The organism is Pseudomonas sp. NPDC090208 (assembly GCF_044746785.1).
Classification (GTDB): domain Bacteria; phylum Pseudomonadota; class Gammaproteobacteria; order Pseudomonadales; family Pseudomonadaceae; genus Aquipseudomonas.
This window is the reverse complement of the sequence record NZ_JBIVCU010000008.1, coordinates 228,485-286,155: the sequence shown is the minus strand read 5'-3', so window position 1 is coordinate 286,155 and position 57,671 is coordinate 228,485. Positions and strand designations below refer to the sequence as shown.

General features: G+C 62.6%; 38 protein-coding genes and 1 pseudogene (1 of these 39 cut by a window edge). 26 read left to right on the top strand and 13 right to left on the bottom strand.

Annotation, left to right across the window (positions count from 1 at the left end):
* The 5 genes from ACIPL0_RS15970 to ACIPL0_RS15950 form a co-directional block, all read left to right on the top strand.
* Nucleotides 1-1,667, top strand: partial view of a molybdopterin cofactor-binding domain-containing protein gene (locus tag ACIPL0_RS15970; protein ID WP_400602950.1) — the 3' portion only. The gene continues 523 nt to the left of window position 1, outside the view; 1,667 of the gene's 2,190 nt are visible here — the last part of the coding sequence; its start codon lies beyond the left edge, outside the window; it ends in the stop codon at nt 1,665-1,667.
* A gap of 10 nt (nt 1,668-1,677) precedes the next feature.
* Nucleotides 1,678-2,895 carry a c-type cytochrome gene (locus ACIPL0_RS15965; RefSeq protein WP_400602951.1) on the top strand — a complete coding sequence of 406 codons (1,218 nt, stop codon included), beginning with the start codon at nt 1,678-1,680 and terminating at the stop codon, nt 2,893-2,895.
* Between the two features lie 1,596 nt (nt 2,896-4,491).
* Nucleotides 4,492-5,889 carry an aldehyde dehydrogenase family protein gene (locus ACIPL0_RS15960; protein ID WP_400602952.1) on the top strand — a complete coding sequence of 466 codons (1,398 nt, stop codon included), beginning with the start codon at nt 4,492-4,494 and terminating at the stop codon, nt 5,887-5,889.
* A 60-nt stretch (nt 5,890-5,949) separates the two neighbouring features.
* A complete protein-coding gene (locus tag ACIPL0_RS15955; RefSeq protein ID WP_400602953.1) occupies nt 5,950-7,059 on the top strand; it encodes an NADH:flavin oxidoreductase/NADH oxidase in 1,110 nt (369 codons plus the stop codon).
* A 122-nt stretch (nt 7,060-7,181) separates the two neighbouring features.
* A complete protein-coding gene (locus ACIPL0_RS15950) occupies nt 7,182-8,093 on the top strand; it encodes a LysR family transcriptional regulator (RefSeq protein ID WP_400602954.1) in 912 nt (303 codons plus the stop codon).
* A 66-nt stretch (nt 8,094-8,159) separates the two neighbouring features.
* Here ACIPL0_RS15950 and ACIPL0_RS15945 read toward each other — a convergent pair whose 3' ends face one another.
* Both ACIPL0_RS15945 and ACIPL0_RS15940 read right to left on the bottom strand, forming a co-directional pair.
* Nucleotides 8,160-9,224, bottom strand: coding sequence for an NAD(P)-dependent alcohol dehydrogenase (locus ACIPL0_RS15945; protein ID WP_400602955.1), 1,065 nt, complete (start codon nt 9,222-9,224; stop codon nt 8,160-8,162).
* A gap of 97 nt (nt 9,225-9,321) precedes the next feature.
* The gene (locus tag ACIPL0_RS15940; RefSeq protein ID WP_400602956.1) at nt 9,322-9,747 is read right to left on the bottom strand and encodes a heme-binding protein; all 426 of its coding nucleotides are present in this window, start codon (nt 9,745-9,747) and stop codon (nt 9,322-9,324) included.
* A 266-nt stretch (nt 9,748-10,013) separates the two neighbouring features.
* Between ACIPL0_RS15940 and ACIPL0_RS15935 the strand changes: the two genes are divergently transcribed.
* The 3 genes from ACIPL0_RS15935 (at nt 10,014) to ACIPL0_RS15925 (ending at nt 13,842) form a co-directional block, all read left to right on the top strand.
* On the top strand, nt 10,014-10,874 hold the full coding sequence (locus tag ACIPL0_RS15935) for an NAD(P)-dependent oxidoreductase (protein WP_400602957.1): 861 nt from the start codon (nt 10,014-10,016) through the stop codon (nt 10,872-10,874).
* Between the two features lie 157 nt (nt 10,875-11,031).
* Nucleotides 11,032-11,976 (top strand): transglycosylase SLT domain-containing protein, encoded by a 945-nt coding sequence (locus ACIPL0_RS15930; protein ID WP_400602958.1) that lies wholly within the window; start codon nt 11,032-11,034, stop codon nt 11,974-11,976.
* A gap of 486 nt (nt 11,977-12,462) precedes the next feature.
* Nucleotides 12,463-13,842, top strand: a complete 1,380-nt coding sequence (locus tag ACIPL0_RS15925; protein ID WP_400602959.1) for an MFS transporter — start codon at nt 12,463-12,465, stop codon at nt 13,840-13,842.
* On the opposite strand, the gene cydB is transcribed toward ACIPL0_RS15925, so the two are convergent.
* Both cydB and ACIPL0_RS15915 read right to left on the bottom strand, forming a co-directional pair.
* Nucleotides 13,817-14,827 (bottom strand): cytochrome d ubiquinol oxidase subunit II, encoded by a 1,011-nt coding sequence (cydB, locus tag ACIPL0_RS15920; RefSeq protein WP_400602960.1) that lies wholly within the window; start codon nt 14,825-14,827, stop codon nt 13,817-13,819. The genes ACIPL0_RS15925 and cydB overlap by 26 nt on opposite strands.
* A gap of 15 nt (nt 14,828-14,842) precedes the next feature.
* Nucleotides 14,843-16,264, bottom strand: a complete 1,422-nt coding sequence (locus ACIPL0_RS15915; RefSeq protein ID WP_400602961.1) for a cytochrome ubiquinol oxidase subunit I — start codon at nt 16,262-16,264, stop codon at nt 14,843-14,845.
* A gap of 1,956 nt (nt 16,265-18,220) precedes the next feature.
* Here ACIPL0_RS15915 and ACIPL0_RS15910 point away from each other — a divergent pair.
* Nucleotides 18,221-21,187: an ATP-binding protein gene (locus ACIPL0_RS15910; protein ID WP_400731551.1), complete on the top strand. Its 2,967-nt coding sequence runs from the start codon at nt 18,221-18,223 to the stop codon at nt 21,185-21,187.
* Nucleotides 21,188-21,202: 15 nt separating this feature from the next.
* On the opposite strand, the gene ACIPL0_RS15905 is transcribed toward ACIPL0_RS15910, so the two are convergent.
* On the bottom strand, nt 21,203-23,293 hold the full coding sequence (locus ACIPL0_RS15905) for a winged helix-turn-helix domain-containing protein (protein ID WP_400602584.1): 2,091 nt from the start codon (nt 23,291-23,293) through the stop codon (nt 21,203-21,205).
* Nucleotides 23,294-23,673: 380 nt separating this feature from the next.
* Here ACIPL0_RS15905 and ACIPL0_RS15900 point away from each other — a divergent pair, with 380 nt between their 5' ends.
* Nucleotides 23,674-24,348 carry a type 1 glutamine amidotransferase domain-containing protein gene (locus ACIPL0_RS15900; protein WP_400602582.1) on the top strand — a complete coding sequence of 225 codons (675 nt, stop codon included), beginning with the start codon at nt 23,674-23,676 and terminating at the stop codon, nt 24,346-24,348.
* 483 nt (nt 24,349-24,831) lie between these two features.
* Here ACIPL0_RS15900 and ACIPL0_RS15895 read toward each other — a convergent pair whose 3' ends face one another.
* Nucleotides 24,832-25,137 (bottom strand): putative quinol monooxygenase, encoded by a 306-nt coding sequence (locus ACIPL0_RS15895; RefSeq protein WP_400602580.1) that lies wholly within the window; start codon nt 25,135-25,137, stop codon nt 24,832-24,834.
* A gap of 298 nt (nt 25,138-25,435) precedes the next feature.
* Here ACIPL0_RS15895 and ACIPL0_RS15890 point away from each other — a divergent pair, with 298 nt between their 5' ends.
* Nucleotides 25,436-26,722 (top strand): MFS transporter, encoded by a 1,287-nt coding sequence (locus ACIPL0_RS15890; RefSeq protein WP_400602578.1) that lies wholly within the window; start codon nt 25,436-25,438, stop codon nt 26,720-26,722.
* A gap of 51 nt (nt 26,723-26,773) precedes the next feature.
* Here the strand turns inward: ACIPL0_RS15890 and ACIPL0_RS15885 are convergent, their stop codons facing one another.
* Entirely contained in the window at nt 26,774-29,053 is a 2,280-nt protein-coding gene (locus ACIPL0_RS15885) for an FdhF/YdeP family oxidoreductase (RefSeq protein WP_400602576.1), read from the bottom strand.
* Between the two features lie 516 nt (nt 29,054-29,569).
* On the opposite strand from ACIPL0_RS15885, the gene ACIPL0_RS15880 reads away from it, so the two are divergent.
* The 11 genes and pseudogenes from ACIPL0_RS15880 to ACIPL0_RS15830 all read left to right on the top strand — a co-directional run bounded on the left by ACIPL0_RS15880 (nt 29,570) and on the right by ACIPL0_RS15830 (nt 41,073).
* On the top strand, nt 29,570-29,932 hold the full coding sequence (locus ACIPL0_RS15880; RefSeq protein ID WP_400602574.1) for a response regulator: 363 nt from the start codon (nt 29,570-29,572) through the stop codon (nt 29,930-29,932).
* A 10-nt stretch (nt 29,933-29,942) separates the two neighbouring features.
* Nucleotides 29,943-31,229 carry a glycosyltransferase gene (locus ACIPL0_RS15875; protein WP_400602572.1) on the top strand — a complete coding sequence of 429 codons (1,287 nt, stop codon included), beginning with the start codon at nt 29,943-29,945 and terminating at the stop codon, nt 31,227-31,229.
* A pseudogene (locus tag ACIPL0_RS15870) lies at nt 31,226-31,306 on the top strand (transcriptional regulator); the annotation flags it as partial. The gene ACIPL0_RS15875 and the pseudogene ACIPL0_RS15870, both read left to right, overlap by 4 nt.
* Nucleotides 31,307-31,379: 73 nt before the next feature.
* Nucleotides 31,380-32,285, top strand: a complete 906-nt coding sequence (locus ACIPL0_RS15865) for an AraC family transcriptional regulator (protein WP_400602571.1) — start codon at nt 31,380-31,382, stop codon at nt 32,283-32,285.
* 253 nt (nt 32,286-32,538) lie between these two features.
* Complete coding sequence (locus ACIPL0_RS15860) at nt 32,539-33,852, top strand: ABC transporter substrate-binding protein (RefSeq protein ID WP_400602569.1); 1,314 nt, start codon at nt 32,539-32,541, stop codon at nt 33,850-33,852.
* An 88-nt stretch (nt 33,853-33,940) separates the two neighbouring features.
* Complete coding sequence (locus tag ACIPL0_RS15855) at nt 33,941-34,873, top strand: carbohydrate ABC transporter permease (RefSeq protein WP_400602567.1); 933 nt, start codon at nt 33,941-33,943, stop codon at nt 34,871-34,873.
* Nucleotides 34,874-34,883: 10 nt separating this feature from the next.
* Nucleotides 34,884-35,717 carry a carbohydrate ABC transporter permease gene (locus ACIPL0_RS15850; RefSeq protein ID WP_400602565.1) on the top strand — a complete coding sequence of 278 codons (834 nt, stop codon included), beginning with the start codon at nt 34,884-34,886 and terminating at the stop codon, nt 35,715-35,717.
* A gap of 228 nt (nt 35,718-35,945) precedes the next feature.
* On the top strand, nt 35,946-37,049 hold the full coding sequence (locus ACIPL0_RS15845; RefSeq protein WP_400602563.1) for an ABC transporter ATP-binding protein: 1,104 nt from the start codon (nt 35,946-35,948) through the stop codon (nt 37,047-37,049).
* 33 nt (nt 37,050-37,082) lie between these two features.
* Nucleotides 37,083-38,600, top strand: coding sequence for a mannitol dehydrogenase family protein (locus ACIPL0_RS15840; RefSeq protein WP_400602561.1), 1,518 nt, complete (start codon nt 37,083-37,085; stop codon nt 38,598-38,600).
* 7 nt (nt 38,601-38,607) lie between these two features.
* The gene (gene xylB, locus ACIPL0_RS15835) at nt 38,608-40,089 is read left to right on the top strand and encodes a xylulokinase (protein ID WP_400602559.1); all 1,482 of its coding nucleotides are present in this window, start codon (nt 38,608-38,610) and stop codon (nt 40,087-40,089) included.
* A 33-nt stretch (nt 40,090-40,122) separates the two neighbouring features.
* The gene (locus tag ACIPL0_RS15830; RefSeq protein ID WP_400602557.1) at nt 40,123-41,073 is read left to right on the top strand and encodes a carbohydrate kinase; all 951 of its coding nucleotides are present in this window, start codon (nt 40,123-40,125) and stop codon (nt 41,071-41,073) included.
* Between the two features lie 248 nt (nt 41,074-41,321).
* On the opposite strand, the gene ACIPL0_RS15825 is transcribed toward ACIPL0_RS15830, so the two are convergent.
* The 3 genes from ACIPL0_RS15825 to ACIPL0_RS15815 all read right to left on the bottom strand — a co-directional run bounded on the left by ACIPL0_RS15825 (nt 41,322) and on the right by ACIPL0_RS15815 (nt 45,544).
* Nucleotides 41,322-41,939, bottom strand: coding sequence for a hypothetical protein (locus tag ACIPL0_RS15825; RefSeq protein WP_400602555.1), 618 nt, complete (start codon nt 41,937-41,939; stop codon nt 41,322-41,324).
* Between the two features lie 184 nt (nt 41,940-42,123).
* Nucleotides 42,124-42,477: a winged helix-turn-helix transcriptional regulator gene (locus tag ACIPL0_RS15820; protein WP_400602553.1), complete on the bottom strand. Its 354-nt coding sequence runs from the start codon at nt 42,475-42,477 to the stop codon at nt 42,124-42,126.
* Nucleotides 42,478-42,658: 181 nt separating this feature from the next.
* The gene (locus tag ACIPL0_RS15815; protein ID WP_400602551.1) at nt 42,659-45,544 is read right to left on the bottom strand and encodes an EAL domain-containing protein; all 2,886 of its coding nucleotides are present in this window, start codon (nt 45,542-45,544) and stop codon (nt 42,659-42,661) included.
* Between the two features lie 274 nt (nt 45,545-45,818).
* On the opposite strand from ACIPL0_RS15815, the gene ACIPL0_RS15810 reads away from it, so the two are divergent.
* Nucleotides 45,819-46,880, top strand: coding sequence for an NAD(P)-dependent alcohol dehydrogenase (locus ACIPL0_RS15810; protein WP_400602549.1), 1,062 nt, complete (start codon nt 45,819-45,821; stop codon nt 46,878-46,880).
* A 1,506-nt stretch (nt 46,881-48,386) separates the two neighbouring features.
* Here ACIPL0_RS15810 and ACIPL0_RS15805 read toward each other — a convergent pair.
* Both ACIPL0_RS15805 and rlmKL read right to left on the bottom strand, forming a co-directional pair.
* Nucleotides 48,387-50,396, bottom strand: coding sequence for a diguanylate cyclase (locus tag ACIPL0_RS15805; protein WP_400598469.1), 2,010 nt, complete (start codon nt 50,394-50,396; stop codon nt 48,387-48,389).
* 139 nt (nt 50,397-50,535) lie between these two features.
* On the bottom strand, nt 50,536-52,788 hold the full coding sequence (gene rlmKL / locus ACIPL0_RS15800) for a bifunctional 23S rRNA (guanine(2069)-N(7))-methyltransferase RlmK/23S rRNA (guanine(2445)-N(2))-methyltransferase RlmL (protein ID WP_400598468.1): 2,253 nt from the start codon (nt 52,786-52,788) through the stop codon (nt 50,536-50,538).
* Between the two features lie 562 nt (nt 52,789-53,350).
* Between rlmKL and rmf the strand changes: the two genes are divergently transcribed.
* Complete coding sequence (gene rmf / locus ACIPL0_RS15795; protein ID WP_010223328.1) at nt 53,351-53,566, top strand: ribosome modulation factor; 216 nt, start codon at nt 53,351-53,353, stop codon at nt 53,564-53,566.
* Nucleotides 53,567-53,725: 159 nt separating this feature from the next.
* On the opposite strand, the gene ACIPL0_RS15790 is transcribed toward rmf, so the two are convergent.
* A complete protein-coding gene (locus tag ACIPL0_RS15790) occupies nt 53,726-54,748 on the bottom strand; it encodes a quinone-dependent dihydroorotate dehydrogenase (protein WP_400598467.1) in 1,023 nt (340 codons plus the stop codon).
* Nucleotides 54,749-55,012: 264 nt separating this feature from the next.
* Here ACIPL0_RS15790 and ACIPL0_RS15785 point away from each other — a divergent pair, with 264 nt between their 5' ends.
* Nucleotides 55,013-56,245: a CmpA/NrtA family ABC transporter substrate-binding protein gene (locus ACIPL0_RS15785; protein ID WP_400598466.1), complete on the top strand. Its 1,233-nt coding sequence runs from the start codon at nt 55,013-55,015 to the stop codon at nt 56,243-56,245.
* A complete protein-coding gene (locus ACIPL0_RS15780) occupies nt 56,220-56,795 on the top strand; it encodes an ANTAR domain-containing response regulator (protein WP_400598464.1) in 576 nt (191 codons plus the stop codon). The genes ACIPL0_RS15785 and ACIPL0_RS15780 overlap by 26 nt, the downstream gene beginning before the upstream one ends.
* Nucleotides 56,796-57,671 lie beyond the last annotated feature (876 nt).

The window sequence follows — 57,671 nt, the reverse complement described above, 5'->3', positions numbered from 1 at the left end:
AAAGCATTGCCTACGGCGAACTGGTCGACGCCGCGGCGGCCATTCCGCTGCCCACCGACATCCCGCTCAAACCGGTGGCCGAGTTCAAGCTGCTGGGCAAACCCGCGCAGCGTCTCGACACGCCGCACAAGGTCAACGGCACGGCGAAATTCACCATCGACCTGCAGATTCCCGGCATGTTGATCGCCTCCTCCCTCACCTGCCCGGTATTCGGCGGCAAGCTGCGCGACGTCAAGGGCGAGGACGCAGCGCGCAAGGTGCCCGGGGTCAAAGATGTGGTGCGGCTGGACAATGCTGTCGCAGTGACCGCAACCAATTTCTGGGCTTGCCAACAAGGGCTGCGCGCGCTGGAAATCGAATGGGACCGAGGGCCCCAGGCCGGCGTCCACTCAGAACAACTGGACAAGGCCTTGTACGATGCCAGCGCCGGCGACGGTGTGTTCGCGCACAAGTCCGGCGACATTGCCGCCGAGCTGAAAAGCGCCCCTGGACGTTTTGAAGCCATTTACGAGCAGCCCTTCCTCTCCCATTCGCCGCTGGAGCCGATGACCTGCGTGGCCCACGTGCGCGCCGATCAATGCGAATTGTGGGTCGGCTGTCAGGCGCCAGGACTGGCCCAGGCGGGGGCCGCAAAAATCTGCGGCATGCCGCCGGAAAAGGTGGTCATTCACAACCAGTTGATCGGCGGTGCTTTTGGGCGTCGTCTTGAATCGGACTACATCTTTCAGGCCGTGGACATCGCCCGGCAGCTCGATTACCCGATCAAGCTGATCTGGAGTCGCGAAGAGGACATGACCCACGACAAATACCGGCCGCAGTACGTCGACCGCCTCAGCGCTGCGCTGGGCAAGGATCTGCGGCCGACCGGCTGGGAACACCGCATCGCCGGGGCATCGGTGGTCGCGGCCTATATCGGCAAGATGCCCGATGACGGGGTGGATTTCGATGCGGTGGAAGTGGCCAAGGAGCCGATCTACACGCTGAATCATCTGCAAGTCCGGTATATCCGCCACGAGCCACTGGTGATTCCGGTGTCCTGGTGGCGCGGCGTGGGGCCGTTGCGCAGCACGTTTGCCGTCGAGTCGTTCATCGATGAGCTTGCCCACAACGCCAAGGCCGATCCGGTGCAATACCGGCTGGACCTGATGCAGGCGCACCCCCGAGGGCAGGCAGTGCTGAAGAAGGCCGCCGAACTGTCGGGCTGGAGCAGCACCCTGCCCGCCGGCGTCGGTCGTGGGGTTTCCGTGACGTCGGTGTTCGGCAGTTACATCGCCACCGTGGTCGAGCTGGAAAAACGTGCCGACAAGGGCCTGCACATCCGGCGGCTGGTGTCGGTGATCGATTGCGGCTTCGCCAACAACCCGACCTCGGTCGCTTCGCAACTGGAGGGCGGAACCCTGTTCGGCCTCTCTGCCGCGCTGTTCAACGAGATCCTCATCGAAAACGGCCAGGTCCGGCAGACCAACTTCCACGAATACCGCCAGGTACGCATGAGCGACGTGCCGCCGGTGGAGGTGCACATCATGCCCAGCCTGGAAAGCCCCGGTGGCGTCGGTGAAACCGGTGCCGTGCCGGCTGCGGCTGCGCTGGTCAACGCGCTGTATGCCGCGAGCAAGGTTCGCGAACGTCGGCTGCCGCTGAGCCGTTTCGGCTATTTCACCGTGTGAGGTGTGCATCATGAAACCTGTCCATCATGCGCTCGGCCTGCTCGCCACCTGCACCGTCCTGAATGCCTTCGCCAGCGACGCAGCACCGATGAGCAAAGGCGAATACCTGGCCCGGGCCGCTGACTGCGTGGCCTGCCACGTCGTACCCGGCGGCAAGCCGTATGCCGGCGGCCTTGAATTCAAACTGCCGTTCGGCACCATCTATTCACCCAATATCACCGCCGACATGGAAACCGGGATCGGCAGCTGGACTGACGACGACTTCGTCAGCGCCGTACAAAGCGGTGTCGGCAAGGACGGCAAGCACTATTACCCGGCGTTCCCCTACACCTCCTACACGCTGATGCCCCGTGAGGACATTCTGGCGATCAAGGAATACCTGTTCAGCCTGCCGCCGGTGAAACAGAAGCCGCCGGAGAACAAGCTGTCGTTTCCGTTCAACCAGCGCTGGGGAATGATGTTCTGGAACGTGGTGTTCGCGTCCTCCAAACGCTTCGAACCGGACAGCAAACAGTCGGCGGAATGGAACCGCGGCGCCTATCTGGTCCAGGGGCCCGGCCACTGCGGCGAGTGTCATACGCCGCGCAACCTGTTCCAGGCCATGAGCAGCGGGCGGCCGCTGGCGGGTGCCGACATTGGCAACTGGCATGCCTACAACATCAGCTCCGACCCGACTTATGGCATCGGCGCCTGGCCTGAAGAGGCGCTCATCAGCTATCTGGGCAAGGGCTATGCGTCCGGTTACGGCGGTGCCGGCGGGCCGATGACCGATGCGGTCGAGCACAGCCTGAAGTACCTGACCCCGGCCGATCTGAAAGCCATCGCCGTCTACCTGAAAAGCGCCCCGGCCCAGGCCGAAGGAGTGGCACGCCCGACGGTCGCGTTCAACCCTGCGCCGCTCAAGCCGGATCTGGGTTCGAAGCTGTTCAATGACAACTGCGTCGGCTGCCATCTTCTCGACGGCAGCGGCAGGCAGTCTCCGGCGGGTGGTCTGGCCGGGCTGAAGACCATCAACGACCCCACCGGGAAAAACCTGATCGCCACCCTGCTGGAAGGACACACCCCCCTCGCCACCCGCGCCGACCAGCGTATGCCGCACTTTGGCCGGGGCTACAACGACACCGAACTGGCCGCGCTGAGCAACTTCGTGCTGCAACGCTTCGGTTCGGCCAATGGCCGGATCGAGCCTGAAGACGTGACCAAAAGCCGGGAGAGCGCACTGCATTGAGAACCGGTGAATAGAGTTTTGTTTTGGTAGGAGTGAACTCTACTCGCGAAGGCGGTGGATCAGTCAGCACAGCATTGACCGGAATGACGCCTTCGCGAGCAGGGCTCCCTCCCACGGGTCAGGTGTGGCGCAGAGACTTCTGCATGACACCAAATCCCGTAGCAGTCCGGCTTGCCGGAGGCAGCGCATTCAAGGACACCATCGCAGTAAGCCGAACCGCTATGTTTTTGTGGGAGGGAGCCTGCTCGCGAAAGCGGTGGATCAGTCAGCACAGCATTGACCGGAATGACGCCTTCGCGAGCAGAGCTCCCTCCCACGGGGTATGTGTGGTGCAGATGAGTTCTGCATGACACCAAATCCCGTAGCAGTCCGGCTTGTCGGCGGCAGCGCATTCAAGGACGCCACCGCAGTAAGCCGAACCGCTATGTTTTTGTGGGAGGGAGCCCTGCTCGCGAAGGCGGTGGGTCAGCCAACACGGCATTGACCGGAATGACGCTATCGCGAGCAGAGCTCCCTCCCACGGGGTATGTGTTGTGCAGATGATTTCTGCATGACACCAAATCCCGTAGCAGTCCGACTTGTCGGCGACGGCGCATTCAAGGACACCATCGCAGTAAGCCGAACCGCCATGTTTTTGTGGGAGGGAGCTCTGCTCGCGAAGGCGGTGGGTCAGTCAGCACAGCATTGACCGGAATGACGCTATCGCGAGCAGAGCGCCCTCCCACGGGTCAGGTGTGGTGCAGATGAGTTCTGCATGACACCAAATCCCGTAGCAGTCCGGCTTGCCGGCGGCAGCGCACTCAAGGACGCCGCCGGCAAGCCAGGCTGCTACGGGTGCCCGGTTACCCGCGGGGTGGGTGACATACACAGGACCTGTGGGAGCGGGCTTGCCCGCGAAGGCGTTGTGTCAGGCGACCTTGCAGCGTCTGTAAAAACCCATTCGCGGGCAAGCCACGCTCCCACAGGGATTTACACCGAACCGCCGTGTTTTTTGTAGGAGTGAGCTCTGCTCGCGAAGGCGGTGGATCAGTCAACACGGCATTGACCGGAATGACGCTATCGCGAGCAGAGCTCCCTCCCACGGGGTTTGTGTCGTTCAGATGATTTCTGCATGACACCAAATCCCGTAGCAGTCCGGCTTGCCGGCGTCAGCGCATCCAAGGACGCCACCGCTGGCAAGCCAGGCTGCTACGGGTGCCCGGTTGTCTGCGGGGTGGGTGACATACACAGGACCTGTGGGAGCGGGCTTGCCCGCGAAGGCGTTGTGTCAGGCGACCTTGCAGCGTCTGTAAGAACGCATTCGCGGGCAAGCCACGCTCCCACAGGGGTTTACACCGAACCGCCGTGTTTTTGTAGGAGTGAGCTCTGCTCGCGAAGGCAGTGGGTCAGTCAACACGGCATTGACCGGAATGACGCCATCGCGAGCAGGTCTCTCTCCCACAGGTGTTGTGCGGCAAACCGGGCGACAACGGAGCCCGGCGCCCACCGGTGGCCTTTACAAGATTTAACCAGCGTTTACGCGAGGTCAGCGCCGCCAAGGGGTAGCGTGTTCCAAGGCGGTATTCGAGCGGTCAGCCATTCTCACCGGAGAACAACATGATCAAGGTCGTCCAGGCATTCGACAGAGCCCCTATCACCGAACTCGCACCCGATGACGAGGCGTCTCTGGAACGCAAACTCGGCACCGCTGCCCGGCTGTTCGCAGACCGCAAACAGTGGCTGGCGCCCTACCGTCGCATCGAGATCCTCGGCAAGATCGCCGCCATCATGACCACCCGGCGAGAGCACTTGGCCATGCAGATCGCCCGGGAAGGCGGCAAGCCACTGACCGACGCGCTGGTGGAGGTCGATCGCGCCATCGACGGCATGCACAACGCCGCCGATACCCTGCGCAGCATGGGCGGCGAAGAAATCCTCATGGGGCTGACCGCTGCCAGCGTTAACCGGCGTGCGTTCACCATTCGCGAACCGATCGGCGTCGTAGTCGCCATCTCGGCCTTCAACCACCCACTCAATCTGGCGGTCCACCAACTTGCCCCGGCGATTGCCGTCGGCTGTCCGGTGATCATCAAACCGGCGTCGGCAACGCCACTCAGCGCGCTGGAGTTGGTGTCGATCGTTCAGGAAGCTGGACTGCCCGAAGGCTGGGTGCAGTCCTTCGTGCCTGAAGCACGGGGCCTGTCGGAAAAACTGGCAACCGACCCCAGGGTCGCCTTCGTCAGCTTCATCGGCTCGGGGCGCGTTGGCTGGCACCTGCGCTCGCAGATCGCCCCCGGCACCCGTTGCGCGCTGGAACACGGCGGCGTCGCACCGGTGATCGTCGACCGCAGTGCCGATCTGGACGTGGTGATCGGCCCGCTGGTCAAGGGTGGCTATTACCACGCCGGCCAGGTGTGCGTGTCGGTGCAGAGAATCTATGTTCACAGCGATTTGCAGAGCGAGTTCCTCGGCCGTTTTACCGAGCAGGTCAAAGCGTTGAAAACCGGTGACCCGACCTTGAAGGAAACCGAAGTCGGCCCGTTGATCAATCCCGGTGAAAGCGAGCGTGTCGCCGGCTGGATCGACGAAGCGGCCGCCGCAGGCGCGCAGGTGATCGGCGGTGGCCGCCTGAGCGAAACCACCCTGCTCCCGGCGATCATCGTCAACCCGCCTGCCGAAGCCAAAGTCTCCGTCCACGAAGCATTCGGGCCGATCACCTGCGTGTTCCCCTTCACCGCGCTGGACGAGGCCATCGCCCGCGCCAACTCGCTGTCGGTGGCCTTTCAGGCCAGCGTGTTCACCGAAAACCTCAACCGCGCGCTGTATGCCGCCGAACGGCTCGACGCGTCGGCCGTGATGATCAACGACCACACCGCGTTCCGCACCGACTGGATGCCGTTCGCCGGACGCCGCGAGTCGGGCTACGGCATAGGCGGCATCCCCTGGACGATGCACGAGATGACCCAGCAGAAAATGATTGTGTTCAAAAGCCATCCCGTGGACGGCGGCCACTGACACCGCTGGGAGTCCAGCGCCATCGGGACGTCACAGACCTCTGCGACCGGAGTTCGCTACATGTCGAAAGCTCACTTGTTCACGCCGCTGCACATCGGCGATCTGCAACTGGTCAACCGGATCATCGTCGCGCCGATGTCGCAGTACTCCGCAACGGATGGCTGCATGAACGACTGGCACCTGATCCACCTGGGCAGCCTCGCCATGTCCGGCGCCGCGCTGTTGACCACCGAAGCCGTCGCCGTATGTCCCGAAGGACGCATCACCTATGCCGACCCGGGCCTGTACAGCGACACCACCGAAGCGGCCATGAAGCGTGTGCTGGACGGCATACGCCGGTGGTCGCCGATGCCGTTCGCCGTGCAGTTATCCCATGCCGGGCGCAAGGCTTCGACCGAAGTGCCGTGGAAACCCAAGACCCAGTTCGCCCCTGGCACGCTGAACGGCTGGCAGACCGAAGCGCCCTCTGCGATCCCCCATGGCGAAGGTGAATTGCCCCCCGTCGAGCTGGACAAACCGGGCCTGGCGCGGGTTCTTCAGGCATTCGTGGACGCCACGGTGCGTGCCGACCGCATCGGTTTCGACCTGATTCAGATGCACGCCGCGCACGGCTACCTGCTGCATCAGTTCCTCTCGCCGCTGTCCAATCAACGCAGCGACGAATACGGCGGTTCGCTGGAAAACCGCATGCGCTTTCCGCTCGAAGTCTTCGACGCGATCCGCGCGGTATTGCCCAGACACAAACCGGTGACGGTACGGGTATCGGCCACCGACTGGATGGCGGGCGGTTGGACCCTCTACGAAACCATCACCTTCGCTCAGGCCCTGGCCGAACGAGGTTGCGCGGCCATCAACGTTTCCAGCGGCGGCACCCATCCGGCACAGCAGATCCCCGTCACGCCCGGCTATCAGGTGCCGCTGGCCCGGGAGATCAAGGCTGCCGTAAAAATCCCGGTGATTGCCGTGGGCCTGATCACTGCGCCGGAACACGCGGAGGGGATCATCGGCACCGGTGATGCCGACTGCATCGCCCTGGCCCGCACCCTGCTCTACGACCCGCGCTGGCCATGGCACGCCGCCGCAGCCCTGGGCGCCCATGTGCGGGCACCCGCCCAATATATGCGCTGCCAGCCACGAGTCTTCAAGGAGCTGTTCACCCCCCTCGACTGATGCCGGGCCGGCCGCCGAACCCCGGACGCTGCTGCCCGACACTGCAGCGTCAGAACCTGTCTATTCTCCCTGGACCCACTGTCGCCCAGCCGTAACGACGTCACCGCCGAGTGAGACTGACGATGAACAGAAACGACCTGCGTCGCGCCGACATCAATTTGCTGGTGGTATTCGAAACCCTGATGCACGAACGCAACGTCACGCGGGCCGCCGAAAAGCTGTTCCTCGGTCAGCCGGCGATCAGTGCGGCGCTTGGCCGTCTGCGTTCGCTGTTCGACGACCCGCTGTTCATTCGCACCGGGCGCTTCATGGAGCCCACCGCCCGGGCCGAGCAGATCCTTTCGCAGCTGTCGCCCGCACTGGACGCCATGCAACTGGCCCTGAGCAACACCTCCGATTTCAGCCCGGCCACCAGCACGGCGACGTTTCGAATCGGTTTGTCCGACGATGTGGAATACGGGCTGCTGCCGGAATTCATGCGGCAGATTCGCGAGGAAGCGCCGCTGATCACCATGGTGGTCAGGCGCGCGGACTACTGGCAGATGCCGGTCCTGCTGGCCAGCGGCGAGATTTCCGTGGGCGTCAGTTACACCCGCGAACTGCCGGCCAATGCCAAACGCAAGCTGCTGCGCAAGGTGGTGCCGAAAGTGCTGCGCGCCGACAACAAGCCGGGCGACCTGTCGCTGGATGAATATTGCGACCGCCCCCACGCCCTGATTTCCTACACCGGCGACATTGTCGGCTACGTCGACGCCGAGCTTGGCAAGCTGGGCAGAACCCGCAAAGTCAGGCTGGCCGTGCCGCAGTTCAGCTCGCTGCCCATCCTGCTCAGGGGCACCGATCTGTTGGTGACCGTGCCGGATTACGTCACCGAAGCCATGGTTGCCTTGGGTGGTCTGCGGGCCGAGCCGCTGCCTTACGAGGCCGCCTGCTTCGACCTGTCGATGGTCTGGCGCAGCGCGCTGGATTCGGACCCGGCGGAACAGTGGCTGCGCTCGCGGCTGGGCCAGTTGATGCGCAAGGACGAAGACTGACCAGCCCTGGCAGAGGAATCGCTGCGGGTGGCGCGCCTTGTGGACGCCCCACCCGGCAGCCCGCGCTTAGAACTTCAGCACCGCGCGCCCGACGATATCGCCGGCCCGCAGCAGATCGAGGTAGGTGTTCAGTTCATCGAACTTGAAGGTCTTGATGGTGTGGCGAATCTTGCTCTGCGCCGCCAGCATCATCACCTCGCTCAGGTCGGTGTTGTTGCCCCAGAACGAGCCCTGGAAGGTCTGCTCCCTGGACACCCGGGGAAACAGCGGCACATCGATGCGGTCGCCGACCAGGCCGACGTTGACATAGTGGCCGCTGATGGACAGTAGGCTGAACGCCAATTGCATCATTTCCGGCGCGCCGGCGCAATCGATGATGGCGTCGAGTTCGCCTTGCCCGGTCAACCTGCCCAGTTCCTTGCCGACGTCGGCTTCGGACTTGCCGGCGATGCTGATGACGTGGTCGGCGCCGTAGTCCTGCGCCACCTTCAGCTTTTCCGGATTGCGCGCGAAAGCCACCACCCGCGCCCCGCCGCCCAGCAGTTTTGCATACTGAACGGCGTAGGCGCCCAGACCGCCGACACCGAAGATGCCCATCACCCGGTCCGGGCCGAGAGCGCCGCCGTCACGCAGCTTTTTGATGCCGCGATAGGGGGTCAACCCGGCATCGGTGAGTGGCGCCAGCTCTTCCGGCTTCAGGCGGTTATCGACCTTGATGACATAGCGGGCCGGCACCGGCACGTATTCGGCGAAACCGCCGTAGAGACCAAAGCCGGGCCAGCGCACGTTGGCGCAGATATGGGTGTTGCCTACCAGACAATGGCGGCAAGTGCCGTCACCCCAGCCGGGTGCCACCACCACTTGATCGCCTTCTTTCAGGTGCAGGGACTGCGGCACCAGCGAGCCGATCTTGTCCACCACACCGGCAATTTCATGCCCCGGCGTGATCGGCATCGGCAGCTCGGCGTACTTGAGAAAGTAGCGATCGACCAGTTGAACATCGCTTCGACACATGCCGCAGGCTTTGACGTTTACCAGCACTTCGTCCGGTTGAATCTCGGGAATCGCGATGTCTTCAAGCACGAGCGGTTTGCCGTATTCGTGAATACGTGCAGCTTTCATGGTTGCCATGACTGATTTCCTCGTTGAATGCGTTATCGGGTTTTCCAGGGCAAACAGAGGTCTGTCGCCGTCATGACGGCGAGTCGTTTCCGGGCATCAGGCGTAATCAGTTCTTTATGTTCAGAGCATCGATGGCCGCTTGTGCAACCGCGATATCCTGCTCGACGGTGCCTGCGCTGGTACCCACGGCGCCGACGATGTGCTTGCCGATCACGATCGGCAGGCCGCCACCGAGGATGACGACGTTGCCGCTGTTGGTCTGATCGATACCGTAGAGAGGGGCGCCGGGCTGTGCGAGCTCGCAGAGATACTCTGTGGTCTTGTCGAAGATTCGCGCTGTTTTCGCCTTGCGAATGGCCAGGTCGATACTGCCGATCAGCGCGCCATCCTGTCGGATGAAAGCCACCAGATGCCCGCCGCTGTCGACGACGGCGACGTTGTAGGCAAGGCCAATCCGTTCGGCAGCCGCTTCGGCCGCATCCAACATTTGCCTGGCTTCTTGCAGCGTGATGCTTTCGTAGGTTCTGGTCATGCTGATCACCTTTTACGGTGTCCGGGCGAACGCGACAGTGCGTCCCGACAAGCAGCCCCTTTGTACCACCCCGGCAAACCGTCCCGCCTGTTAAACGCTGTGAATTTGCGTGACGCCCGCTTCGGTGGCGGACCTCGATGGCGCACGATGGCGGCAGACGAATTCGTGCCGTACGAGCTGATCTATCCTGACCCGGACTGCCTGAAGCGGCACGGGTGTGGTGGATTCACCACTCGCTCCTTTCAACTTCACACAGGAACACAGCCATGCAATCCATCTCCGTTCTCGGCCTTGGCGCGATGGGCGCCGCACTCTCCCGGGTCCTGCTGCAGTCGGGTTACCCGCTGACCGTCTGGAACCGCTCCGCTGGCCGGGCAGACGCGCTGGAAAAACAAGGCGCGCGCGTCGCCCCCGACCCGGCGTCGGCCATCCGCTCCAGTGACGTGACGATTGTCTGCGTCGACAACTACGACGTGTCGCTTTCCCTGCTCGATGCCGACCCGGGCGCAGTCCACGGCAAGGCGCTGATCCAGCTTTCCACCGGCAGTCCAAAAAACGCGCGAACCTTGAGTGATTGGGCCCACCGGCACGGCGCCCGTTACCTCGACGGGGCGATCATGGCGTTCCCCGAACAGATCGGCATGGCCGAGACATCGATCATCGCCTCGGGCGATATCGACGTATTCCGTGCGAATGAAGTGGCCTTGCGGGCTCTGGCGCCGGCGCTGGAATACCTGGGCGAGTCGGTCGGCACCGCTGCTGCTCAGGATTGCGCCGTCGCCGCCTACTTTGCCGGCGGCCTGATCGGCGCCCTGCACGGCGCGCTGATCTGCGAAACCGAGGGCCTGCCCGTGGACGCTTTCGCTTCGCGGCTCAACACCTTGTCGCCGGTACTGGGCGGCGATATCGAGCATCTGGGCAAGACCCTTGCCCAGGGCAATTTCGATCATCCCTATGCCAGCCTGAAAACCTGGAGCGCGGCGATTCGGCGTCTTTCGGTGCATGCACGCGAATCGGGGATCAACGGCGATTTTCCGGAGTTCGCCACGCGGCTTTTTGAGACAGGTGTGGACCGTGGCCTGGGCGATCAGGAGGTTTCCGCGTTGATCAAGGTCCTGCGCGGCTGATAACCGCGCGTTCAGCGGAACCTCATCCCGGCTTCCGACCACTCAGCCCACGCAAGCGGAATATCCCCGAATCCTGACCCGCGCGTCGCTTCGATGAGACTCCAGCCCCGCTTGCGCAACGGGCGTCTCATCACGCCGACAACTAGGGAGTACCGGTATGTCGTTATCCGTAAACGGAGGCTCTGCGTTCATCCCGCATAACCTCACGCCCCATGACCCGACTGGCGCAGCAGGCCAGCATCGGCAAAACGATCTCGCCACCTCGTTGCTGTTTGCCGGTGGCAACAGTGGCATGGTCAATTTCGCCCCGCCGTCGTCACGCATCGAAGGTCCGAATGAAAGCTCGCCGGTCTCGGCGGCACAGAACCGTTCAGTCCAGTCGCCCGGCAATGGCACCGGCACAGGCGCCACTGACGAGATCCTCAATCTGCTGCAATCGCTGCTGCAGGCCTTGCTCAGAATGCTGGGTGGCAACAACACACCCGATGCAGAAGGTGGGTCTGGTGGGTCTGGTGGAGGCTCCGGCGGGGGTTCGGGGGGTGGCTCCGGGGGGGGCAGCAGTCCGGCCGGTGGCAGCGCGTTCACGCCACAGAATCTCGCGGCCCAGCCGAGCAGCGGCGCACCGCAGACCCAAGCCAGCGAAGGCGCCACCAGCAACGCCAACGTCGGCAATGCGCCCAAGGGCATGCCCCAGGATCTGTGGAAAGACTGCGTGAACGCCGGCAACAAATTCGGCGTCGATCCCTTCGTGCTGGCGGCGCAGTCGAAGCAGGAAAGCAACTTCGGCCACGACCTCTCCGGTGCCAGCGGCGGCGACGGTGTCATGCAGGTGGAACCGAGCACCCGCGCGGCCTACGCCGGCCAATTCCAGGAAAAAACGGGGCACGCCTACAACCATGGCAGCCAGTCGGATCAGGTAGCGATGGCGGCGCTGATCATGGGCAGCAAAGGCGGCGACACCACCGCGCAGCTGCAACGATACAACGGCGGCGACAACTGGAAGCCGGGCGCGACAGACTCTTACGGACGGGTGATCAAGGCCGACGAATACGCGGCCAGCGTCGAGAACATCGCCAAACAACTGCGCGCCAGCGTGGCCTGACCCACCGCCTTCGCGGGCAAGCCCGCTCCCACAGGATCTGTGTTCGCCACCTGACTAATGGAGACACCCAATCCGTAGCAGTCTGGCTTGCCAGCGGTGGCGTTCTTGAGGGTGCCACCGCCGGCAAGCCGGACTGCTACGGGTCCGGGGACACTGCCAAAACGATAGGCGATCACAGGACTTGTGGGAGGGAGCCCTGCTCGCGAAAGCGGTGGACCAGTCTCCACGGCATTGTCTGATCTGACGCCTTCGCGAGCAGGGCTCCCTCCCACAGGATCTGTGTTCGCCGCCTGACTGATGGAGACACCCAATCTGTAGCAGCATGGCTTGCCGGCGGTGACCTCCTCAATTGCGCTATCGCCAGCAAGCCGGGCTGCTGCAGCGTCGGTATTGTGCAAACCTTCCTGTCGACCGAAACTGCGCAGCGCCAACACCGGAATCTGGGCTACTGTCCTCATCGGTTCCACTGCTCTCGGAGACACAACGATGCCCCTCGCGCGCGAGATAGACATTCAGGCCTTCATCGACGCACAACCCTTTTCCCGTTTGCAGTGGCGTGTGTGGGCGCTGTGTTTCGGTGTCCTGATTCTCGACGGCTTCGACGTGGTGATCATCGGCTTCATTGCCCCGGTGCTGTTGCTGGAGTGGACCTCGACGTCGACCGCTGCCATCGGCGTGGTCATCAGTGCCGGACTGGTCGGGCTGGCGATCGGTGCGCTGCTCGGCGGGCCGCTGGCCGATCGTTTCGGGCGGCGACCTGTGTTGACGGTCTCGGTGCTGTTTTTCGGCCTGATGAGCCTCGCCAGTGCACTGTCCCCAGACGTCACCACCTTATCGCTGCTGCGCTTTCTCACCGGTATCGGCCTGGGTGCATCGCAACCCACCGCGGCGGCGCTGGCCAGTGAGTATGCCCCGCGCAAATACCGCTCGCTGATGGTCACCACGGCCTACTGCGGCTTCGCCATCGGCGGTTCGTCGGCAGGCCTGCTGGCGAGCTACCTGCTGGCCGGACACAGCTGGCGCTGGTTGCTGGTGATCGGCGGCCTGATCCCGCTTGGCTATACGGTGCTGCTGTACGTGGCCCTGCCGGAGTCGGTGAAGTTCCTCGCCGCACAGAGGCGCACCAGTTCCCGGCTCACCGGCCTGATCAACCGAATCAGTCCCGCCAGCGCGGATGCCGGCACCTCATTCACCTCGCCGGCCATTCACCTGTCACGCCAAGGCACCATTGCCTCGCTGCTGTCGCCCGAATACCGACGCGCCACCCTGGCGATGTGGTGCGGTTTTTTCATGAACCTGTTGGTGGCGTACTTCTTCAACGGCTGGCTGCCGGTGCTGATGACCTTCGAAGGCTTCAACATCAGCGACTGCGTACTGGTGGGCGCCATGTTTCAGGCCGGCGGCATCCTCGGCATCGTCATCATCGGCTGGGAAATGGACCGCTTTCGCGCCCACCGCGTGCTGATGCTGACCCTGTCTGCTGCCGCCGTGCTGACCCTGGTGCTGGTCCGCGTCCAGCTGGGGCTGCACGGTTTCATGGCCCTGGCCTTCTTGCTCGGTTACTGCATCAACTCGGCCAATACCGGCTGGACGGCCATGGCCGCCAATTACTACCCGACCGAGATGCGCGCCACCGGCATCAGCTGGATGACCGGCATCGCCCGCTTCGGCGCGGTGGCCGGTGCGTACGGCGGCGGCCTGCTGCTGGCCCTGCACTGGCAGCCACCGCAATTGCTCAGCCTGTTGTTCGCGCCGCTTGCCGTGGCGGTCATTGCCGCCGGAATCAGGGGCGCAGTCGATGGCCGTACGCAGCCAGACCCATCACCCGCACTGTCAGCGCTCAGTGATAAGCATCCCCCACCCTGACCTTGCCGCGGAACACGTAATAGCTCCAGCAGGTGTACATCAGAATGATCGGCAGGATGAACAGCGCGCCGATCAGGATGAACAACTGACTGGTGGGCGGAGACGCCGCCTGCCACAAGCTCAACGACGGCGGCACGATATTGGGCCAGACGCTAAGGGCCAGGCCCAGATAACTGAGCACCATCAGCAGCAGGACGAACGCGAACGGCCAGTGAGTGTGATGCCGCCCCACCGTGTGTAACGCGCCGAACAGCGATGCCAGTACCAGCACTGCAGCGACCACGAGCAACAGCGGATGGGCCAGCCAGAAACCGCGAATCTGCGCGTTCAACAGCGCGGTCCACAGACTGGTGACCACCAGCACCGCAAACAGCAGCCACACCAGTGGACGGGTATAGATGCGCATCTGCGCTTCGAGCCGGCCTTCGGTCTTGACCAGCAACCAGGTGCTGCCCAGCGCGGCATACGCCACCAGCAACCCCAGGCCGCAGAACAGCGGAAACGGTGCCAGCCAGTCGAGATTGCCGCCGGTGAAGATCATGCCCTGAACCGGAATTCCGGCGATGTAGGTGCCGATCACCACACCCTGGCAAAACGTCGCCAGCACCGAACCGCCAATGAACGCCTTGTCCCAGATATGCCGTTTGCGCTGACTCGCCTTGAAGCGGAATTCAAAGGCGACCCCGCGAAAGATCAACCCCGCCAGCATCAACACCAGCGGCAGGTAAAGCGCTTCCAGAATCACCGAATAGGCGATCGGAAAGGCGCCGTACAAAGCCGCGCCGCCGAACACCAGCCAGGTTTCATTGCCGTCCCAGACCGGCGCCACGGTGTTCATCATCACATCGCGCTCATCACTGGCGGGGACCAGCGGAAACAGGATGCCGATGCCCAGATCGAAGCCATCCATGATCACGTACATCACGATGCCGATGGCGATGATCGCCGCCCAGATCAGCGACAGGTCTATGCCCTGAATACCCATGATCGGTTCACCTCTTCAATGGGTGTGACTGCTGTGTTCGATACCTTCGGGAACCGCCGACAGCGGCCGGCGCGGCGTGCGCTCGTGGCCGGGGCCGCCGACCGGCGCATGTTCCAGATGCGGCTGTGGCCCCCGGCGAACCAGACGCAGCATGTAACCGATGCCCACGGAAAACACCGAGCAATAGATCAACACGAACAGTGCCAGGGAAATGCTCATCTGCGCGACACTGTGCGGCGACGCCGCATCGGCGGTGCGCAACACGCCATACACCACCCACGGCTGGCGCCCGACCTCGGTGGTGATCCAGCCCGCGAGCATCGCCAGCAGCCCCGACGGCCCCATGCACAGCACCAGCCAGAGAAAGCCGCGATGCCGGTAAATACGCCCGCCACGGCGCAGCAGCAGACCCAGCAGGCCGGTCAGAATCATCAACATGCCAAGCCCTGCCATGACCCGAAAACTCCAGAAGACGATGGTCGAGTTGGGGCGTTCTTCCCGGGGAAAGCTTTTCAACGCCGGGATCTGTTTGCTCAGGCTGTGGGTCAGGATCAGGCTGCCCAGCCAGGGGACTTCCAGCTTGTAGCGGGTCTGCTCGGCGTCCATGTCCGGCCAGCCGATCAACACCAGCGGCGTCGGCGAATCATCGGTGTTTTCCCAGTGCCCCTCGATGGCAGCGATCTTCGCCGGCTGATGCTCCAGCGTGTTCAGCCCGTGGGCATCGCCGACGATGGCCTGGATCGGTGCGACAATCAGCGCCATCCACAGCGCCATCGACAGCATCTTGCGTACCGGCGGCGAATCGTTGCCACGCAGCAAGTGCCAGGCGGCACTGGCGCCAACGAAAAACGCCGTCGCCACAAAAGCGGCAATCGCCATGTGCGCCAGGCGGAAGGGGAACGACGGATTGAACACAATCGCCAGCCAGTCCACCGGGATCACCCGGCCGTCCACCACCTCGTAACCCTGCGGGGTTTGCATCCAGCTGTTGGACGCCAGAATCCAGAACGTCGACATCAGCGTGCCCAGCGCGACCATTAGCGTCGAAAAGAAATGCAGCCCGCGCCCTACCCGCGCCCAACCGAACAGCATCACCCCGAGAAAACCGGCTTCGAGGAAGAAGGCAGTGAGCACTTCATAGGTCAGCAACGGGCCGGTGATACTGCCGGCCACGGCGGAGAAACGGCTCCAGTTGGTGCCGAACTCGTAGGCCATGACCAGTCCGGAGACCACACCCATGCCGAAGTTGACGGCGAAGATTTTCGACCAGAACAGGTAAAGATCGCGATACGTCGACTGGCCCGTCTGCAGCCAGCGCCATTCCAGCACCGCCAGAAAACTCGCCAGCCCGATGGTGATCGCTGGAAACAGGATGTGGAACGACACGGTGAACGCAAATTGAATCCGCGCGAGATCCAGCGCCTCTGGACTTGGCATGACGGCACCTCTTCGGCTGTGCTTTGGAACACCTCGACTTTGCCTTCCCGCTTTCCGAGGTCAGCTGACGCAACCGGGTCGGTCGGGATCATGTGAGGATCATCTTCGTCACGTCCGAGCGATGTCGAGTTAAGCGCGGTGAAGAAAGGTGAATATGAGGGTGTGTGGGCCGTTTCGCCTTCGGCGAGTTGCGCAAACCTGTAGGAGCTGGCTTGTCCTGCGACCGGCGAGGCACTCGTCGTAAAACCTGTGCGTGCGGTGTGTCTGATGGATTGCTGGTCTGCTAACGCAGCCCTGTTTCGCCTACGGCACGTTACGCGGACCTTTGTAGAAGCTGGCTTGCCCTGCGAGCGGCGACGCAGTCGTCGTAAAACCTGCGCACTCGATTTGTCTGGTCTTGCGCTGTAGCTGCTAACGCAGCTTGGTTTCGCCTGGCGGCGAGTTACTTGGAAAAGCCCCAAGTAACCAAGGGCTCTTATCCCCGCCATACGGTGCCTCGCCACAGGCTCGGCATGCCCTCACTCCGGCGACGCTCCGTGGGCCCGCCGCGAATGGGCCATCCATGGCCCACGCGGCTCTCGCGGCATCCATGCCGCTCGACCCACTCCGCACCGCCTGCGTTCGGCCTTCTGGGACGGGGCCCCAAAAATCAAAAGCCAAATCAAAAGCCAGATCAAAAGCCGGCGAAACACACACTCCCTGTGGGAGCGGGCTCGCCCGCGAAGGCGGCCTTGAGATCGCCACCGCCGGCAAGCCGGACTGCTACGGGTTTGGCGACGTGCCGAAATCTGCCGGACACTCTCGAAACCTGTGGGAGCGAATTTATTCGCGATGCGATGTTCCTGACGATGGTTTCGTGCCGGCTGGACGGACATCGCGAATGAATTCGCTCCCACAGTGGATCTCCGCCGGTTCGGGGTACGCTGGTGTCAGCCAGTTTGCCTGCGTTGTCGTTCTCAAGATCCCTGACGCCGGTAAGTCGGACTGCTGCGGGGTGGCGTGTGCCATTTGATTTTGGCCGCAAGCCGTGGGAGCCGGCTTGCTGGCGATAGCGGTGTGTCAGGCAAATCGCTTTCGCGACCCTCGTAACCTCGGATCCCTCCCACAGGGGTCCGTGCTGGCTCCGCGGATTGTGTAGCCATGCCAAAATCCCGCAAACACGATAATCCGTGGGAGGGAGCCCTGCTCGCGAAGTCGTCAATCCAGACGATGCTGTGTCACCTGACCGACCGCCATCGCGAGCAGAGCTCCCTCCCACAATGATCTGTAGTGACCCCAACCTTGTTTGGCGTCCACACATCCGTAGCAGTCCGGCTTGCCGGCGGTGGCGATCTTGAGGACACCTTCGCGGGCGAGCCCGCTCCCACAGGGAATGCGCACGCTCGGCTTGTGCTTTTCAGCTTTTGATCTTGGGGCCCCGTTCCAGAAGGCCGCACGCAGGCGATGCGCAGTGGGCCGAGCGACAGGATGTCGCGAGAGCCGCGTGGGCCATGGATGGCCCATTCGCGGCGGGCCCACGGAGCATTGCCGGAGTGCGGGTATGCCGAGCCGAAGCGAGGCACCGTATGGCGGGGTAAAGAGCCCTTGGTTACTTGGGGCTTTTCCAAGTAACTCGCCGTCAGGCGAAACCAAGCTGCGTTAGCAGCTACAGCGCAAGACCAGACACACCGAGTGCGCAGGTTTACGACGACTGCGTCGCCGGTCGCAGGGCAAGCCAGCTCCTACAAGGGTTCGCGTAACGTGCCGCCAGGCGAAACAAGGCTGTATCAGCAGCCCGGCCCCACCGCAAGAAACATTGAGCTACACTCTCCGCGCCACTGTTTGCGCCGCTTCGAGGGCCACAGGCGTACAACCTGCCAGGGAGGTTTTTTGCGCTGACACGCATGTCACAACGCCGAAAGAATAGCCACGGCTCCGGGCGAGATCGTCATTCTGCCGTTCATTCAGGAGCGTTTTGTGATCGATGAAGCCGACAACGCCACGGAGCTGACATACACCTTCGGCCCCTTTCATTTCATACCTGCACGCAAGCTGTTACTCAAAGCCTCCACCCCCGTGCGTCTGGGCAGTCGTGCCCTGAGCGTATTAAACGCACTGGTCGAAAGGCCGGGTGAACTGATCAGCAATGCCGAACTCAGCGCACGGGCCTGGCCGGACAGCGCGCCGGACGACGACCGGCTCAACACTCAGATCGCCGCACTGCGCGAGGCGCTGGGTGACGGTTATGGCGATGACCATTACGTGACGGGCGTCGCGCAGATCGGCTATCGCTTCGTCGCGCCGGTCGCCCCTCGGCACAGCCACAGACTCGACACCGAGCACCTCACCACGCCCTCCCCGCTGCACAACCTGCCGCCTCTCGGCGCCGAGCCTGTCGGGCGCGCGCAAACCGTGCGGCTGTTGCAGGAACACCTGCGCCATGACCGGCTGGTGACCCTGGTCGGCCCGGGCGGTATCGGCAAGACCACGGTGGCGCTGACCATTGCCAGAGCGTCGCTCGGCGAATACGAACATGGCGTCTGGCTACTGGACATCGGCGCCCTGCGCGATCCCCACGCCCTGGCCGGCACGCTGGCGACGGCGCTGGATCTGACCTTTCACTCGGCCGATCCACTGCCGGTGCTGATCAAGTTCCTGCAAGACAAACATCTGCTGATCATCCTCGACAGCTGCGAACACCTGATCGACGCCGCCGCTGCGCTGGCCGAGCATTTGCTCGCAGGCGCTCCGGACGTTGTCTTGCTGGCGACCAGCCGTGAGCCGTTGCGTTTCCGTGGCGAGCGGGTCGAACACCTGCCCGCCCTGCTGACCCCGCCACCGGGCAGCGAGCTGTCGGCAGCCAGTACCCAGGCCTATTCCTCGGTGCAGCTGTTCGTCAAACGCGCCCGCGCCAGCCTGGAAAGCTTCGAGCTGACCGACGAGAACGCCGCGCTGATCGTGGACATCTGCCGCAAGCTCGACGGCATCGCGCTGGCGATCGAACTGACGGCCAGCCGGGTCGGGACGTTCAGTCTGCCGGTTTTGCTGTCGATGCTGGATAACCGTTTTCGTCTGCTGCATCAGGAACGCCGCTCGATCCTGCCCCGCCATCGCTCGCTGGCGGCCGCGCTGGAATGGAGCCACGAGACGCTGACCGGCAACGAGCGAATCGCCCTGCGCCGCATCGCCCTGTTCACCGGTGGCTTCAGTTTCGAGGCGGCCCATGCATTGACCGGGCTGGATGCCGTGAGCGCCATCGAAAGCATTGACGGCCTGGTCGCCAAGTCACTGTTGACCGTCGAGAGCAAAGGCATCGAGCTTCAATACCGGCTGCTGGACACCACCCGCTCCTATGCCTTGCAGAAACTCGAAGAGAGCGGCGAGTTCAGCCTGTGGCAACGCAAGCACGCCGAGTACTGCCGTGATCTGTTCATTCGCGCGGAGGCCGAATGGTCGGCGAGGAACACCAGCGAGTGGACCGACAAATACCGCCTGCGCCTGGGCGATGTGCGCGACGTGCTCAACTGGGCGTTTTCCGCGGAGGGCGATGTTGCCATCGGCATCGCGCTGACCGTGGCGGTCATTCCGCTGTGGATGCATCAGTCGATGCTCGGCGAACTGAACGAGAGCGTATCCCGCGCGCTCGCAAGCCAGGGCCGAGGTTATCCGCTGGCCGACAGGGAGTTGATGAAGCTGCACGCCGCGCGCGGGGCAACGCTGATGTACACCCAGGGGCTGGCGCCGGAGATCGATGCGGCCTGGACCCAGACCCTGCAAGTGGCGCAGCGTCTGAGCGACAGCGAATACCAGTTGCGCGCGCTGTGGGGGCTGGCCGCTTATCGCGTGTACATCGGCAATTATCAGGAAGGCCTGCAACTGCTGGAGCGCTTTGAAACCATCGCCGTCCGGCGCAAGGACACGGCGGCGCAGATGGACTGCGACCGTCTGGTGGCGACCGCCCTGCACTATCTGGGTGAGCAGGATCTGGCCAGACAACACCTGGACAACCTGATCAGCGACTACGTGCCGCCGCCGCAGCGCTCGCGCATGGCGCGCTTTCAGCTCGACCAGCACGTCGCTGCGCGCGTGCTGCTGAGCAATATCCAGTGGCTGCAAGGCCAGCCCGATCAAGCGGTGCAGACCGCACGCAGCGCGCTGAACGACGCCTTGAGCACCGATCATGCGCTGTCGATCTGCAACGCGCTGGTGCTCGCGCATTGCCCGGTGTCGCTGTACGTCGGCAACCTGGACGAAGCTCGCCGCGGCCTCACGCTGCTGTTCGAGCACCAGCTCCGGTACGGTCTGGTGCTGTGGAACGATCTGGCGCGCTGCCTGGAAGGCACCCTGCTGATCCTGCAGGGCAACTGCGCGGGTGTGACGCACTTGCAGCAGGCCATCGATGAGCTGTGCCATTCGCGCTTCGGCATGCGCTACCCCTACTTCCTCGGCGTGCTGGCTTCGGGCTACGGGGCGCTGGGCGACCGCTCGCGCGCCCGTGACACCATCCAGCGCGCGATCAAGTGGTGTTCGCAGCATGAAGAACACTGGTGCATCGCCGAATTGCTGCGTATCAAGGGCGATCTGCTGGTGATGGAAGGCGCGACCGCCTCGCTGGCGGCGGCTGAAGATTGCTACCTGAAATCACTGGAATGGTCTCGTCGGCAACGCCTGCTCGCCTGGCAACTGCGCACCGCGATCAGCCTCGCCCGGTTCTGGCAGAAACGCGGCGCTTGCTCCCAGGCCGAATCCCTGCTGACGTCGACCTATGCGCTGTTTGAGGAAGGCTTCGACAACACTGACCTGCAGGCTGCCAAGGCGCTGATCCGCGCCTTGCGTGATCCCTCCGGGCAGGCGGACTACGCGGGTGAAGACCTCGATCAGGACGACGAGAGCCGGCTGACGCCGTTGTCGGTCCTGCGCGCTCACCCGCTGAACCGGCTCTGAACCTGCTAGAGGCGATCAGACGTTTTCAATCGCTCGCCGCGTCAGCTTCAGATCGCGCAGCTCGAAGCCCTCGGTAAACCGATAGTAGACACCGCGCAAGCCGTCTTTGGCGGCGGTGCTGCGGCGCGTGGACCGGGCGGCGCCGGCGGCGACAAGGGCCACCCGCAACTCCCAGAACAGCGCCGACTGTTGTCGGGCGCACTGCATGGCCCGGCTCAACACATCGTCGATCACCCCATGCTCCAGACCCGGCATGTCCAGCAACACCTCAGCCTTGTTGCGCAGCAGATCGGCCAGATTGCAGACGCCACCGGACTTCTTCGCCAGGTCAATGGCCTGATTGATCGCCACCAGCGCTTCAAAGCCGTGCCCGCAATGGCGCAACGACTCGCAGAGTGTCTGCCACGCCTCGGTTTCGAGGATTTTCAACGCGTACCCGCCACACTGCTCCAGGCCTCCCCACAACCGGTGCGCACCGGTTTCCGAGGCGCCACTCGCCGACAGCAGGCGACACTGCAAGGCCAGCGTCACCGCGGGATCGAAGCCGGCCTGATACTCGGCGGGTTGCAGGTCGAACTCCTGCAGCAATCGGCCCGCCTGTTCGTCCCGGCCGTTGTGCATGAGCACCTCGAAACACAGCGCCAGACACAGGTAAAAAGCGTCCGGCCGCCTGCGCGCCTCCCCCAGTGCATTGAACGCCGAGCGTAACGCCTGCACCGGCATGCCCCGCAGCAACGCCACCCGGGCGCTGGTCGCACAGGCAAAATTGCGCTGGCGCAGTTCGAAATAGCGCAGCGACCGCAGCTTGCTGTTTTTCGCCAGCTCCGCGCTGTCGCCGAACCGGCTCTGGGCCAGCAGCTGGTTACCCAGATAATGATCGGCACTGCCCGTCAGCCAGTACGAGATGACTCTTTCCGCCTCGCCGCCGTGCAGCGAACACTCCGCCGCATAGCGCTCGCTCAGCTCCGCTGCGCGCTGGAACTCACCGTTGATCATCAGCGCCAGATGCAGACCGGCCATGAAATTGAACATGCCCGGCAGATCTCCCGTGCTGCGGGATAACTCCAGCCCCTGCTGCATGGCGTCCGTGACCTCGGCGCCGTAATCGCTCTGGGCGAAGCCGACCACCGCCAGCAATTCCAGCAGCTCGATCTCGACCGCCGTGCCGTGCAGGCGTTTACCCAGCCCGGCCAGACAGCGCTGACAACAGCGCCTGCACTCGCGCAGGCGCCCCGCAACGAGCAGCAGCCGTGCCACGCTGTAGCCAATGCTGGCGCTCAGTACCGAATCGGCGTGGCTCGACAGGTAGCCATTCATGGCCGCCAGCACATTATCGACGTCGGGCAGATCGGCGGGCGAGGCATCGTTGTCGGTGAGCGCGTGCTCATTGGCATAGCGCCGGGCCTGTTCGAGGTACCACAGCGCATGTCGGCGTCTGAGGCCGTCATGGGTGTCTGCCGAAGCCGGGTGAGCGGCAACCCAGGTTTTGGCCGGCGCGGACAACGTGAACAGCAGCCGCCCTTGCTGCGCGTGAGGCACCACCAGCGCCTGGTCGACCAGCCCGGCGAAGGCTTCACTGAGCACCCCGGCGCGGTCATCGTCGTCGCTCAGCACCGCGATCACATCGTCCAGCGAAAAGGGCCCGGCGAACACGGCGAGCTGACAGAGCAGTTGGCGGGGCAATTCCGGCAGATCCAGCCATGAGCCGGGCGCTGGCCGACTGTCCGGCACCCCGGGGGACACGATGAGCGCTGGCGCCTCGACCGGCGGCAGATCCGCTTCCGGGCATTCCAGCGGCCTGACCGCCGCTGCGAAGTAATAGCCCCGCCCGGCGATGCTGGCGATATAGCGCACGCCGTCCTTGCCGCAGCCGAGGGCGCGGCGCAGATGGCCGATCTGCACCCGGACATTGGAGGTTTCGATGATCATCCCCGGCCACGCGGTGGCCATCAGCTCGCGATGGGTCAGGACATTGCCGTCGGAGCGCACCAGCGCCACCAGGATGTCGAACGCCCGACTGCCGAGGGGCACCGCGACATTGTCTTTCTGCAGTATCCGGGCTCTGGGGTGCAGGCAGTACGCGCCGAACTCGAAGGCGTCGCTCATCGCTTTCCCTCCTTTACCTGTGATCGTCGAGGAATTCAGCAGAGACGGACGCCCTGACACCTACCCCAGCAAGAATATTCGCGGCTGGCGCAACGGTTGAGGTTTGTTGAGACCGACTTGTTATCAGAACCGCAGCGGTATGCCGCCGTTGAACATAAAAAACACTCCGCTGGCAGGGGTTCAGCCCTTGCCCCGACAGGCCCGGGACGGACGGCTATATTGGACACCACGTTTCACGGCTTTTTACGTGCCAGCGAAAAACCCCGGTGTTAGCGTGGTCTGCGTTCCTTATCCCACCCGGCGCCACCCCCTGACGGCGATGACGCTCCCGCTGGCGAGACACTCGCAGATTTCGTTTTTTCCATGAAAGGAGATCGGAGATGAGCACCAAATACGTACTGTTCATTGTGACCAACGCCGGCGTCATCGGCCCCAAAAAGCGCAAGACCGGTTTCTTCTTCCCGGAAATCGCCCACCCCTTCGAAGTGTTGGACAAGGCTGGCGTGGCGGTCGAATTCGCCTCGCTTGAAGGCGGCAGGCCGCCAGAGGACGGCTTTGACGAGTCGGACCACGTGCAGACCGATTTTCTCAAGACCATGGCCTACCAGCGCCTGGGCCACAGCCGCAAGCTCTCGGAAGTCGACGTGCTCAACTACGACGCCATTTTCATTCCCGGCGGGCTCGGGCCGATGGTGGATATTGGCAAGAATCCGCAGATCATCCAGGCGGTGTCCCGGGCCTGGGACGCTGGCAAAGTGGTCTCGGCGGTCTGTCACGGGCCTGTTGCGTTCCTCGATGTGAAGCTGGCGGACGGCAGTTCGTTGATCAAGGGGCGCAAACTGACCTCGTTTTCAAAAAGCGAAGAGTACAACTACGCCCGCGAGGACGTGCCCTACGAGCTTGAAGATGCGTTGCGCGAACAGGGTGCGATCTACTCGTCGGTGGCGGACTGGCAGCCCAACCTGGTCGTCGATGGCCGCTTGATCACCGGACAGAACCCGGCGTCGGGCGGACTGGTGGGCCAGGCGATTATCGATGCGTTCAAAAAGCAGTAGCACACGACAAAACCGTGGGAAGGCGCTCTGCTCGCGATGGCGGTGGCTCAGGCACTGATGTGCTGACTGACACTCCGCTATCGCGAGCAAGCTCACTCCTACAGTGGTTGATTCTGGCTGAGATCTCTGGCACACCCAAAACCCGTGGGAGGGAGCTCTGCTCGCGAATGCGGCGGTTCAGGCAATGATGTGCTGGCTGACACACCACCATCGCGGGCAAGCGCGCTCCTACGGTGAAATGTTCTGGCCGAAATGCATCACACGCCACGAAATTGTAGGAGTGAGCTTGCTCGCGATTGCGGTGGTTCAGGCAATGATGTGCTGGCTGACACTCCGCTATCGCGAGCAAGCTCACTCCTACAGTGGTTGATTCTGGCCGAGATCTGTAGCACACCGTCAATCCGGTGGGAGGGAGCTCTGCTCGCGATGGCGGCGGTTCAGGCTCTGCGGGTGCCCACTGACACACCGCAAGCACTCCAGCTATCAGGATTCCGGCTCGACCTCCACCGGCACAACCACATGGGCCTGGCGCTCCGCCAGGGTCTCCACCAGTGACACGTAATGCTGGAAGTGCGGTGTCTGCCGATGCGCGGCGACCGCGGCTTCGTCGATGTACAACTCATCCAGCACAAAGCGTCCGGGTGTACCCGGATCTCGCCAGATGTCCCAACGCAGGTTGCCCGGTTCATTGCGGCTGGGCGCAACCATGCCCCGCAACAGAGCTTCCAGTGCCTGGGCCTTGTCCGGTCTTGCCGTCAATACCGCCATGATCTTCGTCTGTTGACTCACGGTACACACCCCTCTCTGGTCGGCCGGTCTGAATACACCCTTGCAGCATCTGCCTGGAACTTCCAGCTGGAAAGTAAAGGCTGGTGAAGTGTTGTAAGAGACAACTAACCCACGCTCTTACCAACATTGCCAATCTGCAACATTACGGAAATGAATTTCTCCCCTCGGCAGCGCTCCGGCAAAGTTGCGCCCATCCAGACGGGCCGTAAAGCCCCGGCGGAACGCCTGTAAACCTTGGCTTTTTCTGACGCGACCCTGCAGTTCGCCCAAGACGTCCACTTATATCGAGGAAACTCTCATGACATCCCCAGTATTGCTGGACCGTAATGCTGCGCGCGCTTCTCGTCCCGCCAGCGTCGATGCAAACCAAAAAACCACCGTTGCCCTGTCGAGCAACCTGGCCCGTTCCCTGGCGCTGTTTGCCCTGGCACTGGGCAGTTTCTGTATCGGCACCTCCGAATTCGCCAGCATGGGCGTGATTCAATTGTTCTCTGCCAGCCTGGGTATCGACATTCCCCACGCCACCAACGCGGTCACCGCCTACGCCCTCGGCGTGGTCATCGGCGCACCCGCTGTCACCCTGGCAGCCGCACGGCTCAACCGCAGAACCCTGCTGTTGTTGCTGATGGCCCTGTTCGTCGTCGGCAACGTGCTGTCGGCCATTGCGAGCAGCCTTGATTTTCTGGTGGTCGCCCGCTTCATCAGCGGCCTGCCGCAAGGCGCCTACTTCGGTGCCGGGGCGATGGTGGCCTCGTGGATCATGGGCCCGGGCCAATCCGGCCGAGCGTTCGCCATCGTCATGACCGGGCTCACCGTGGCGACGATCATCGGCTCGCCCATGGCAACCTTTATCGGGCAACACCTGGGCTGGCGTGAAACCTACCTGGCGGTCGCGGCTCTTTCAGCCCTGGCGCTGCTCGCCATCCGCCAATGGCTGCCGCGTTCTTCGGCACTGGACGGCGCACCGGTGATTCAAGAGCTGTCTGCCCTGCGCAAGGGCCAGCTGTGGGCGATGATGGCGGTGGCGACCACCGGGATCGCCAGCCTGTTCGCGGTCTACACCTTTGTCGGGCCGATCGTGACCGATGCGGCGCACCTGGCCCAAGGCATGATCCCGGTCGCCCTCGCCGTCTTCGGTATCGGCATGACCGCAGGGAATGTGGTGGGTGGTCAACTGGCCGACCGTTTTCCGGCCCGCGGTATCGTGTTGGGCTTCGGCCTGGCGCTGGTGGTGCTGGTGGTGATTGCCCTGTTCGGCCAGAACCCATGGATCCTGCTGCCGGCACTGTTCATCCTCGGCGCCGGCCTGATGGCGTCGATCCCGACCATGCAGGTTCGCCTGACCCGCCTTGCCCCGCAGGCCCCTTCGCTGATCGGTGCCATGACCCTCGCCGCGTGCAACCTGGGCAACGCCCTCGGCGCATGGGGTGCGGGCACCACGATCAAGGCCGGTCACGGTCTGCTGTCCGCCGGCTGGGCAGGTTTCGCCATGACCCTGTCGGGGCTGGTGATATTCGGCCTGATCCTGCTGGCTGGCCGTCGTGCCAGCGCGGTCAACCAGGCTGCAGCCGCTGCGCAGGATTGATCGCCACATGAAGAAAGGGCCCCGAAGGGCCCTTTTTTTGTCTCGGGGTTTTCAACTACCCGACCATTGTGATCGCATCACCCTCACCGGCACTGACTTGTACGAAGGCGTTCCGCTGTCCGGGTCAATGTAATCGAGCGGCACCAGTTGATTGGCCTCCGGGTAGTAGGCGCCGACCGAACCGTCGGAAATCTTGAATTCGATCGCCGTGATTTTCTCGTAACGCAGCTTGCGCCCCGGCGTGGCCGTTTCGATATCGACCAGATCGCCATGGGCCAGCCCGCGTGATTGCAGATCCGCATGGCTCATGAACAGCACGTCTCGCCGACCGAACACGCCACGGTAACGATCGTCCAGCGCATAAATGGTGGTGTTGTACTGGTCATGGCTGCGCAGCGTGATCAGGCGCAGCACGTCCTCGCCTTCCACCACCTTGTCTTCATGCAGTCCGGGAAATACGAAGAACTCGGCCTTGCCCGACGGCGTCAGCCAGACGCGCTCGGTCGCTGCCAGCGGCATGCGGAAACCACCGGGCACGCGGATACGCTCGTTGTAACGGTCGAAACCCGGCACGGTTTTTTCGATCAGGTCGCGAATCCTGTCGTAGTCGGCGACCAGCTCCTGCCAGGCCACCTTGCTGTTGGGCAGGGTCGCCTGGGCAATGCCCGCCACGATGGCCGGCTCCGAGCGCAGCAAGTCGGATGCCGGGGTGAGGTTACCGGCCGAGGCATGCACCATCGACATCGAATCCTCCACCGTCACGGCCTGTTGCCCGCTGGCCTGGATGTCGATTTCGGTACGGCCCAGGCACGGCAGCACGAAGGTTTCCTTCGCCACCAGCAGATGGCTGCGGTTGAGTTTGGTGCCAATGTGTACGGACAAATCCAGCCTGGCCATGGCCGGGAAACACTGCCCCGGATCCGGCAAGGCCACGGCAAAGTTGCCGCCCAGGCACAGCAGTGCCTTGGATTTCCCGGCGATCATCGCCTCCATCGCTTGCACCGCATCATGGCCGTGATCGGCCGGAGGCTTGAAGCCCAACACTTCATCGATCTTGTCGAGAAAGCTGGCGGAAGGTTTTTCCGTGATGCCGACGGTGCGGTTGCCCTGCACGTTGGAGTGTCCGCGCAGCGGACAGATACCGGCTCCGGGCTTGCCCAGATTGCCGCGCAACATCAGCAGATCGCAGATCAAACGCACCGTGGCGGTGCCTTCGTTGTGCTGGGTGACGCCCATGCCGTAAGTGACGATGGTGGCGTTGGACTTGGCATAGGCGGCCGCCACTTTCTCCATCTCCAGCTGACTCAGGCCGCTGGCGTGCTCGATATCTGCCCACGCGGTGCCGAGCAAATCCGCCTTCAGCGCGTCGAACCCTTGGGTGTGCTGACGGATGAACTCATGATCGAGGACCTGGCCGACACTGTCTTCCAGCTCCAGCAGCGCCTTCATCACGCCTTTGATGGCCGCTGCGTCGCCGCCGGCCTTGACCATCAGATACGTGGAAGCGATCGGTGTCGATCCGAACGTCGCCATCTCCACCATGCTTTGCGGGTCGGCAAAGCGCTCCAGAGCGCGCTCGCGCAACGGGTTCAGCACCATGATCGGAACCTTGCGCCGCGACGCTTCATGCAGCGTGCCCATCATGCGTGGGTGATTGGTGCCGGGATTATGGCCAATGGACAGGATCAACTCGCAGACGTCGAAATCTTCCAGCGACACCGTGCCTTTGCCGATCCCGATGGACCGGGGCAATCCGACACTGGTGGGTTCATGGCACATGTTCGAACAGTCCGGAAAGTTGTTCGTGCCATATTCCCGGGCCAGCAGTTGATACAAGTAAGCGGCCTCGTTGGACGCCCGACCGGAGGTATAAAACTCCACTTCATGGGGTTGCAGCGTTTGCAGCACCTCGCCGATCCGCTTGAACGCGTCGTCCCACTCTATCGGCTTGAAGGTATCGCTGGCCCGGTCATACACCAGCGGGTGAGTCAGCCGGCCGAGGTCTTCCAGTTCATAATCCGAACGGCGCAACAACGATGACACCGGGTGAGTGGCGAAGAATTCCGGCGTCACGCGTTTTTTGGTGGCCTCCCAGGTCACGGCCTTGGCGCCGTTCTCACAGAATTGAAAGGTCGATTTGTGTTCCTTGTCGGGCCAGGCGCAGCCGGGGCAGTCAAAGCCCTCGGGCTGGTTGGTGCGCAGCAGGGCTATGGGCGCCTTGAGGGCATTCATCTGCTCTCGAACCGCTGTCGCCGTTGCTTTCAGGGCGCCCCAGCCGCCAGCGGGGCCATCGTAGTCGCGTATACCGGGCACTTCGCGTCGAGTAGACATGGTCGTTCCTCATCGGGCTGCCGTCGTTTGCATCGGTTCGGCGCTGCATACGCGCCAGAACATTCAAGTTTTCAATCAGGTATTCACGTATAGAGCCGTTGAATCCGGGCAGATACAGGTTAGTCGCAATCATTCGGGGCGAGCAGATCACCCGATGAGCTATTCACCTCTCTTTTCAACATTTAACGGGGCGATCGATCACGACTTGGCTGCCGTGTCATTCATCCCGATTATTCCGTGCGCTTCGCGTTCTGCGCTTTGTTTATGGAGAGCGGGCATAAGCGCTGTCGCGGCCGTTGCCCGGGCTGCAAGAGGCCCGATTTGACATCACCGACCCTGACGATTACCGTTCGCTGCGTGATGGCGAACTGGCCGCGCAGAACGCTCGCGGATCACTGAAACTCCCCGGATACCGAGGCCTCCCGCCCTGCGCCCTTTGCATGAAACAGTCGTGCACAAGCGCCAGAAGCGTGCTGAAATCCTTCCGCGTGATCCCGCCATTTCAAGGAATTTTTCATGTCCGACCCGACCAGCACGATTCTGGTGGTTGAAGACGACAGCATTGTCCGCATGCTGATCGTCGACGTTCTCGAAGAACTCGAATACAGCGTCCTTGAGGCCGCCGACGGCAGCGAGGCACTGGCGTTTCTGCAGGACGCCTCGCACAGCATCGACCTGTTGATGACCGACAAGGGCCTGCCCGACATGGACGGCCTGCAACTGGCCAATCGTGCCCGAGAACTGCGCCCGCAGTTGCCGATCCTGTTCGCCAGCGGCTATGCCGAAAACATCGACGCCCCTGCCGGCATGCAGATCATCGGCAAACCGTTCTCCATCGACCAGTTGCGCGACAAGGTAAAAAGCGTCCTTGGCCACTGATCCTCAATCCATGGATAGTCCCGTTCGCCTGCTGATCATCGGATACGTCTGGCCGGAACCCGGTTCATCGGCCGCCAGCGGCCATGTCATGCAATTGATCGACTGTTTTCTTGAGCAGGGCTGGCAGATCACCTTTGCCAGCGCTGCCGGCGAAGGCGAACACCGGGCCGACCTCACGGCCATGGGCATCCGCGAAGTGCCCATCGAACTGAACAGCAGCAGCTTCGATGCCTTTGTCAGCGAACTGCAGCCGGATGTGGTGCTGTTCGACCAGTTCATGATCGAAGAGCAATTTGGCTGGCGCGTCGAAAAGCACTGCCCTGATGCCCTGCGCGTGCTGGAAACCTGCGACTTGCAGAGCATGCGCCACAGCCGCCATCAAATGCTCAAGGACCTGCTCAATCAGGCCGGTGCCGATGCTGACTTCAGTGAGCTGTTCGCCCGCCCCGACGAGCGCCTGTTCCAGCGCATGGCGGTCACCGACCTTGCCCAGCGCGAGCTAGCCTCCTACTACCGCTGTGACCTCAATCTGGTGGTCTCGGACAGCGAAATCGACTTTCTGACGCAGCAGTTCAGAATGCCGCCCGAATTGCTGCACTGGTGCCCGTTGATGCTGCGTGAAGTGCCGGATCACAGCCCGGCTTTCGACCAGCGCGCACACTTTCTCAGCATTGGCAACTTCCGCCATGCGCCGAACTGGGACGCCGTGCTCTGGCTGAAAAATGCCATCTGGCCACTGATCCGTCAGCAACTGCCAACCGCGCAGTTGCATGTCTACGGCGCCTACACCCCGCCCAAGGCCAGCGCCCTGCACAATGCAGCCCAGGGGTTTCACATCATGAACCGCGCCGAAGACGCACTGGCGGTGATGTCAGCCGCTCGCGTATCGCTGGCACCGGTACGTTTCGGTGCCGGCATCAAGGGCAAGGTCATCGACGCCATGACCTGCGGCACCCCTACCGTGACCACCCCCATCGGCGCCGAAGCCATGCACGGCGAGCTGCCCTTCCCCGGCGCCATCGCCTGCGATGCCCAGACCCTGGCCGACGAGGCCGTGCGCCTGTACACCGAGCAGACCCGCTGGGAACAGGCCCGACGCGCCGGGCTGGACGTGTTGCAGGCGCGCTTTCGCCACGACCGGCACTGCGCAACGCTGATCGAACGCATCCGGCAGATCCGCGAAAACCTGCCGGCCCACCGCACCGCCAACTTCACCGGCGCCATGCTTCGCCACCACCAGCACAAGAGCACGCAATACATGGCGCAGTGGATCGAGGCGAAGAATCGGAAGGTTTGAATCGAGACATCCAGATCGTGGTCAAGGCCGCGCCCCGCTCCCGTCGTGCCGGGCGGGTGGAAGTGGTGTTTGCCTGAACCCCTGCGCTGTATTCGCTGCAACAAATAGTGCACATTAAGCCCCATGCGTTCTCCCAACTCCGGCAACAGCATGAGCAAAACAACAAGAATCACCGATCCGTCCTACGAGCTGATGGACGATCACAACGGCCTGTCGATCATCTACCGCGAACACGGTTTTCCCTGCCCGCTGGTGCGCTGGCATTTCCACAAGGAATACGAGCTGCACCTGATCGTCGCCAGCTCCGGCAAGGTGTTCGTCGGCGACTACATCGGCAACTTCTATCCGGAAACCCTGTTTCTCACCGGGCCCAACCTGCCGCACAACTGGATCAGCCAGGTCGAGGAAGACGAGGTCGTGCCCAAGCGCGACATGCTGGTGAACTTCACCGAGGAGTTGCTGGAAAGCGGCAATCAGGTGTTCGCCGAACTCAAGACCCTGGCGCCCTTGTTGGAGCGCGCGCAGTACGGCATCGAATTCCGCTGCAAGCGCACGATCCGTCAGGCGATGAAGCTGATGCAGAAGATCGCCGACTCCAACGGCATGACCCGCCTGGGGCATTTTTTCATCCTGCTGGAACTGCTCGCCAGCAGTGACGATTTCCAGCTGCTGTCCGGAACGACCGCCTCGCAGCTGTCGGATGATCATGCGGTGGAGCGCACCAACAAGGCGGTGGATTACATCTTCACCCACTACGCCCGTGAATTGACCCTGGAGGAGGTGGCCGACTACCTGGGCATGAAGCCGACGTATTTTTCCCGAGTGTTCAAGCAGGCGACCGGCCGTACCTTTGTCGAGTTCGTCAACCGGCTGCGCATCAGCAAATCCTGCGAGTTGCTGGCCGACGGCGACAAACCCGTGACCGACGTCTGCTTCGAGTCCGGCTTCAACAACATTTCCAACTTCAACCGGCGCTTCCAGCAGCTCAAGGGCATGACCCCCAGCCACTATCGACGCCTGGCCGTGCAGCGCCTGACCGAACAAAACCTGTACTGATTTACCCCTGCCATCCCCTCGTCGACTACGCTGCAACTGCGCCGCACCATGCCGGAGCGCAGTCTTGCGGCGTGTTCGCCTGAACTCTCAGTGCAAGAAAGTATCAGTTCAAGTGTGTCGCAGGATTTGTCATCGATCCTGCGGACCGTTGTAATCCACGGACATTCTTGCGGGGCCGGTTACCCAAGCCACGGAAGGAATAACAACAATAACCAAGCTTCTTTCGCCAGCCGGCGAAGAAGAGGAGTGATAAATGAAGACCTCTGCAAAAGCTCTCCTTGCAACCACCTGTCTCGCACTCAGCACCCTCGCAACCGCTGGCGAAGTGACCATCGCCACCGTCAACAACAGCGACATGATCCGCATGCAGCGGCTGTCCAAGACCTTCGAAGAACAGCATCCCGACATCAAGCTCAAGTGGGTCGTCCTCGAAGAGAACGTACTGCGCCAACGCCTGACCACCGACATCGCCACCAAAGGCGGCCAGTTCGACGTGCTGACCATCGGCATGTACGAAGCGTCGCTGTGGGGTGCCAAAGGCTGGCTGAAAGAAATGGACAACCTGCCGGCGTCCTACGCGCTGGACGACGTGTTCCCGTCGGTGCGTGACGGCCTGTCGGTGGATGGCAAGCTGTTCGCCCTGCCGTTCTATGCCGAAAGCTCGATCACTTACTACCGCAAAGACCTGTTCAAGGCCGCCGGCCTGACCATGCCGGAACGTCCGACCTGGACGCAGATTTCCGAGTTCGCCGACAAGCTCACCGACAAATCGAAAGAACAGTACGGCATCTGCCTGCGCGGCAAGGCCGGCTGGGGCGAGAACATGGCGCTGATCACCACCGTGGCCAACGCCTTCGGTGCGCGCTGGTTCGACGAACAGTGGAAACCGCAATTCGACCAGCCTGAGTGGAAGAACGCGCTGACCTTCTACACCAACGTGATGAAGAAGGACGGCCCGCCCGGCGCCTCCAGCAACGGTTTCAACGAAAACCTGGCGCTGTTCAACAGCGGCAAGTGCGCCATGTGGGTCGACGCCAGCGTCGCCGGCTCGTTCGTCACCGACAAGTCGCAGAGCAAGGTGGCTGACAACGTAGGCTTCACCTACGCGCCACATGAAGTCACCGACAAAGGCTCGGCGTGGCTGTATTCGTGGGCTCTGGCGATTCCGACCAGCGCCAAGAACGACAAGGACGCCCGTGCCTTCACCGAGTGGGCAACGTCCAAGGAGTACGCAGCGCTGGTCGCCGAGAAAGACGGCGTGTCCAACGTACCGCCAGGCACCCGCGCGTCGACCTACACCGACGCCTACAAGAAGGCCGCGCCGTTCGCCGACATCACTCTGGAATCGCTCAAGGCGGTGACGCCGAAAGCGCCGACCTTGAAGCCGGTGCCTTACGTCGGCATCCAGCTGGTGACCATCCCCGAGTTCCAGTCCATCGGTACTTCCGTCGGCCAACAGTTCTCGGCCGCGCTGGTCGGCACCTCCACGGTCGATGCGGCGCTGACTCAGGCCCAAAGCGTGTCCGAGCGTGAAATGAAGCGAGCGGGTTACCCGAAAAAAGGCTGAGTCCCACTGATTCGGTCGTTTTCCAGGCAGCAGGCGGCACCACGCCCCTGCTGCCCCGCTTGAGCTTTCGCCCCGGTTCGGAGTCATCATGAACACCTCAACCATTACCCCTCGCACGGCCTCGGCCGACGACAAATCCACCCGCAAACCCAGCGTGACCAAGCCCGGCTGGTTTCTGGTCAGCCCCTCGGTGGCGCTGTTGCTGGTGTGGATGATCGTCCCGCTGGGCATGACCATCTATTTCTCGCTGATCCGCTACAACCTGCTCAATCCGGGCGAGAACGAATTCGTCGGTCTGGAGAACTTTGAGTTCTTTGTCACCGACTCGGGCTTTTTCCCCGGTGCCATGAACACCCTGCTGCTGGTCGGCAGCGTGCTGGCGATCAGCGTAATCCTCGGCGTGCTGATTTCCGCGCTGCTGGAGGCCACTGAATTCTTCGGTCGCGGCATCGTCCGGGTGCTGCTGATCTCGCCATTCTTCATCATGCCCACGGTCAGCGCGCTGATCTGGAAGAACCTGATTTTCCATCCGGTCTCCGGGATTCTTGCCTGGATCTGGAAGCTGTTCGGCGCCCAGCCGGTGGACTGGCTCGCCAATTACCCGATGCTGTCGATCATCATCATTGTGTCGTGGCAATGGCTGCCGTTCGCCATTCTGATCCTGATGACCGCCATGCAGTCGCTGGACCAGGAACAGAAAGAAGCGGCGCGCCTGGACGGTGCCGGCCCCATCGCCATTTTCTGGCACCTGACCCTGCCCCACCTGGCGCGGCCGATTGCGGTGGTGGTGATGATCGAAACCATCTTCCTGCTTTCGGTGTTCGCGGAGATCTTCACCACCACCAACGGCGGTCCGGGTTTCGCGTCCACCAACCTTGCGTACCTGATCTACAACCAGGCGCTGTTGCAGTTCGACGTCGGCATGGCCTCGGCAGGCGGCCTGATCGCCGTGGTCATCGCCAACATTGCCGCGATCATCCTGGTGCGGATGATCGGCAAAAACCTTACCGACAAGTCTTGAGGGCAAGGTCATGATGACGCTCAAACAATCCCGCCGCCTGCAAAGCCTGCTGCTCGGCAGCCTGTCATGGCTGATCGCAGCGCTGATTTTCTTCCCGATCTTCTGGATGGTGCTGACCAGCTTCAAGACCGAACTGGACGCCTTCGCCACGCCGCCGCTGTTCTTCTTCAAGCCGACACTGGAAAACTACCTGCACATTCAGGAGCGCAGCGATTACTTCCACTTCGCCTGGAACTCAGTCCTGATCTCCTTCAGCGCCACCCTCCTGTGCCTGCTGATCGCCGTGCCGGCGGCCTACTCCATGGCGTTCTTCGAGACCCAACGGACCAAACGCACGCTGCTGTGGATGCTCTCGACGAAGATGCTGCCGCCGGTGGGCGTGCTGATGCCGATCTACCTGCTGGCCAAGACTTTCGGCCTGCTGGACTCGCGCATCGCGCTGATCGTGGTCTACACGCTGATCAACCTGCCCATCGTGGTCTGGATGATTTACACCTATTTCAAGGACATTCCCGGTGAAATCCTCGAAGCCTCGCGGCTGGACGGTGCGACCACGCGCCAGGAAATCTTTCGCGTGCTGATCCCGATCTGCAAGGGCGGCCTGGCTTCCACCGCGCTGCTGTCGCTGATCCTGTGCTGGAACGAAGCGTTCTGGTCGCTGAACCTGACCTCGTCCAACGCCGCGCCGCTGACGGCACTGATCGCCTCCTACTCAAGCCCGGAAGGTTTGTTCTGGGCCAAGCTGTCCGCCGTCTCGACCCTGGCCTGCGCGCCGATCCTGATCTTCGGCTGGATCAGCCAGAAGCAGCTGGTGCGCGGCCTGTCGTTTGGTGCGGTGAAATGAGGACGCCGCGATCTGCTTTGGTTTCTGGCCGAAGGCCGTAGGAGCAAGCTTGCTCGCGATCGGCTGCGAAGCAGTCGTAAAGCCTGATTGCGCGTTGTACCTGACACGCCGCAATCGCCGGGTTCACTGCCGCTTCGCACCAGATCGCAGGCAAGCCAGCTCCTACGCCCTCCGGGCAGAAACAGGACTCAAGTGTCTGAACATTGAAGAATAAAACTGGAGCCCCACATGGCTAACCTGACAATCAGAAATCTGCAAAAAGGCTTCGACGGCCACCAGATCATCAAAGGCATCGACCTGGACGTCAAAGACCGTGAATTCGTGGTCTTCGTCGGTCCGTCCGGCTGCGGCAAATCGACCCTGCTGCGCCTGATCGCCGGCCTTGAAGACGTCACCAGCGGCAGCATCGAACTCGATGGCCGCGAGATCACTGAAGTCACCCCGGCCAAGCGCGACCTGGCCATGGTGTTCCAGACCTACGCGCTGTACCCGCACATGACCGTGGGCAAGAACCTGTCGTTCGCCCTGGACCTGGCCGGCACGCCGAAAGCCGAGGTTGAGAAGAAAGTCGCCGAAGCCGCGCGCATCCTCGAACTCGGCCCATTGCTGGAACGCAAACCCAAGCAGCTCTCCGGCGGTCAGCGCCAGCGCGTGGCGATCGGTCGGGCCATCGTGCGCAACCCGAAAATCTTCCTGTTCGACGAACCGCTGTCCAACCTCGACGCTGCCCTGCGGGTGCAGACCCGTCTGGAGCTGTCGCGCCTGCACAAGGAACTGCAGGCGACGATGATCTACGTGACCCACGATCAGGTCGAAGCCATGACCCTGGCCGACAAAGTGGTAGTGCTCAACGGCGGTCGCGTGGAACAGGTCGGTTCGCCGCTGGAGCTGTACCACCACCCGGCCAACCTGTTTGTCGCCGGCTTCCTCGGCACGCCGAAAATGGGCTTCCTGAAGGGCAAGGTCAGCCGCGTCGACGCCAGCGGCTGCGAAGTCACCCTCGATGCCGGCACCCGCATCAACCTGCCGTTCACCAACGCGCAGCAGAGCGTCGGCGACGCCGTGACCCTGGGGATTCGTCCAGAGCACCTGGAGATCGCCAAAGAAGGCGAATGCCAGCTCAAGGTGGTTGCCGATGTCAGCGAGCGTCTGGGCAGCGACACCTACTGCCATGTGCGCACGTCGTCCGGCGAGGCGTTGACCATGCGTATCCGCGGCGACCTGGCCAGCCAATACGGTGAAACCCTCAACCTGCACCTGAACAGCACCCATTGCCACCTGTTCGACGCCCAGGGCCAGGTCATCCGCAAAGCCATGCAAGCCGCCGCCTGAATCGACGGCCATTACAGAATCGGGAATGCAGTCATGAAACTGAACAAACAGAACCTGTCGCATCTGAACGCCGGCATAGCCCTGCCCGCCTACGCCCTTGAAGACCGCCGCCAGGGCATCGCCCACATCGGTGTCGGTGGTTTTCATCGCGCCCATCAGGCGTTCTACACCGACGCGTTGATGTCTCTCGGTGCCAGGGACAAGAGCGGTGAAGGCCTGGACTGGGCCATCTGCGGCGTCAGCCTGCGCGAAGAAGACCGCGCCAACTTCGAAGCCTTGAAGAGCCAGGACTTCCTGTTCACCCTGTACGAACTGGGCGACACCCCGGACACCGAAACCCGCATCATCGGCGCCATGAGCCAGATGCTGATGTCCACCGATAACGACCTGCTGCTGATCGACAAGCTGGCCAGCCCCGACATCCGCATCGTCTCGCTGACCATCACCGAAGGTGGTTACTGCATGGACGACAGCACCGGCGAGTTCATGAGCCATCTGCCGCAGATCCAGCACGATCTCAAGCACCCGGCGACGCCGAAAACAGTGTTCGGCTACCTGTGCGCAGCCCTGGCCAAGCGCCGTGCCGAGGGCACACCGGCGTTCACCCTGATGTCCTGCGATAACCTGCCGCACAACGGCGCGGTGACGCGCAAGGCGCTGCTGTCGTTCGCCAAACTGCGCGACGCCGAACTGCACGACTGGATCGCCGCCAACGTCAGCTTCCCCAACGCCATGGTCGACCGCATCACGCCAATGACCAGCACCGCCCACCGCCTGCAACTGCATGACGAAAAAGGCATCGACGACGCCTGGCCGGTGGTCTGCGAACCGTTCGTGCAATGGGTGCTGGAAGACAAGTTCGTCAACGGCCGCCCGGCGTGGGAAAAGGTCGGCGTGCAGTTCACCGACGACGTCACCCCATACGAAGAGATGAAGATCAAGCTGCTCAACGGCAGCCACCTGGCGCTGACCTACCTGGGCGCACTCAAGGGCTACCGCTTCGTTCACGAGACCATGAACGACCCGCTGTTCGTCGATTACATCCGCACCTACATGGACCTGGACGTCACCCCGCAACTGGCGCCGGTGCCGGGTATCGACCTGACCGACTACAAGCAGACGCTGATCGACCGTTTCTCCAACCAGGCCATCGCCGACCAGTTGGAGCGCGTGTGCTCCGACGGCTCGTCGAAGTTTCCGAAATTCACCGTACCGACCATCAACCGCCTGATCGTCGATGGCGGCAACATGGACCGCGCCTCGCTCGTCGTCGCGGCCTGGGCGCTGTACCTGCAAGGCAACCGCAACGGCGATTTCAAGGGCGAGAATGGTGTCGAGTACAAGGTGGTCGATCCGCGCGCCGATTTCTGCAAGGCGCTGGTGGCCGATGACGTGCTGATCAACCAGCGTCTGCTGGAAGTCGAGGAAATCTTCGGCGCGGCCATACCCAAGTCCGCCGAGTTCGTGGCATCGTTCGAACACAACCTGAACAGCCTGAAGCAATTGGGCGTCAGCAAAACCCTGGAAAACCTGTTGGCGAAAACCGTCTGAGGTGAACATGTTTCTCGGCATCGATTGCGGCACCCAAGGCACCAAGGCAATTGTCCTGGATGCCGTCAGTGGCAAGGTATTGGGCGAAGGTTCGGCGGCGCACCACATGATCAGTGGCGCCAACGGCCGTCGCGAGCAGGACGTGCAGGAATGGCTCGATGCGTTCGAGCAGGCCACCGCCGCGGCGCTGAAACAGGCCGGCATTTCCGGTGCCGATATTCAGGGGATTGGCGTGTCCGGGCAGCAGCATGGTCTGGTGATGCTCGACGCGCAGGGCCAGGTCCTGCGCCCGGCGAAACTCTGGTGCGACACCGAATCGGCCCCGGAAAACGATCGGCTGCTGGCCTGGCTGGGCGGCGAAGCCGGTTCGCTGGAGCGCCTGGGCATCGCCATCGCGCCGGGCTACACGGTGTCGAAATTGCTGTGGACCAAGGAGCAGTTTCCCGAGCTGTTTGCCCGTATCGACAAGATCCTGCTGCCCCATGATTTCCTCAACTACTGGCTGACCGGCCGTTGCTGCAGCGACTTTGGCGACGCGTCCGGCACCGGCTATTTCAATGTGCGGACCCGCGAATGGGATCTGGACATCCTCCAGCACATCGACCCGAGCGGTCGGCTGGTCAAGGCACTGCCGCAGTTGCTGGAAGCCCATCAGCCGGTGGGCACGATTCTGCCGGCGATTGCCGAGCGTCTGGGCCTCAACCCCGAGGCCATCGTCTCCAGCGGCGGCGGCGACAACATGATGGGCGCCATCGGCACCGGCAACATCGCGCCGGGCCTGATCACCATGAGCCTGGGTTCGTCCGGCACGGTGTACGCCTTCGCCGACGCGGCCAACGTCAGCGCACAACCGTCGGTGGCGACCTTCTGCTCGTCGTCCGGTGGCTGGCTGCCGCTGATCTGCACCATGAACCTGACCAACGCCACCAGCGCCATCCGCGAGCTGTTCACGCTGGATATCGGCGCCTTCAATGCCGCCATTGCCTCGTCGCCCATCGGTGCCCAAGGCGTGCTGATGCTGCCGTTCCTCAACGGTGAGCGCGTGCCTGCCCTGCCCCATGCCACCGGCAGCATTCTGGGGCTGGACAGCACCAACCTGACCCAGGCCAACCTGTGCCGTGCGGTGGTCGAAGGCACCACCTTTGGCCTGCGTTACGGGCTGGATCTGTTGCGTGACAGCGGCATCAAGAGCGCCAATATCCGCCTGATCGGCGGCGGCGCGAAAAGCGCGATCTGGCGACAGATCGTTGCCGATATCATGGACACCCCGGTGATCTGCACCCTCGGCAGCGAAGCGGCGGCACTGGGCGCGGCGATTCAGGCGGCCTGGTGCCGGTCCCACGTCGACGGCCAGGCGCAATCGCTGCAGGCGCTGTGCGAGCGTTGCGTGAGCCTCGATCCGAACAGCGAAACCCGCCCGATCGCCGAGCATGTGGCAGCCTATCAGCAGGTTTATCAGCACTATCGCAATCAATTGCAGGGGCTCTGACGCGCAGGCGTCGGCCCGATTTACGGAGCAACTATGTATCTGGTTTGTGGCGAAGCACTGTTCGACTTTTTCAGTCAGCCGGACAGCAACGGGGCCAACCCAACAAGCAGCAACAAAATCGGCTTTCAGGCCATCGCCGGCGGTTCGCCGTTCAACGTCGCCGTGGGCTTGCGCAGGCTGGGCGTGGATGCCGGGTTCTTCGCCGGCCTGTCCAACGACTACCTCGGTCGGCGACTGGCGACGGTGCTGGAGGAAGAAGGCGTGCGCGATGACTTCCTGATTCACTTCGACGCGCCGACCACGCTGGCGATGGTCGCCGTCGGTGCCGATGGCTCGCCGCACTACAGCTTTCGTGGCGAAGGTTGCGCCGACCGTCTGCTGACCGTCGAACACCTGCCGACACTGGACGACAGCGTGCGCGGCCTGCATGTGGGTTCGTTCTCGCTGGTGGTGCAGCCGGTGGCCGACGCGCTGCTGACGCTGGTGCAACGGGAGAGCGGCAAACGCCTGATCACCTTCGACCCCAACGTGCGCCTCAACCCGGCGCCGAGCATCGAGCTGTGGCGCAGCCAGGTGGCGAAATTCGCCGAGCACGCGCACATCATCAAAGTCAGCGACGAAGACCTTGGCCTGCTCTACCCGGGCATCGACGCCGAAACCGTGGCCAAGGGCTGGCTGCAGCACAATTGCCAGCTGGTAATCATGACCCGTGGCCGTCAGGGCGCGACCGTGTTTACCCGCGAGCTGGGCCACTGGTCGGTCCCGGCCCGTGAAGTCAAGACAGCGGACACCGTGGGCGCCGGCGACACCTTCCAGGCCGCGCTGATCACCTTCCTCACCGAACGCGGCCTCGACACCCCGGCCAGCCTGCCGACGCTGGACCGCGACAGCCTGACCGAGATGCTCAACTTCGCCGTCGCCGCGGCCGCCGTCACCTGCACCCGCGTCGGCCCGGACCTGCCGTATCGGGATCAGGTGGTCTGACCCCTCACAGCTACAGATTTTGTGGCGTTCGCAGGTCGGGCGCCCGACGCGCATTTTGTAGGAGCCGGCTTGCTGGCGAACAGCGGTGTGCCAGTCAACATCCTCGTCGCAGACCCACCGCCTTCGCCAGCAAGCCGGCTCCTACAAGTTCCGCGCCTGGGCGGGTCGACAGCCATGAAAAAAGGGCAGCCGGTAAGCACCGCTGCCCTTTCCTTCCATCACCCGCCATACCACATAAAACCGTTGTTTCAGACCATCTCTGCCTTGGCCATGGCGATCTTCGCCTTGACCTGTTGCTCGGCGATCTGCTGCTCGGACTTCTGCTTCTGCAGGTCGGCGACTTTCTTGTCTACCGCTGCCTGCTGTTCCGGGGTCATCTGGTCGTACTCTTCCTTGGTCACGCCGGTCAGTTGCTGACGCACTTTTTCCGCATCGCTCTGGTTCATGTAGGCCAGGAATTGCTCCTTGGCCGAACCGGTGGCCGATGTGTCGGAAGTGCTTTCGCTGGCCGCAATGTTGTCAGACACGGTTTTCGCCACACTGTCGGACGCCGCGACCTGCTTGTCGGAAGCGGAAGAGAACGCCGCAGCGGCTGCTGCCTTGTCGTCATCCGTGACCGAGTCGGTGGTGTTGGCCATGGCTGCCTTGAGGTTCACCATCATTTTGGCGAAAGACTCGTCGTAGCCTTGTTTGTCGTCGGTGCTGCTTTGCGCCGCGCTGTTGTCGCTGCTGCCGGCAATCGCCGCAACCGGTGCCGAAGCGCCAGCCATCGCGGTGGTGTACGCATCCTTGTCATTCGGGTCGTATTGCGTGTGGGTCACGGCTTTCGACACGAAGTGGTGGATGGCACTGTTGCCAATAATCATCTTTCACCTCCTTATCAGGTTATCGATGCACCGCAGACCTGAGCAAAACAGGTGCCAGTTATCGTCGATAACGTTGAAAGCCACAGTCTATAAGGCGTGCGGAGTTTTTTGAGCATGTCGACAGCGATCAGGGTCGGCCCGTTATTGCCGTCAACGGCAGCGGCTTGCCGCCATGGACAACGCCCTACTGATCTTCGGCCTGCAGACGCAAACCCCAGTCGCGCAGCGATGCCACCACCGGACCGACTTCACGGCCTTTGGCAGTCAGCAGGTATTCCAGACGTGGCGGGTGCTGTTCGTAAAGGCGACGCTCGATCAGGCCGTGGGCTTCCAGCGACTTGAGCCGGGTCGATAGCGTGCTGGGCGCGCAGCCCTTGAGCGAATCCTGCAGGTCCTGAAAACGCCGGGTCGGATTGAGCAGCAGATCGCGCAGGATGAGGATGACCCAGCGCTCGCCGATCACTTCCAGCGCGGTGATCACCGGGCAGAACGCGTAGGGCGGGCGATTGGACGGGGTGGTGGATTTGAAATCGGACATGGGCTGGAGTCTAGCAAGGGGTTCAAGGGCTGGATAGATAGGTGAACGCTGACGCAGCGCCCTTGTAGGAGTGAGCTTGCTCGCGATTCGGCTTTACAGATACGTCGATTCTGACTGACATACCCATATCGCGAGCAAGCTCACTCCTACAAAAAACCCTTCGCTTGAGTCATCACGCACATCAGGCCAAGCCGCTCAAATCCAGCCGCTCCTGCGGCACAGGCATCGAGAAGTAGTACCCCTGAGCCTGCCCTGCCCCCATCTCCCGCAGCAGTTGCAGGGTGGCGGCGTCCTCCACGCCTTCGGCGACCACACTCAGCCCCAGCGATTCGGCCATGCGCACGATGGCGCGGACGATGGCGCGGCTGCGCGAGCTGGTGGTCAGTTCCAGAGTGAACGACTTGTCGATTTTCAGGCCGCTGAAATGGTACTGGTGCACGTAACTGAGCGACGAGAAGCCAGCGCCGAAGTCATCGAGCACCACGGACACGCCGTTGTCGGCCAGTTCCTTCATGGTTTGCCGGGCCAGTTCGGGTTCGGCCACCAGTGCGCCCTCGGTCAGTTCCAGGCAAATGCGCGAAGGCGCCACGTCGTGTTGACGCAATAGCCCCAGCACCTCGCCGGCAAATTCCGGACGACTGATGCTGTAGCTGGAGCAGTTCACATGCACCGTCGGCCAGTGCGCGTGGCACGGCTGGGCAAGCATCGCCACCACCTGTTGGAGCATGTAGAAGTCCAGGCGACCGATCAGTCGTAAACCTTCCAGCGCCGGCAGGAACTGCCCCGGCGCGATGATCCGACCGTCCGGCTGACGCCAGCGAATCAGCGCTTCGAGGGCGAGAATGCGACCCGTGGCGACATCAATGATCGGCTGGAAGTACGGCAGCAATTCGTCATTGCGCTTGAGTGCGTTACGCAACGCACCCTCCTGCTCCATCTGATCGGACACTTCGCGGCGCAGCTCCTGGTTGAACACCGCATAACTGTCACGACCAGCATTCTTGACCCGGTACATGGCGGTGTCGGCGTCGCGCAGCAGATCGGCAGGCTCCTTGTGAAACTGCAGATCCGCGGCCACCACACCGATACTGCATGAAGAAAACACCGCATGGCCGTCGATGTAGAACGGCACGTCGAAGGCCAGCAGAATGCGCTCGGCAATCGCCACGGTAACGTCCGGCGGCGCGGCGAAGGCCAGCACGGCGAACTCGTCGCCGCCCAGTCGCGCCAGCAGATCGCTCTCGCGCATGCAGCTGCGCAGGCGGTCGGCGGCCTGGATCAACAACTGGTCGCCGGAATGATGGCCGAGGCTGTCGTTGACCATTTTGAAACGGTCCAGGTCGATGAACATCACCACCAGTTCCTGACCGCGCTCACAGAACGCCTCCCAGGCCGTTTGCAGGCGCTGTTGCAGATGGCTGCGATTGGGCAGACCGGTCAGCGAGTCGTGGGCGTTTTCGTGCTGCAGCTTGGCGTTGGCATAGTCCAGCTCGCGGGTGCGGTCCTGCACCCGTGCTTCCAGACGCTGGTTGGCGGTGTGGATGGCCTCGGCGGCACTGCGCCGTGACAAGGCGGTGTCGATGTGCCGCGAGACAAAAGTCAGCAATTCCTGATCGCGCAGCGAATAGCTGACATGGGGCGAGTAGCTCTGCACCGCCAGCACGCCGCGCACTGCATCACCGTCGAACAGCGGAATGCCCAGCCACGAACAGGAGCGGTTGACCTCGTTGAGCAGGGTGATTTCGCCGTTGTTCTCCAGACGCCGCGCCTCGTCGGCATCGATCAGGCACGGGCGCCGCTGGCGAATGACGTATTCGGTAAAGCCGCGTTCGCCACGGCGCGGGTTCGGACGCCGGGTCAGGCGTTCGTCGACGTAGTAGGGAAAAGTCACCTCGCCGGTGGTGTCGTCGAACAGCGCGATATAGAAGTTCAGGGCAAACAACAGCTCGCCGACAATCGCGTGCAGGCGACCGAACAGATCGGTCATGTCGCCGGGCTGACTGGACAGTTCGGTGATCTGGAACAGCGCGCTCTGCAGGTGCTCAGCACGCTCGCGGTCGGCCACCTCGCTGCGCAACGCATCGTTGAGCCGCGACAGCTCCAGGGTTCGCCGGGCCACAGTCTCTTCCAGCTGGGCACGGTGCAGAATGCGGTCCAGCGCCATCGCCACGTGACGCGCGACCACCAGGAACAGCTCCTGATCCTCGACGCTGTAGACCCGCGACACGTCATAGACCTGCATGGCAAGCATGCCGAACACGTCATCAGTGGCGTTTTTCAGCGGCGCGCCCATCCAGAACTCCGGACGGTGACCCACGCAATGAAAACGCTCCAGCGCCCGGGCCCGCTCGATGCCGGCGGCATCGACGAACAGCGGCTGTTCGGTGGTCAGCACGTAGCCGGTCATGGATAGCCGTTGCGGATCGAGGAACTCGCAGGTTTCCGCCTCCAGCGCATCGGCATCGGTAATATCGATGTAATACGGATAGGTGATCTTGCCGCTGTGGCTTTCGTACAGCGCCAGATAAAAGTTTTCCGCGTCGATCAGGGTCGACAGCTGCTGGTGTACACCTTGCAGAAACGCCGAGCGGTCGCGGGTGGAACTGGCCAGGTAGGTGATTTCGTACAGCACCCGCTGGGTTGCCTGGGCCCGCGCCAGGGCAACGCTTTGCAGGCGCAGACCCAGACGGTTCGCCAGGGCCACCAGAAACGGATTGCCCGACTCGCGCTCGGGGGTCAGCAACCAGCCCAGCGCCGACTCGCCATGCCCGGTGACCCAACGCTGCAGGCCATGGTCGCGGCAGAAGCCATCGAACGCTTCGCAAGGTATGCGTGCCGGCCACTCGGTGGCGCTGTCGCCCTGCCCCAACAGATGCATGTGCTGACCGGCGCGATAGGCCGCCCAGCTCAAATGCGGCGCACTGTCCCGCGCCTCGCGCAGGAGTGATTCAAGGGTGTGTTCACTGGCTTGCGGGGACGCGCCTTCCGCACCGCGCTTACTCTGCGCCAACGCCGAATCATCCGGGCTGACCGGCTGCGGCGAAGGGTTCGAGACGTGGGAATTCATGGGCGCTCCATTGCCAGGACTGGACTGGGCTATCTTCATGGGGTCTGACAGATGGTTGCAAGCGCCATATGCGTCTTAGCTGCCTGTTAGCGACGGAAAAACCGGGGTTTCACGACATTTCCGTCGAACCTTACCGTTTTATCGGCAGCGCATCGTTGAAATGAAAGCTTTTGCCCCCAGACTCGCCGAACGGTAAGGATGGACCTTTGCCTCTGTCTGCCTGTCTCTGAATGCTGTATCTCTTTCTTTTTGCCCTTCTGGAGATGATCGAAAAATGATCAAGACTTACAGTTATGCCGCGCAAAAACCCACCGACCGCCTGGCCCCTTTCCAGATCGAACGCCGTGATCCCGGCGCCGACGACGTGCAGATCGATATCCTTTACTGCGGCGTCTGCCACTCGGACCTGCACACTGCGCGCAACGAATGGAACAACACCCTGTACCCGTCGGTGCCGGGCCATGAAATCGTCGGCAAGGTCACGGCGGTGGGCGCCAACGTGAAGAACTTCAAGGTCGGTGACCTCGCGGGCGTTGGCTGCATGGTCGACAGCTGCCAGCACTGCGCGTCCTGCGCCAAAGGTGACGAGCAGTATTGCGAGAACGGCTTCACCGGCACCTACAACGGCCCGGTGTTCGGCGGCGAAAACACCTGGGGTGGCTACTCCGACAAGATCGTGGTGAAAGAGAAGTTCGTCCTGCGCATTTCCCACAGCGACAATCTGGCTGCCGTCGCGCCGCTGTTGTGCGCCGGCATCACCACTTACTCGCCGCTGCACCACTGGAAAGTCGGCCCCGGCAGCAAGGTCGGCGTGGTCGGTCTCGGTGGCCTGGGGCACATGGCGGTGAAAATCGCCCACGCCATGGGGGCTCATGTGGTGCTGTTCACCACCTCGCCGAACAAGCGTGAAGACGGTCTGCGTCTGGGCGCGGATGAAGTGGTGGTGTCGAAGGATCCGGCGGAAATGGCCACCCAGACCAACAAACTGGATTTCATCCTCAACACCGTTGCAGCCCCCCACGACCTCGACGCCTTTCTCAACCTGCTCAAGCGCGACGGCACCATGACCCTGGTCGGCGCGCCGGACCATCCGCACCCGTCGCCGTCGGTGTTCAACCTCATCTTCAAACGCCGCAGCCTGGCTGGCTCGCTGATCGGCGGCGTGCGTGAGACCCAGGAGATGCTGGATTTCTGCGCCAAGCACGGCATCGTCTCCGACATCGAGATGATCAAGATGCAGGACATCAACGAAGCCTATGAACGCATGGTCAAGGGTGACGTGAAATACCGTTTCGTGATCGACATGGCCAGCCTCAAGGCAGAAGCAGCCGCATGATCATTCACCTGCAGGAGTGAGCTTGCTCGCGATAGTGGCCGTCCAGACACCCACGTGCTGAATGACCTGACGCTTTCGCGGGCAAGCCCGCTCCCACAGGGATTAGTGTTTGCCTCTACCCTCATGGCGGCTCGAAATCCGTAGCAGTCCGGCTTGCCGGCGGTAGCGCCCGAAAGATCACAACCGCCGGCAAGCCGGACTGCTACAGGGGGAGCGCGAGCTTTTGATCTGGCTTTTGATGTTGGGGCCCCGTCCCAGAAGGCCGAACGCAGGCGATGTGGAGTGGGTTGAGCGACAGGATGTCGCGAGAGCCGCGTGGGCCATGGATGGCCCATTCGCGGCGGGCCCACGGAGCATTGCCGGAGAGAGGGCACATCGAGCCTAGGCGAGATGCCGTATGGCGGGGTAAGAAGCCCTTGGCTGCCTCTTGAAACAGAGAGAGGGGCTTTTCCAAATAACTCGCCGCCAGGCGAAACAAGGCTGCGTTAGCAGACTCGGCGGAGTGTCAGACAGGCCAAGAACACAGGTTTTACGACGACTGCGTCGCCGGTCGCAGGACAAGCCAGCTCCTACATAGATCGCGGTGAAACTTCTGTAGCAGTCCGGCTTGCCGGCGGAGGCGATCTCAAGGGCGCTATCGCGGGCAAGCGCGCTCCTACAGGGAATTTGTGTTTCGCCGGCTTTTGATCTGGCTTTTGATCTTGGGGCCCCGTCCCAGAAGGCCGAACGCAGACGATGCGCAGTGGGCCGAGCGACAGGATGTCGCGAGAGCCGCGTGGGCCATGGATGGCCCATTCGCGGCGGGCCCACGGAGCATTGCCGGAGTGAGGGTACACCGAGCATTAGCGAGGTGCCGTATGGCGGGGTGTGGAGCCCTTGGTTACTTGGGGCTTTTCCAAGTAACTCGCCGCCAGGCGAAACAAGGCTGCGTTAGCAGACTCGGCGGAGTGTCAGACAGGCCAAGAACACAGGTTTTACGACGACTGCGTCGCCGGTCGCAGGACAAGCCAGCGCCTACATAGATCGCGGTGAAACTTCTGTAGCAGTCCGGCTTGCCGGCGGTGGCGCCCGAAAGATCACAACCGCCGGCAAGCCGGACTGCTACAGGGGGAGCGCGAGCTTTTGATCTGGCTTTTGATGTTGGGGCCCCGTCCCAGAAGGCCGAACGCAGGCGATGTGGAGTGGGTTGAGCGACAGGATGTCGCGAGAGCCGCGTGGGCCATGGATGGCCCATTCGCGGCGGGCCCACGGAGCGTCGCCGGAGTGAGGGTACACCGAGCATTAGCGAGGTGCCGTATGGCGGGGTATGGAGCCCTTGGTTACTTGGGGCTTTTCCAAGTAACTCGCCGCCAGGCGAAACCGGGCTGCGTTAGCAGACTCAGCGGAGTGTCAGACAAGCCAAGGACACAGGAATTACGACGACTGCGTCGCCGCTCGCAGGACAAGCCAGCTCCTACATAGATCGCGGTGACACTTCTGTAGCAGTCCGGCGATGGGGGCTTTTGCTCAGGCCTGTTCCGGTTCGATACGGTCACGGCCGGCCATCTTGGCGGCGTAGACGCCGGAGTCGGCGCGCAGCAGCAAGGCGTCGCCGCCCTCGCCTTTGCGCCAGCTGGCAAGGCCGAAGCTGCCGGTGACGCGGCCGACGCCGTCAATGGCCTCGCCGCGCAAGGCGGCCCACAGTTCGGAAGCGAGCAGGTAAGCCTGATCGCTGCCGGTGTCCGGGCACAGCACCATAAACTCCTCACCGCCCAAACGGCAGAACACGTCGCTGCTGCGCAGGCGATGACACAGGCGCTTGCAGATGGCCTGCAGCACATGGTCACCCACCGCGTGGCCCATTTGGTCGTTGATGCATTTGAAGTGATCGATGTCCAGCATCACCACCGAAAACATGCCGCCATGCCGCTCCGCGCGCTGCAACTCGGCTTGCAAACGCTCCTGAAAATATCGCCGGTTGTAGACTCCGGTCAGCGCATCGGTCACCGACATCGTGCGCAGTTCTTCTTCCACCCGCTTGCGCTCGGTGATGTCCAGGCACACCGCCAGATAGCCGACCCATTGATCGTGTTCATCGAGCACCGGGCTGACCTGCATGTTCACCAGCAGACGACTGCCGTCACGGCGGACGAAGGTCCAGTCGTGGGCCTGATGACCGTGCTCTTCCACCGCCTCCACCAGCATTGCTTCGCAAGTCTTGATCGAGCGGCCATAGCGCTGTGTCAGTTCGCAGACGTGCTCGGCCAGTTCTGCCGGCAGGTGCAACTGGCGCAGGGTGACACTGCCGCAGACCTGCGCGCTGCTGTAGCCGAGCATTTTCTCCGCGCCGATGTTGAACGTGGTAATGACCCCGTCCAGATCGGTTGCGATGATTGCCACCTGAGTGGTGGCGTCCAGCACGTTACGCAACTGACCATGGGCACCGCGCAGTTGCTGCTCGCGCTGGCGCAGTTGCACCGTACGTTGCTCGACCAGCCGTACCGCGCGCTGACGCTGACTGATCAGCGCATATAACAGTGCGCTGAGCATGAAACTGAGCACGGCGCCGAGGATCACCACGCTGTCGGTGGACGACGGGTTGGCGCCGATAAAAATGGACGTGGGGCGCAGCTCCAGGGAGTAACGACGGTCGGCGAAACTCAACGACGTCGCCACCCGCAGTTCGCTGCGGGTGGCACTGGCCGCAGACTGATACAGGAGGTCTGGCGCCTGGGCCTGGGTCAAGTCGTACAGGCGCAGAGACAGGTTATCCTGATCCTGCGCCGGCAAACCTTCGGCCATCAGCTTGCGCAGGCTGATCACCGCCATGACGAAACCTTCCAGCGCTCCGGAATGGTCGACACCCATGCGATCGCGCGTCAGCACCGGTGCAACCAGCAGAATGCCGTTGCGGTTTTCCTTTTCCAGGCCGACCAGATCCATGCGTGGCGATGCGGCCATGGCGCTGGTCTGCAAGGCGTGTTGCAGGGTGGCGTGGCGATTGTCTTCGGAGTCGACGTCAAAACCGGTGGGCAGCGGCAAGCTGCTGCGGCTTTGCGTGTAGCGCACCGGAAAATAGGTGTCGCGGTGGCCGGCCGGTTTCAGCTCGCCGGCATCGTCCATGTCGCGCACCACGTAACCGGGAATACCGTCCCGCTGAGCCAGGGTCTCGAATTGCTCACGGTCGGCGTCCAGCACCCGCGGCGCCCAGGAATAGGCCTGGGTCCAGACCAGCATGGGCCGGGCGAAACCGTTGAATTCTTCCTGGGACACTTCGTCGGAATAGACGAAGAAACGGCGCAGCGCATCCAGCCGCCGGATCTGGCCGTCGAGACGCTCCTGGATGCGGCTGACCCGCTCCGCCGCCAGCAGTTCGAAACGCTGCTGCAACTGCCGCTGATACTGCTCGACACTGGCCAGCGCCAACAGCGCGGTCAGCACCGCACCGGCGGAAAACACCAGGGCAGCGACCACCCATGACGAGGTGTCTTCGTTGATGAAACCCAGAATCTTGGCGCTTGCCTGGTTAGACGACATACGCAGAACTCACGACGCCACAGTGTTGCCGCGACACATGGCCAGGACTCTCTTATAGCTATTCGCCATTAGTTTGCCTAGTGCAGCATGTCGCCCGACGGGTAACCGGCGTTGCACCGGTTACCCGATCGTGATCGGCCTAGCGCGCGGTGATCTTCCAGGCGCGGTGGATCTTGCCGTTGCGGGCGAAATCCGGGTCGATGGTCTGCGCGGTGATTTCTTCCACGGCATAACGCTCGCTGAGGTTGTCTTCGAGCTGGAACTTGCGGAAGTTGTTGGAGAAGTACAGCACGCCGTCCTTGGCCAGACGCGCCATGGCCAGGTCGATCAGTTGCACCTGGTCGCGCTGCACGTCGAACACGCCTTCCATGCGCTTGGAGTTGGAGAAGGTCGGCGGGTCGATGAAGATCAGGTCGTATTCGTCCCGCGCGCTTTCCAGCCAGGCCATGACGTCACCCTGCTCCAGACGGTTCTTGTCGGAGAAACCGTTGAGCGACAGGTTGCGCCGCGCCCAGTCCAGGTAGGTTTTCGACAGGTCGACACTGGTGGTGCTGCGCGCCCCGCCCTTGGCCGCGTGAACGCTGGCGGTCGCGGTGTAGCAGAACAGGTTGAGGAAACGCTTGCCCGCCGCTTCGCGCTGGATGCGCAGACGCATCGGCCGGTGGTCGAGGAACAGACCGGTGTCCAGGTAATCGGTGAGGTTGACCAGCAGCTTGAGGCCGCCCTCCTTCACTTCGAGGAACTGACCCTGGGCGCTCTGGCGCTCGTACTGACGGGTGCCGCTCTGGCGCTCGCGACGCTTGACCACCACGCGGCTCTTGTCGACACCCAGCGCCTGCGGAATCGCCGCCAGCGCATCAAACAGGCGCGCCGAGGCCTTTTCAGGATCGATCGATTTGGGCGCAGCGTATTCCTGCACATGCACCCAGTCCTGATACAGGTCGACGGCCAGCGAGTATTCCGGCATGTCGGCGTCGTAGACCCGGTAGCAGTCGATACCTTCACGGCGGACCCATTTGCTGAACTGCTTGAGGTTCTTCTGCAGACGGTTGGCGAACATCTGCCCGCCTTCGCTCAGGCGTGCCTGTTCAACCACCGGTGCCGGTTCGCGGATCGGGTTGCCGTTCTTGTTCAGGCGCACCGGCTCGCGGCTGACCTGCTCTTCGGCCTGCTCACGCTCCAGTTGACGCTGTTCAGGGGTGCGGCGTTCACCGGTGACGAACTGGTCCGGCAGCACCTTGATCAGTAACAGCTTGCACGGCAACGCACCGTTCCAGAACGCATATTGCTTGTGGCTGCGAATGCCCATGCGCTTGCCCAGGTCCGGCGCGCCGGTGAACACCGCAGCTTCCCAGTTCAGGCACGCCTGACGCAGACGCTCGCCGAGGTTCTGGTAGAGGTACAACAGGCTCGCTTCGTCGCCCAGACGCTCGCCGTACGGCGGGTTGCAGATGACCAGGCCTTTCTGGTTCTGGTCCGGACGCGGTTCGAAGGTGGCGACTTCGCCCTGATAGATCTTGATCCAGTCGCTCAGGCCGGCACGCTCGACGTTGTTGCGGCCCGGCTGGATCAGCCGTGGATCGGCTTCGTAGCCGCGAATCCACAACGGCGGTTTGGCCAGACCGGCTTCGGCGCGGGCCAGCGCTTCGTCGTGCAGCTTGCGCCACAGCGCCGGGACGTGGCCCAGCCACGCGGAAAAGCCCCAGCGCTCGCGCTTGAGGTTCGGCGCAATATCGGCGGCGATCATCGCCGCTTCCACCAGGAACGTACCCACACCGCACATCGGGTCGGCCAGCGCGCCGCCTTCGGCAGCGATGCGTGGCCAGCCGGCGCGGATCAGCACCGCCGCCGCCAGGTTTTCCTTCAGCGGCGCGGCGCCTTGCTGCAGGCGATAGCCGCGCTGGTGCAGGCTGTGGCCGGACAGGTCCAGCGAGAGGATCGCCTCGCCACGGTCCAGGCGCAGGTGTACGCGCAGGTCCGGGTTGATCTTGTCCACGGACGGACGCGAACCGTCGGCGGCGCGCAGTTTGTCGACAATCGCATCCTTGACCTTCAACGCACCGAAGTGGGTGTTGTCGATGCCCGAGCCGTGGCCGCTGAATTCAACGGCGAGGGTGCCATCGGACTCCAGATGGTCGGCCCAGTCGATGTCGTGCACGCCGTGATAGAGATCTTCGGCGTTCTTCATCGGGAAGCGCTTGAGCACCAGCAACACACGGTTGGCCAGGCGCGACCACAGACACAGCCGGTAGGCGGTTTCCATGTCGGCGTCGCCGCGAATGGTGGACGTGTGTTCGCGGGTTTCCTGCAGGCCGAGGGCCGTGGCTTCCTCAGCGAGCAGACCTTCGAGGCCTTTGGGACAGGTGAGGAACAGTTCGTAACGGTCCGACATGGGTATTCCATTCATATGGCGGGACTACGCATTGTCCGGCCCGATTTCAAACAGACGCCTTTCTTGGAGAACGCCTGCGCGGCACACCGGTTGTGCCTCCACCGCAGCGATACATTTCGTCTGCGGCAGACCATCAGCCATAAAATCAGCCAACAGTGTGATATTAAAAAACCACTATTCAGCACGACAACGGCGGCAATAAAAAGTCACATCACCGACCCTTCGTCGTTTTATCTCTGACGCCAATCGGCCATCTCATGCACATGAGAAGCACTGGCGATATCCGTGGAGAGCCACGGTTCAGGGGCCTTGCCAGAAAAACAGCGTCGTAAAACACGACACTTCTTATCGTCGTAATGCCTGAATGGTTACGTTCTTATGACAAAACGGTCATTCACAGCATCCCGTCCATTGGTTAGAAATCAACTCAGGTTGTCGCCGCAACGACGACAGCACCACGCCCGTGACGCCGGCAGCGGGCTTGTAACGGCAGATGATTTCTGCCCGACCTCAACCTGAGGTCTCCAGGGACATAACAGTCAACAAACGAGGGCAACACCCTATGAGAAGACTTAAGCGTGATCCGTTGGAAAGAGCTTTTTCGCGCGGATATCAATACGGCGTAACTGGTAAATCCCGTGAGCTTTGCCCCTTTACTCTACCGTCTGTGCGCCAAGCCTGGATCAATGGCTGGCGGGAAGGACGCGGCGACAACTGGGACGGTATGACCGGCACTGCGGGTATCCACAGACTCAACGAACTTCACGCGGTCGGCTGACACTCAACGAACAACGTAACGAAAGGTAGATTCCGAAACGACAGGATTCCTTTTACAACGCGAGCCGATTTCCCATCACCATGCGCGCCCCATCCGGGCGGCGGGCTGAGAAGCCCAGGAGGGGTTCCCTTGAGGAACCCCTCTTTTTATTCCGAGCACTTAACGCGGCATTGCGGCGATGGCGTCTACCGCCTCGCGAATGAGCGCCGGGCCTTTATAGATGAAGCCCGAATAGATCTGCACCAGGCTCGCACCCGCCTCGATCTTCTCCGCCGCATGACGCCCTTCGGTGATACCGCCAGCGGCAATGATCGGCAGTTTGCCGCCCAACTCACCCGCCAGCACCTTGACGATATGCGTGCTCTTCTCGCGCACCGGCGCACCGGACAGACCGCCGGCCTCGTCAGCATGGGGCAGGCCTTCGACGCCCTGACGGCTGAGCGTGGTGTTGGTGGCGATAACCGCATCCATGCCCGACTCCAGCAGCGCACTGGCGACCAGTACGGTTTCTTCGTCACTCATGTCAGGCGCAATCTTGATCGCCAGTGGCACGCGCTTGCCGTGACGCTCGGTCAGGGCCTCCTGACGCAGGCGCAAGGCTTCGAGCAGTTGCTTGAGCGAGTCACCGAATTGCAGGCTGCGCAGGCCCGGGGTGTTCGGCGAACTGACGTTGACCGTGACGTAGCTGGCGTGGGCGTAAACCTTGTCCAGGCAGATCAGGTAGTCATCGACTGCGCGCTCGACCGGGGTGTCGAAGTTCTTGCCGATGTTGATGCCCAGCACACCGTTGTACTTGGCGGCTTGCACGCGGCTGACCAGATTGTCGACACCGAGGTTGTTGAAGCCCATGCGGTTGATGATGCCTTCGGCATGGGGCAGACGGAAAATCCGCGGCTTGGGGTTGCCCGGCTGTGGCCGCGGCGTGACCGTGCCGATTTCGACGAAACCGAAGCCCAGTTGGGCAAAGCCGTCGATGGCCGCGCCGTTCTTGTCCAGACCGGCAGCCAGGCCGACCGGGTTGGGAAACTGCAGGCCCATGACCGTCACCGGCAACCGCACCGGCGCCTTGTTGAACAGGCTGTTGAGCCCCAGACGGCCGCCGGCACCGATCAGGTCGATGGACAGATCGTGGGAGGTTTCCGGGGAGAGTTTGAACAGTAACTGGCGGGCCAGGTTATACATGGGCGGGCGCGGCTCGTTTGCGGCTGAAGTCAGCGGCGGATTATAGACGCCCGCGCCGGGCGTGTCGCGAAGTTTGCCGTGCTTGCTGCGGTTCGCTGGCATATCGCTTGCTTGAGCCTGTTTGACCACCTCGCGCCAATGGCGGCGCGGAGCATCGGACAATGACGTCGTTGTCGTCCCGGCCATGGCCCGGACGAGGCGGCGTTTTTTTATGGAAGGCCCTTCGTCGGCAACAGCAGACGGTCTTCAGGCGGAACCGAAAACATGAATGACACCCTCAACACCTCGCTGGCCTGGGTCAATGGCAGTGATGCGCCGGAACTGAACAGCATCGACGTCGGCTTCATGGCCCTGACCGACAGCGCCTCATTGATCGTTGCCGCGACCCAGGGCTTCGCCCAGCCTTATGGCCTGAACATCAACCTGCAGCGCCAGCCGTCCTGGGCCAGCCTGCGCGACCGTCTGGTCAACGGCGAACTGCACGCCGCCCACAGCCTTTACGGACTGGTGTACGCCGCCCAACTGGGCCTCGGCGGCCCGGCCAAAGACATGGCGGTGCTGATGGGGTTGAACCAGAACGGCCAGAGCATCAATCTGTCCCGCGCGTTGCAGGAAGCCGCCGTGCTCACTCCTGACGCACTGGATCGGCGCACGCACCAAAGCGAATCAAAACTCACCTTCGCCCAGACCTTCCCCACCGGCAATCATGCGCTGTGGCTGTATTACTGGCTGGCGAGCCAGGGCATTCACCCGCTGCACGACGTCGATAGCGTGGTGGTGCCGCCGCCGCAAATGGTCGAGCACCTCAAGGCGAAGCGTATCGACGGCTTCTGCGTCGGCGAACCCTGGGGCGCCAGCGCCGTCCGCCAGCAGCTCGGTTTTACCCTGGCGACCACCCAGGCGATCTGGCCGGACCATCCGGAAAAAGTCCTCGGCTGTCGCCTGAAGTTCGTCCAGCAGTACCCCAACACCGCCCGCGCGCTGGTCATGGCGATTCTGGAGGCCAGCCGCTTTATCGAACAAAGCCTGGACAACCGCCGCAGCACCGCGCAACTGCTCAGCGCGCCCGAGTATGTCGACGCGCCAGTGCAAGACATCGAAGCGCGTCTGCTGGGCGAATACGACGACGGTCTCGGCAACCACTGGCACGATCACCACGCCGTGCGTTTCTACCGCAATGGCACGGTGAACATGCCGTATCTGTCCGACGGCATGTGGTTCATGACCCAATTCCGCCGCTGGGGCCTGCTGCGCGAAGATCCGGATTACTTCGTCGTGGCCCGCCAGGTCCAGCAACTGGATCTTTATCGTCAAGCCGCCAACGCACTCGGCGTGCCCGTGCCGGATTCGTCCATGCGCAGCAGCCAGTTGATCGACGGCAAGGTCTGGGATGGCAGCGACCCGGCCGGTTACGCCCGCAGTTTCAAACTTCATGCACTGGGTGATACTCAACAGCAGGAGGAACGCCGACATGCTGCGAATCCTGCTGATCAATGACACGCCAAAGAAAGTCGGCCGGCTGAAAGCCGCGCTGGTCGAGGCCGGTTTCGAGGTGATCGACGAGTCCGGACTGATCATCGACCTGCCCGCCCGCGTACATGCCGTGCGCCCGGACGTGATCCTGATCGACACCGAATCGCCGGGCCGCGACGTGATGGAGCAAGTGGTACTGGTCACCCGCGATTTGCCCCGCCCCATCGTCATGTTCACCGACGAGCACGACCCCGGCGTGATGCGCCAGGCGATCAAGTCCGGCGTCAGTGCTTACATCGTCGAGGGCATCCACGCCCAGCGTCTGCAGCCGATCCTTGATGTAGCGATGGCACGTTTCGAGAGCGATCAGGACTTGCGCGCACAATTGCACGCCCGCGACCAGCAACTGGCCGAACGCAAACGCATCGAAACGGCCAAGGGCCTGCTGATGAAAATGAAAAACTGCAACGAGGAAGAGGCCTACACCCTCATGCGGCGCCAGGCCATGAGCCGGCAGCAGAAGCTGATTCAGGTGGCCGAGCAGATCATCGCCATGAGTGAGTTGTTGGGGTGATCTGTGTTTATTGATCTGCTGAAGGGCGCTGAATCAGTGGTTGTCGGGGCGTTTGCCAGATTGCTATCGCGAGCAGAGCTCCCTCCCACGGATAGACAGTGTTCGCCGGATCTGCGCATGGCAACACAATCCGTAAAACCACCACAGAAGCCGGCTCCTACCGCCTTCGGCCAGAAGCAAAGGCAGCTGGCATTGACTGCTACGTGCAAATTGCGTTCAGCCAGAGAGTTGGTGGTGCTGGTGACGGCGCCTTCGCGGGCGAACCCGCTCCCACAGGGAATGCGCTCGCTTGGCTTTTGCTTTTCAGCTTTTGACCTTGGGGCCCCGTTCCAGAAGGCCGAACGCAGGCGATGCGCAGTGGCGCCGAGCGGCATGGATGCCGCGAGAGCCGCGTGGGCCATGGATGGCCCATTCGCGGCGGGCCCACGGAGCATTGCCGGAGTGCGGGTATGCCGAGCCTGTGGCGAGGCACCGGATGGCGGCGTAAGAAGCCCTTGGTTACTTGGGGCTTTTCCAAGTAACTCGCCGTCAGGCGAAACCAAGCTGCGTTAGCAGCTAAAGCGTCAGGCCAGACACACCGAGTGCACAGGTTTTACGACGACTGCGTCGCCGCTCGCAGGGCAAGCCAGCTCCTACAAGGGACCGCGTAACGTGCCGAAGGCGAAACAAGGCTGCGTTAGCAGACCAGCAATCCATCAGACACACCGAGTGCGCAGGTTTTACGACGACTGCGTCGCCGGTCGCAGGACAAGCCAGCTCCTACACCGAATGGCGTTGATTCAGAAACGAAGCGGTGTCGGTGATGACGCCATCGCGGGCAAGCGCGGCCCTACGTTCCATCATCTGGCCCACGTTTTGCTAGATAGGTTTCACAGG

What these genes read in the sequence shown, in the direction of transcription:
- ACIPL0_RS15930 (WP_400602958.1), top strand. Translation starts at nt 11,032, where the DNA reads ATGTCGTTATCCGTAAACGGAGGCTCTGCGTTCATCCCGCATAACCTC.
- ACIPL0_RS15950 (WP_400602954.1), top strand. Translation starts at nt 7,182, where the DNA reads ATGAACAGAAACGACCTGCGTCGCGCCGACATCAATTTGCTGGTGGTA.
- ACIPL0_RS15905 (WP_400602584.1), bottom strand. Translation starts at nt 23,293, where the DNA reads ATGAGCGACGCCTTCGAGTTCGGCGCGTACTGCCTGCACCCCAGAGCC.
- ACIPL0_RS15925 (WP_400602959.1), top strand. Translation starts at nt 12,463, where the DNA reads ATGCCCCTCGCGCGCGAGATAGACATTCAGGCCTTCATCGACGCACAA.
- ACIPL0_RS15850 (WP_400602565.1), top strand. Translation starts at nt 34,884, where the DNA reads ATGATGACGCTCAAACAATCCCGCCGCCTGCAAAGCCTGCTGCTCGGC.
- ACIPL0_RS15885 (WP_400602576.1), bottom strand. Translation starts at nt 29,053, where the DNA reads ATGTCTACTCGACGCGAAGTGCCCGGTATACGCGACTACGATGGCCCC.
- ACIPL0_RS15790 (WP_400598467.1), bottom strand. Translation starts at nt 54,748, where the DNA reads ATGTATAACCTGGCCCGCCAGTTACTGTTCAAACTCTCCCCGGAAACC.
- xylB (WP_400602559.1), top strand. Translation starts at nt 38,608, where the DNA reads ATGTTTCTCGGCATCGATTGCGGCACCCAAGGCACCAAGGCAATTGTC.
- ACIPL0_RS15815 (WP_400602551.1), bottom strand. Translation starts at nt 45,544, where the DNA reads ATGAATTCCCACGTCTCGAACCCTTCGCCGCAGCCGGTCAGCCCGGAT.
- ACIPL0_RS15880 (WP_400602574.1), top strand. Translation starts at nt 29,570, where the DNA reads ATGTCCGACCCGACCAGCACGATTCTGGTGGTTGAAGACGACAGCATT.
- ACIPL0_RS15955 (WP_400602953.1), top strand. Translation starts at nt 5,950, where the DNA reads ATGTCGAAAGCTCACTTGTTCACGCCGCTGCACATCGGCGATCTGCAA.
- ACIPL0_RS15935 (WP_400602957.1), top strand. Translation starts at nt 10,014, where the DNA reads ATGCAATCCATCTCCGTTCTCGGCCTTGGCGCGATGGGCGCCGCACTC.
- rlmKL (WP_400598468.1), bottom strand. Translation starts at nt 52,788, where the DNA reads ATGTCGGACCGTTACGAACTGTTCCTCACCTGTCCCAAAGGCCTCGAA.
- ACIPL0_RS15785 (WP_400598466.1), top strand. Translation starts at nt 55,013, where the DNA reads ATGAATGACACCCTCAACACCTCGCTGGCCTGGGTCAATGGCAGTGAT.
- ACIPL0_RS15780 (WP_400598464.1), top strand. Translation starts at nt 56,220, where the DNA reads ATGCTGCGAATCCTGCTGATCAATGACACGCCAAAGAAAGTCGGCCGG.
- ACIPL0_RS15830 (WP_400602557.1), top strand. Translation starts at nt 40,123, where the DNA reads ATGTATCTGGTTTGTGGCGAAGCACTGTTCGACTTTTTCAGTCAGCCG.
- ACIPL0_RS15820 (WP_400602553.1), bottom strand. Translation starts at nt 42,477, where the DNA reads ATGTCCGATTTCAAATCCACCACCCCGTCCAATCGCCCGCCCTACGCG.
- ACIPL0_RS15890 (WP_400602578.1), top strand. Translation starts at nt 25,436, where the DNA reads ATGACATCCCCAGTATTGCTGGACCGTAATGCTGCGCGCGCTTCTCGT.
- rmf (WP_010223328.1), top strand. Translation starts at nt 53,351, where the DNA reads ATGAGAAGACTTAAGCGTGATCCGTTGGAAAGAGCTTTTTCGCGCGGA.
- ACIPL0_RS15960 (WP_400602952.1), top strand. Translation starts at nt 4,492, where the DNA reads ATGATCAAGGTCGTCCAGGCATTCGACAGAGCCCCTATCACCGAACTC.
- ACIPL0_RS15875 (WP_400602572.1), top strand. Translation starts at nt 29,943, where the DNA reads ATGGATAGTCCCGTTCGCCTGCTGATCATCGGATACGTCTGGCCGGAA.
- ACIPL0_RS15810 (WP_400602549.1), top strand. Translation starts at nt 45,819, where the DNA reads ATGATCAAGACTTACAGTTATGCCGCGCAAAAACCCACCGACCGCCTG.
- ACIPL0_RS15945 (WP_400602955.1), bottom strand. Translation starts at nt 9,224, where the DNA reads ATGGCAACCATGAAAGCTGCACGTATTCACGAATACGGCAAACCGCTC.
- ACIPL0_RS15845 (WP_400602563.1), top strand. Translation starts at nt 35,946, where the DNA reads ATGGCTAACCTGACAATCAGAAATCTGCAAAAAGGCTTCGACGGCCAC.
- ACIPL0_RS15805 (WP_400598469.1), bottom strand. Translation starts at nt 50,396, where the DNA reads ATGTCGTCTAACCAGGCAAGCGCCAAGATTCTGGGTTTCATCAACGAA.
- ACIPL0_RS15860 (WP_400602569.1), top strand. Translation starts at nt 32,539, where the DNA reads ATGAAGACCTCTGCAAAAGCTCTCCTTGCAACCACCTGTCTCGCACTC.
- ACIPL0_RS15840 (WP_400602561.1), top strand. Translation starts at nt 37,083, where the DNA reads ATGAAACTGAACAAACAGAACCTGTCGCATCTGAACGCCGGCATAGCC.
- ACIPL0_RS15940 (WP_400602956.1), bottom strand. Translation starts at nt 9,747, where the DNA reads ATGACCAGAACCTACGAAAGCATCACGCTGCAAGAAGCCAGGCAAATG.
- ACIPL0_RS15915 (WP_400602961.1), bottom strand. Translation starts at nt 16,264, where the DNA reads ATGCCAAGTCCAGAGGCGCTGGATCTCGCGCGGATTCAATTTGCGTTC.
- ACIPL0_RS15900 (WP_400602582.1), top strand. Translation starts at nt 23,674, where the DNA reads ATGAGCACCAAATACGTACTGTTCATTGTGACCAACGCCGGCGTCATC.
- ACIPL0_RS15865 (WP_400602571.1), top strand. Translation starts at nt 31,380, where the DNA reads ATGAGCAAAACAACAAGAATCACCGATCCGTCCTACGAGCTGATGGAC.
- cydB (WP_400602960.1), bottom strand. Translation starts at nt 14,827, where the DNA reads ATGGGTATTCAGGGCATAGACCTGTCGCTGATCTGGGCGGCGATCATC.
- ACIPL0_RS15965 (WP_400602951.1), top strand. Translation starts at nt 1,678, where the DNA reads ATGAAACCTGTCCATCATGCGCTCGGCCTGCTCGCCACCTGCACCGTC.
- ACIPL0_RS15825 (WP_400602555.1), bottom strand. Translation starts at nt 41,939, where the DNA reads ATGATTATTGGCAACAGTGCCATCCACCACTTCGTGTCGAAAGCCGTG.
- ACIPL0_RS15855 (WP_400602567.1), top strand. Translation starts at nt 33,941, where the DNA reads ATGAACACCTCAACCATTACCCCTCGCACGGCCTCGGCCGACGACAAA.